Below are 57,006 nucleotides of genomic sequence, written 5' to 3'. Positions count from 1 at the left end.
CTGGGGGGCTGGATCGCCTTCTTCGAGTGCAACGTCATCGAAGATCCCGGTGCCTCCGCCCTGATGGACGAGCTGGTGGCCGCCGAGGCGGATCTCTTCGCCCGTCGCAAGGGGTTGAAGCTTACCTTGCTGGACGAGCAGGGCCGCCAGGTGCCCGGCAGTCTGCCCGCCGCCAGCACGGCGCTGGCCGCCAGCAGCGACGAGGCGGTGCGCCAGAGCGCGCTCGCCATGTTCCACACCCTGGAGCAGTGGGTGGTCGACAACGGCTATCTGGCCATCGTCGCGCTGCGCAACCGCTTTGCCCGTGCCATGGGCTATCGCGACTACTTCGATTACAAGGTGCACAAGAACGAGCAGATGAGCCCGGAGCAGCTGTTTGCCATTCTTGACGACTTCATCGCCCGCACCGATGCCCGCTTGCACCAGAGTCTGGCGGAGCTGAAAGCGGCCAAGGGGGAAGCAGCCCTGCTGCCCCACAACCTGCGCTACAGCGTGAGTGGTGACGTGACCCGCCAGCTCGACCCTTACGTGCCCTTCTCCCGGGCGCTGAAGGATTGGGTCGAGAGCTTCCGCCGGCTCGGCATCCAGTACCGCGGTGCCACCCTCACCCTGGATCTGCTGACCCGGGAGGGAAAATACGAGAACGGCTTCTGTCACGGCCCGGTGCCGAGCTTCTGGCAGGATGGGGAGTGGGTGCCGGCGGTGGTCAATTTCACCAGCCTGGCCAATCCGGCCCAGGTGGGCAGCGGCTGGAGTGGGCTCAACACCCTGTTCCACGAGGGAGGCCACGCGGCGCACTTTGCCAACGTCACCGGCAACGCGCCCTGCTTCTCCCAGGAGTTTCCGCCCACCTCCATGGCCTATGCCGAGACCCAGTCCATGTTCTGCGACAGCCTGCTGGACGACGCGGACTGGCTCAAGCGCTACGCCAGAAACGCGGCGGGAGAACCCATCCCCGATGCGCTTATCCAGGCCATGATTGAAGCGCGCCAGCCATTTCGCGCCTTCAACGAGCGCCTGATCGCGCTGGTGGCCTACTTCGAGCGGGATCTCTACGCCATGGCAGATAGCGAGCGCACCCCGGCAGCCGTGCTGGCCCTGGCCCGCAAGTGGGAGCGCAAGATCCTGGGGGTGGATAGCCCGCGCCCGCTGCTGGCCATCCCACACCTTCTGAACCAGGAGTCGGCCTGCGCCTATCACGGCTATCTGCTGGCACTGATGGCGGTGGAGCAGACCCGCGCTTATTTCCTGAGGCGCGACGGCTACCTCACCGACAACCCGCGCATCGGGCCGGATCTGGCCGCCCACTATTGGGGACCGGGCAACGGCATGACCCACGACGAGACACTGCAGAGCCTCACCGGCGAGGGTTTCAGTGCGGTGCCGCTGGCAGAGGCGTGCAACCGGAGTGCCGCCGAGGCGTGGCAACAGGCGCAAGCATGCATGGCGGCCGCGCGGCAGCGCCCACCGGCAGGGGAGGGAACGCCCCTCGACGCCCATATCCGGGTGGTACACGGGGCCGAGCTCATCGCCGACAACAGCGAGTCCGAGGCGCGCATGCTGGCAGACTTCGAGGCCTGGATCCGGCGCCTTGAGACCGCCGAACCAGTGACCCTGGCCTGAGCCCTGTGTCGCACTGTCAAAAGAGCCCCATCAGGGGCTCTTTTTTGTGCGTTGAGATGGCCTGACCCCATGGCGCCAGCCTTGGATTGGTGGTGGACAGGCTCAAGTGTCCTTGACGGCGCTGCCCGCTGGTTTTTCTTCCTGCGCCATCTTCTAGGCCTTGACGATCAGCGCTGAGGCGCCCGGTTGCGGGCAATAGGCGACGCCCTGCCCTTGGCAGGGTGTCTGCATGGCGGGCTGACGGCCATTTCCCCCTGCTGGCCACAGATATGTTTCTCCCGATATATTGAGTATTCACGGCGATCCCATATCATGGCGCTCGCTCGCCACCAGAGGGTGGCGGCATTCAGATGATTTGCTAACAAGAGAGCCCAGAAGGCTCGCAGAGGGATGGATAGTGAGAGCCGTATTGCTGTGTTTGCTGGGGCTGTGGCCCGCGTTGAGTTTTGCCACTCTGTCCGCCGATATGGTGGTGGTGAAGAAGTCGAGTTACAGCCTGACCCTGATGAAGGATGGCAAGGAAGTGAAGCGCTACTGGATTGCCCTGGGCCCGGCTCCCAAGGGACACAAGCAGCGTGAAGGGGATCAGCGTACCCCGGAAGGTCGCTATACCCTGGACTACAAGAAGAGCAACTCCGGTTTCTACAAGGCCATTCACATCAACTACCCGAATCTGGACGACATCAAGCGCGCCAACGAGCTGGGTGTGAACCCGGGCGGCATGATCATGATCCACGGCCAGCGCAACAGCCTGGGGGATCGCAGGGTGCAGCCGTCCAACTGGACCAATGGCTGCATCGCGGTGCTGAACCACGAGATGGACGAGATCTGGAACGCCATCGAGCCCGGCACTCCCATCATCATCGAGCCCTGATCCTGTCTGCCAACGCCCGCTCTCATGCGGGCGTTGCATTTGTCGCAGACCATGACGTGACACTGCCTCCTGCGCCGTGCTAGTTTTTCCGGTTCGCATTGGCTGTGACAAGGATGATCCCATGATGTCGGAAACCCGCCTCCCTGTGCCCGAGCGCACGGGGGCGCTCTGGTGGCGTGCCACCCTGGATATGCTCCCGCTCTCCATTTCCGTCATCCCCTGGGGAATACTGTGTGGCGCCCTGGCGCTTCAGGCGGGTATGAGCCCGCTCCAGGCACAGCTGATGTCGCTGCTGGTCTATGCGGGGGCGGCCCAGCTCTCGGCCACCACCTTGTTCGGGGCGGGGACGCCGCTGCTGCCCATCATGGGCTCCACCATGGTGATCACCTCCCAGCATCTGCTCTATGGCTTCACCTTCCGGCGCGACGTGCTGCCGCTCTCCCTGCGCTGGCGGGCCAGCCTCGCCTTCTTCCTGACCGACGAGATGTTTGCGGTGGCGCTGAAAGACAGGGAGCGCAGCGGCGCCTTCAATCCCGCCTATGCGCTCATCGCGGGCTTTGTCTTCTATCTGTTCTGGAACCTGGCGACCCTGCTCGGCATCGCCGCCGGCCAGTACATTGACGGGTTGGACAAGATGGGGCTCGACTTTGCCATCGCCGCCACCTTTATCGCCATGACGCTCCCCGCCATGAAGAACCTGCCCATGGTGGCGGCCACTCTGGTGAGCGGCGGGACGGCGCTCGTCACCAAGCCGCTGCTGGCGGAGATCCATATCATCGTCTCGGCCCTGGCCGGCATGGTGGTGGGCTATGTATTGCACCGGATGAGGAGGTGATCATGGGCTGGCTGATGATAGGGCTGCTGGCCCTGATCACTTTCTTCAACCGTTTTGCCTTCTTCTCGCGGTTGACCCGCTATCAGCCGGGGGCCGAGATGGGGGCTTTCCTCAGCTTCTCGGCCCAGTCGGTGCTGACCGCCATCTGGCTGCCCATCGTCTTCAGCTATGAGCCCGGCCGCGGGCTGGACTGGGATCCGGACTACCTGGCCGCCACCCTGCTGGTGACGGTGCTGACCCTGCTGCGCCTGCCTACCCTGGTGGTGGTGGTCGTCGGCATGGGGGGCTTCTTCCTGCTGCGCTGGCTGGGGGGCGTGGCCCTGTTCTGGCCCTGGTGAAGGGCGTGCCGTGATCCGGTATGGCGGATGTCTTGATGGGATATCCGCCATGTTGGGAATGTCACTTCAAAAAAGGCCTCTCAAGTGTGAGGATTTTGGTTCCACCCGCCACGGAGTGAACCATGTCCTTCACCGAAACCTGCCAGCGCATCGTGCGCGACCCTCTGCTCTCACCGGCCCAGAAGGGTCGGGCCCTGGCGCTCGCCGCCGAAAACGCGTTGCCTTACCCCGAGTTGCCTGCCGCCGTGCAGGATGCCATGGCACAAGGGGTGCTGTGCGACATGTTCGAGGGGCACGCTCCCCACAAGCCGCGCTACGTGCTGCCGGATTACGAGCGGTTTTTGCGACAGGGCTCGGCCTGGCTGGAGCTGGCGCCACCGCGTGACTTCGACGAGGCCCTCGATGCCCTGCGCATCCTCTACCACCACGTGCCCTCCGTCACCAGCATGCCGGTCTGGCTGGGGCGCCTCGATCACCTGCTGCTGCCCTTCGTCGGTGAGCTGGATGATGAAACGCTCCATCGCAAGCTGAAGGCCTTCTGGATCTATCTGGATCGGGTGCTGCCGGATGCCTTCATGCACGTCAACATCGGCCCCGACGACAACCGGATCTGCCGGCTGATCCTGCGCATCGACAGGGAACTCCAGCAGGTGGCGCCGAATCTCAGTCTGTTCCACGACCCGGTGCAGACACCGGACAGCCTGTTGCTGCAAGGGGTCGAGAACATCTCGGCCTGCAGCAAGCCCCACATTGTCAACTATCCGCTGCACAGGGACACCTTCGACGAACGCGGCTTTGGCATCGTCAGTTGCTACAATGCCCTGCCCCTGGGGGGCGGTGCCAATACCCTGGTGCGCCTTTCCCTCAAGGGCGTGGCCGGGCAGAGCGCAGGGGTTGAGGATTTCATGGCGCGCACACTGCCTCACTATTGCGAGCAGGCCTCGCGGCTCATCGAGGCGCGCGCCGCCTTCCTGCACCGGGAGTCGGGTTTCTTCGACAGCTTCCTGGTGGAGGAGGGGCTGATCGAGGAGACGCGCTTCGTCCCCATGTTCGGCATCTTTGGCATGGCGGAGGCGGTGAACCTGCTGATGGAAAAGGGAGGCTTGCCGTGGCGCTATGGCCATGACGATGAGGCCAACCAGCTTGGCTATCGCATCTCGGCCCGCCTCTCCGAGTGGGTGGCCAGGAGGGGCCAGACCCATGCCTGGGGCGGCCGTGCCCTGCTCCACGCCCAGGGGGGACTCAGCGTGGACAGGGGCGTGACCCCGGGGGTACGGATCCCCTATGGCGAGGAGCCGGATCCCGCTAGTCACCTGCTGGCCCTGGCGCCCCACCACGGCTTTTATCACTCCGGGATCAGCGAGATCCTGACCCTGGATCCCACCATACGCCAGAACCCGCAGGCGCTGCTGCAACTCTGCAAGGGGGCCTTCGCCCTCGGCATGCGCGAATTCAGTGCCAACGTGGCGGACAGCGATCTGGTGCGGGTGACCGGCTATATGATCCGCAAGAGCGACGTGGCACGCTTCGCAGAGGAGGGGTCGCGGCTGCAGACCACCAGCCTCGGCGCCGAGGCGAGCGAGCTGACCGGGATCCGCCAGCGGGCACCGCGGGTGGTGGCTATCGAGACCCTCTTGAATGAGCACTGAGAACGGCATGCAGAAGGGGGCCGAGCTCAGGGCGATGGTGAGCCGCTGGCTGCCCTTCTCCTGCGTGGACGGCCCCGGCAACCGGCTGGTGCTGTTTTTGCAGGGCTGCAACTTCCGCTGCCCCGGCTGCCACAACCCCCACACCATGGGGTTGTGCGATCACTGCGGTGACTGCGTGCCCGGTTGCCCGGGCAGAGCCCTGGCGATGCAGGAGGGGCGGGTGAGCTGGCAAGCCGAGCTTTGTACCCACTGCGACCGTTGCCTCGATGTCTGCCCTCGCCACGCCAGCCCCAAGACGCGCCAGATGTCGGTGGCCGAGGTGCTGGCCCTGCTGCGCCGCTATGGCCCGCTGCTCACCGGCGTCACCGTCTCCGGCGGGGAGGCGACCACCCAGTTGCCGTTCGTGATCGCCCTGTTCACGGCCATCAAGGCTGCGCCGGATCTGGCCCGTCTCACCTGCCTGCTCGACAGCAACGGATCCCTGGGAGAAACGGGTTGGCAGCGGCTGTTGCCGGTGCTGGACGGCGCCATGATAGACCTCAAGGGGTGGCGCGAGCCTGTGCATCTGGCCCTGACCGGGTGGGGCCGCGAGCGGGTGCTGGCATCGCTGCAACTGCTGGCGCAGGCGGGCAAGCTGGCGGAGGTGCGGCTGTTGCTGGTGCCGGGGCGGAGCGATTTTCTCGATGCCACCGGCGCGCTGGAGGAGGCGTTGACGACCTTTTTGCTGTCGCTGGGGCCCGTGCCCATCCGCCTCAACGGCTTTCGCCACCACGGGGTGCGAGGGGAGGCGCTGTCATGGCCAGAAGCCGGGTCGGCTGACCTGACAGTGCTGGCCAACGCATTGAAGGCCAAGGGGTTTGGGTCGGTGATGCTGCCTGCGATCTGAGCTCTGCAGCACGTCGGGATGCTGAGACCCGATATGACGCAACTGTGAACTCTGTCTATAGGGGCTGTCCGAGGGGACGGCTAGAATGGGCAAACCGTCCATCACCAACAGATACCCATGAGTGAATCCAACGCCCTTTATCGAGTGCAGTTCATTTGTCACAGCGAGCGTTACGAAGTCTATGTAAGAGAGGTGAATCAGGGCCAGCTGTTTGGCTTCATCGAGATCGCCCACTTCGTGTGGGACAACCACACGGCGCTCATCGTCGACCCCAGCCACGAGAAGCTGAAGAGCGAATTTGCCGACGTCACCCGCACCCTTATTCCCATGCACCACGTGCTGCGGGTCGATCAGGTGCGCAAGCAGGGGGCCGCCCGCATCACCGAACTGGGCAACAACGTCACCTCTTTCCCAGGCCCCATCTATACCAAGAAGCCCTGAGTCCTGCCGCCAGGTATCATTGTGGGGCGTCCAGCTCCCGGGCCAGTTGCAGGATGCGCTGACGGAACCAACGCAGGGCGGGATCTTCCCCCAGGGGGCCATACCACACCAGGCTGTGGGTCACGGCGCCGTAATCGAAGGGGACAGGGCGGCTCACCAGGCCCTGGGTACAAGCCCGGGTAGCCCAGCCCTTCACGGCCGTGAGAATGAGATCGCTCTGGCGCAGCAGGGCGGCGGCGCTGCCAAAATCCGGCAGGGTGGCCCCCAGTCTGCGCCGTACCTGGCGCTGGGCCAGACTCTGCTCGAAGAAGGGATCGGCCAGCTCCTGATCGCGAATGGCGATGTGGCGCCAGCTCAGGTAGGCATCGAGATCCCAGGGGCGCGTCAACGCCGGATGATCCGCGCGCATCAGGCAGACCAGCTCATCCTCCCGCAAGGTTTCCCAGACGAGGCCGGGCTGATTGACCCCGGGCTGGCTCTGATCGTGGGGCAGGATCACGAAGTCGAGCTTGCCCGCCGCCAGAGCAGCTAGTCCCTGCTCGTCCTTGTTACGCACGACGGGCATCAGCCCCGGCACCTCCTGCATCAACTGACCCAGTACGGCCCCCATGGGCCAGATCATGCTGCTCTCCCGCATCGCCAGGTTCAGCTCCCCCTGCCAGTTGGCAGGGGCAAATCCTTCCTGGCTGGTGAGGCCGTTGAGCTCCCCCAGCAGGCGGCGCAGCGTCGGGCCGAGGCGTTCGGCAAACGGGGTCAGCAGCAACTGGTTGCCCTGGCGGTAGAGCAGTTGATCCCCCAGCAGTTCGCGCAACTGGTTGAGGGTCTTGCTGACGGTGGAGGGGGTGGTGCAGAGGCGCTCGGCGCTGCGGGTGACACTGCGGGTGTCGAGCAGCAGATGCAGGGTCACCAGGTGGCGACCGCCGAGGCGGGAGAGGGCAATGAGATCCATCACGGTTCCACGGGCAAGGGGACAAACGAAAAGCCCCGCCTGAGCGGGGCTTGCGGGCTTAGCCCTTGAGCACGGCGGCCATGGCGTCGGCCACGTAGTCGACGTTGCGGCTGTTGAGGCCCGCCACGCACATGCGACCGGAGCGCACCAGGTAGACGGCGAACTCTTCCCGAAGGCGGTCCACCTGCTCCGGCGTGAAGCCGGTGTAGCTGAACATGCCGCGCTGGTTGATGAAGTAACTGAAGTCGCGGCCCGGCACCTTGGCACTCAGCACCTCGAACAGCTTCTGGCGCATGGCCTTGATGCGGGTGCGCATCTCGGTCACCTCAGCGACCCACATGGCGTGCAGTTCGGGCTGGCTCATCACAGCCGCGGTGATCTGACCGCCGTGGGTGGGGGGGCTGGAGTAGTTGCGGCGCACGGTGGCCTTCATCTGGCCCAGCACCCGGCTCGCCTCTTCGGCATCCTGGCAGATGACCGACAGGCCGCCGCAGCGCTCGCCGTAGAAGGAGAGGTTCTTGGAGAAGGAGTTGCTGACGAAGAAGCTGACACCGGCGGCCACCATGGCGCGGATGGCATAGGCATCCTCTTCCAGCCCGTCACCGAAGCCCTGATAGGCGATGTCCATGAAGGGGATCAGGTTCTTCTCGACCACCAGGGCGATCACCTGGTCCCACTGGGCACGGGAGAGATCCACCCCGGTCGGGTTGTGGCAGCAGGGGTGCAGCAGCACGATGCTTTTCGCAGGCAGGCTGCTCAGGCAGTCGATCATGGCGTCGAACTGCACGCCGCCGGTGGCCGCATCGTAATAGGGGTAGTCGTGCACCTTGATGCCGGCCCCCTCGAACATCGCCTTGTGGTTGTCCCAGGTGGGATTGCTGACCCACACCTCGGAGGTCGGGAAGTAGCGCTTGAGCAGATCGGCACCGATCTTCAGGGCGCCGGAGCCGCCGATGGTCTGGATGGTGGCGATGCGACCCGCCTTGACCGCTTCGTGCTCGGCGCCAAACAGCAGGTGCTGCACCGCAGTGCGGTAGTTGGCGGCGCCTTCCATCGGCTGGTAGGAGCGCGGGGCCGGGGCGGCGGCGCGCTGTGCTTCGGCCTGCTGCACCGACGGCAGCAGCGGAATGCGGCCCTGCTCGTCGTAATAGAGGCCAATCCCCAGGTTCACCTTCTGCTCGCGGGTATCTTTATGGAAGGTCTCGACTAGCGTCAGTATGGGGTCGCCAGCATAGGCATCGACGTGTTCAAACATGGGGGGTCCTTGAAGTTGACTGTCCAATTCGGCCGGCCATCAGCCGGGCCGATATGATGGCGCAATCCAGAGGTGGCCTCAAGTTGTTCGAGATGGCGACAGGGCTGACAAAGTCTGTCGCAGTGGTAAGCGCGGGGCCCTTGCCAGGATCCTGCATCCCGTCTGCACGTTCCCCCCATTTTGTCAGAGAAGGCTGCCTTATCGGGATCGTTTGGATAATATATGGATACATACGGCCCCTCTCATTCCCCTTACACCCATCCGGGGGAGTCAGGTTCAGCGCCACCTGAGACAAATTAATAGTTGCATAATAGTCAGGCTATTCTTTTGACAACCATTGCAGTGTGCCCGGCCCCTTCGGGGGGCCCACGATAACAGGTGACTCATCGCCGATGACCCGACACGTTTCTGATGCCGATTCTCCCTGGCTGGACTGGCACGGCCTGGGTGGCTGGAATGTCTATTTTCTTGCCAAGTTCGCCCTGCTCTGGGGGGGATATCTCAACTTCCATCCCCTGATCAACCTGGTGTTTGCCGCCTTCCTGATCTTTCCCCTGCCAAGGGCCGGGTGGCGCCGTGCGCGGCACTGGCTGGCGTTGCCGGTGGGGGCGGGGATCTTCTATCACGATACCTGGTTGCCGGGGATAGAGAGCATTCGTTCCCAGGGCAGCCAGGTCTTCTCCTTCACCCTGGATTACTGGACGGAGTTGCTCGGGCGTTTCATCAATTGGGAGATGGTCGGCGCAGGGTTCGTGCTGCTGACGCTCTATCTGTTCATCGCCCAGTGGCTGCGCTTCACCCCCTGGATCCTGCTGGCGCTGCTCTGGCTCTGGGTCTCGCCCCAGGTGAGCAATCCCTTCGCGAGCAGCAAAGGGACGAGCGAGCATGCCCTGAACACGTCCCGGGAGGAGACCCGCTCTTCAGTGCTGCCCATGGAGGAGCAGCTTGACCAGAGTGCCCCGCCGACCAACGAGAACCTCAACGCCTATCTCGATGACTTCTATCGGGAGGAGCAGGAGAGACTGGTGCACTTCCCGGAGAGCCTGCCAGCCCAGGCGACCCCCTTCGATGTGCTCATCATCAATGTCTGCTCCCTGGCCTGGCATGACGTGGAGGCGAGCGGCCTGAGCGGGCATCCGGTCTGGTCCCACTTCGACATTCGCTTCAACCGCTTCAACTCCGCCACCTCCTACAGCGGCCCAAGCTCCATTCGCCTGCTGCGGGCCAGTTGCGGGCAGACCAGCCACCAGGGGCTCTATGTGACGGCGCCGAAGCAGTGTCTGCTGTTCGAGAACCTTGCCCAGCTCGGCTTTGCCAAACAGGTGGCCATGGATCACTCGGGGGATTTTGGCAATTACCTGACCGGCCTGCAGCAGTATGCCGGGCTGGATGTGACCCCCATGGACAAGAAGGGACTGGCCCATGATCTCGCCTCCTTCGATGGCGAGCCCATCTATCGCGGGGATGCTCTGTTCGACCGCTGGCTGAACGAGCGGACACAGAGTCAGGCGGCACGCAACGTCACCTTCTTCAACCTCATCGCCCTGCACGATGGCAACCGCTATGTGGCGAGCCGCCAGATAGCGCCCTACAAGGCGAGGCTCAAGACCCTGCTGGATCAGCTGGACGACTTCATGACGACGCTGGAGCAATCCGGCCGCAAGGTGGCCGTGGTGATGGTGCCTGAGCACGGCGCCGCTCTCACCGGCGACAAGATGCAGATGGCCGGGCTGCGGGACATTCCCAGCCCGAGCATCACCCAGGTGCCGGTGGGGGTTGCCCTGCTCGGTACCAAGGCGCCCCACGAGGCGACCCGCAACGTGGACACCCCCAGCAGCTTCCTGGCGGTATCAGAACTGGTCTCCAGGCTGGTGGGGAGGGATGTGTTCGGGAGCGAGACCATTGATTGGGATGCCCTGCTGGGCGATCTGCCGCAGACCCCGTCGGTGTCCGAGAACCAGGGCTCGGTGGTGATCGAATATCAGGGCAAGTACCACATCAAGCTGGGGCAGGGGGACTGGGTCCCCTATCCCCAATGAGACCGGAAGTGACGATGCGCAGCGAACGGCAATCAGACATGCAGACCCCCTTCGGCGTCCCGGTGGAGGGCACGGTGATCAATGACGTGGCCATGGTCCAGCAGGCCTTTGGTGTCAGCCTCTCCTATCAGGATATTGCCGCCAGGGAGCGGCTCGCCGCCTTGTGCGCACGCTTCCCCCTGCTGGCGGAGGTGGCAGTGAAAGGGCCCGAGGGGACTGGCGAGGGGAGGTCTGCATGAAGGCGATCGCCCTGCAGGGGATCCGGGGAGGCGTGGGGACCACCGCCATCGTGGCCGGACTGGCCCAGGCTGCCCATGAGCAGGGGGCAAGGGTGCTGGCGGTGGATCTCTGCCCGGACAACCAGCTTGGCATCCACCTTGGCCTGCCCCATGACGATCCGGGAGGCTGGAGCCGGCTGACCCAGCCGGCGCGGGAGTGGCGAGGTGCGCTTCACCGCCGGGAGGAGGGACTGGATCTGCTCTCCCATGGCGGGGGGGAGGGGGCGTCGGCCGAGTGGCTGGCGGGGATCGATGGCTATGATCTGGTGCTGCTGGATCTGCCCCTGGGCATGGCCCCCGTCATCCCCTGCAGGCGCTTGCTGGTGGTCAATGCGGATGCCAACTGCCATGTGCGGCTTCACCGCCACCCCTGGGCGGCCGATGAGCGTCTGCTGGTGACCCAGTTCTCCAGCCAGCGGGCCCTGCAGCAGGGGTTGCTGGATCTCTGGCTGGCAGGGGGGCTCCCTCTGCTCAATCTTCATCTGCACAGGGACGAAGCCATGGCGGAGGCCATGGCCGCCAAGCTGCCGGTCGGCCGCTATGCCCCCACCAGTCTGGTTGCCCACGAGCTGGCCGCCCTGGCGACCTGGTGTCTGGCAGAGGGGGAGGCCCCCCGATGAGAGTGCGGCTGCTGACGCCGGCTGCGGGCCTCTGGTGCTCGCAGCGCTATCGCGCACTGCGTGAGCGGGGGGCTTCCCGCCCGGGGGCGGCCGCATTGACCCTGGGCTGGCTGCTGGCCTGGGCTCTCTTCCCCCTCGAGCGTCATGGCTGGCAATGGGTGCTGGGCCATGCCCGGGGGCTCTATCCCCAGCTGACGCACCCCCGGGTGGGGGATCCCCTGCGCGTTCTGTTGCAGAGCCTCTGGATGATAGTGCGTCGCCCACAGCCCATCCCTCTGCGCTGGCCTGCCTCCTGGCAGCGGATCTGGCATAGGGGCACTCAGGCTCTCGGGGGCTTCCTGGCCCGCCAGGAGGAGAAAGGGCTGGCCGCCGCCAGGGCCACGCCCCGCGAGGCGCGCTGGAAGAGCGTGCTGCTCTGCGTGGTGGCCGGGAGCCTCTCCCTGCTCTGCGTCACCCTGCCGTTCACCCTGCAGGCGCAACTGGTGTTCGTCCTCCTGCTGGCGGCCATGGCCTTCATCCTGCGGGCTGTGCCGGGCCGTTATCCCATGCTGATGATGATGGTGCTCTCCCTCACCATCTCCTGCCGCTACATCTGGTGGCGCTACACCTCGACCCTCGACTGGTTCGACCCCGTCAGCCTGGCCTGCGGCCTGCTGCTGCTGGCCGCCGAGACCTATGCCTGGCTGGTGCTGCTGCTCGGCTACTGGCAGACCGCATGGCCCCTGCACCGCCCCCCGGCACAACTGCCGGCGGATCCGGCCCAGTGGCCCAGCGTGGATCTGATGATCCCCACCTACAACGAGGATCTCGCCATCGTGAAGGGGACTGTCTACGCCGCCATGGGGCTCGACTGGCCCGCCGACAAGCTGACCATCTGGCTGCTTGACGACGGGGGCGGGCGGCGTTTCGCGATTTCGCCGAGGAGGCCGGGATCCGCTATGTGGCCCGGTCGACCCATGAGCACGCCAAGGCGGGCAACATCAATCACGCCCTCAAGATGGCCACCGGGGATCTGGTCGCCATCTTCGACTGTGACCACCTGCCGACCCGCTCCTTCCTGCAGATGACGGTGGGCTGGTTCTACCGGGATCCCCGTCTGGGCGTGGTCCAGACCCCCCACCACTTCTTCTCCGCCGATCCGTTCGAACACAACCTGCAACGGTTTCGCAAGATGCCGAACGAGGGGGCCCTCTTCTACGGCCTGGTGCAGGATGGCAACGATATGTGGGACGCCAGCTTCTTCTGCGGCTCTTGCGCCGTCATCAAGCGCACCGCCCTTGACGAGATCGGCGGCATCGCGGTGGAGACGGTCACCGAGGATGCCCACACCTCCCTGCGGCTGCACCGCCTCGGCTACACCTCGGCCTATATCCGGATCCCGCTGGCGGCGGGGCTGGCCACCGAAAGCCTCTCTGCCCACATCGGTCAGCGCATCCGGTGGGCGCGCGGCATGGTGCAGATCCTGCGTCTGGACAACCCCCTCTTCGGCAAGGGGCTCAAGCTGGGGCAGCGGCTTTGCTACTTCAATGCCATGCTGCACTTCCTCTCGGGCATACCGAGGCTCATCTTCCTGACGGCGCCGCTCGCCTTCCTGATCCTGCACGCCTACATCATCTATGCCCCGGCGGCGGCCATCGCCCTCTACATGTTGCCGCACATCTTCCACAGCGCCCTGACCAACTCCCGGTTGCAGGGCAAGGTCCGCCACTCCTTCTGGGGCGAGGTCTATGAGACGGTGCTGGCCTGGTACATCGCCAGGCCGACCACGGTGGCGCTCTTTGCACCCCACAAGGGGACGTTCAACGTGACCGCCAAGGGGGGTATGACGGAGGAGGTGTTCCTCGATCTGTCGGTCTCCCGCCCCTATCTGCTGCTGATCCTGCTCAATCTGTGCGGGCTGGGGTTCGGTCTCTGGCGCATCGGCACCGGCCCTGCCGACGAGGTGCCGACCCTGATCCTCAGCATGATCTGGACCCTCTACAACATGACCATACTGGGCGGCGCCCTGGCGGTGGCCTTCGAGTCGCGGCAGGTCCGTGCCAATCCCAGGGTGGAGATGGTGATGCCTGCGGCCATCAGGCTGGCGAACGGTCACCTCTACCCCTGTACCGTCAGGGATTACTCCAACGGGGGGGTCGGGGTGCTGCTCGAGGCGCCCCTGCCCCTGGCCGACAAGGAGAGGGTCTGGTTGCTGCTGCGCCATGACCAGCGGGAGCAGGCGTTCGCCGCCAAGGTGCAGCGGGTGTTCGGCTGCAAGCTGGGACTGGAGCTGGAACCCATGGCGCAGGCACAGCATGTCGAGTTCATCCAGTGCACCTTCGCCCGGGCCGATACCTGGTCCCTGTGGCAGCAGCGTCTGGGCAAGGATCGCCCCCTCCACAGCCTGATCGACATTACCCTGCTCGGCTGGGGAGCTTACTGGCGTCTGGCCCGTACCTCACCCATCGGCTTTGTTTGTATCCTCCTCGAGAAGCTGGCTCGCTGGCTCCTCTCCTTCGTTCCCCGTCGCGTCTCCCCAGATTTCCGGGCCGGGACTCCGACCTCACAGACAGTGAAAGGATGATGAAACCACAACGCTACCTTATTCCTCTCCTGCTGATGGCACAGGGTGCGACCGCCGCCGAGGTCGTCGGCCCCCTGCCGCCCGTTCCCGCTCCGGTGCGCACCCAGGGGATGAGCTTCGAACAGATGGCATCATCGCCAGGCACCCTGTCCCTGCGCGGCAATGCGCCAGACGGACTGGCCGACTTCACCGTGCGGCGGGACGAGGTGGTGACCCGGGCCACCCTGGATCTGAACTTCACGCCATCGCCCTCCCTGCTGCCGCTCATCTCCCAGGTCAAGGTCTATCTCAATGACGAGCTGATGGGGGTGACGGCCCTCAACCAGGATCAGATGGGGACGATGACCCATGCCAGCATCGAGCTGGATCCCCGCTATGCCAAGGATTTCAACCGCCTCAAGGTGAGCTTCGTCGGCCACTATCGGAAAGTGTGCGAGAACCCGGCGAGCGATACCCTCTGGCTCAACGTCAACCGGGACAGCAAGCTGACCCTGCAGTTGCAGACCCTGCCGGTGCGCAACGAGCTCTCCTTCTTCCCCATGCCGTTCCTCGACGTGCGGGACAATGGCAAGCTGACTCTGCCCATGGTGTTCACGGGCTCAGTGCCCCCGGAGCAGCAGCAGGCGGCGGCGGTGTTGGCCTCCTGGTTCGGCACCAAGGCCCAGTGGCGTGGTCAGCATTTCCCGGTGCTCATCAACCAGTTGCCGGATCGCAACGCCGTGATCTTTGCCACCAATGACGCGCGCCCCGATTTCCTGGTGGACTATCCCGAGGTGAAGGGGCCCACCATCGACATGATCAGCTCCCCCGACAATCCCTATGTGAAGCTGCTGCTGATCCTGGGGCGGGATCAGCAGGATCTGCTGACGGCGGTGCAGGGGCTGGCGCGAGGCGATGTCATGCTGCGTGGTCAGAGCGTCATGGTGGACGAGGTGAAGCCGCTCTCGCCGCGTCAACCCTACGATGCCCCGAACTGGGTGCGACTGGATCGCAAGATGCGCTTTGATGAGCTCACGGAGTACCCGGGCCAGTTGCAGGCAACGGGACGCACGCTGTGGCCCATGAGCCTGACGCTGCGCCTGCCGCCGGATCTCTATCTGCTGGGGGAGAACGGCATCAGGACGGAGCTGAAGTATCACCATACCTCGCCCACCCTGCGCGACGGTTCCCGGCTGGATGTGGGGGTCAACGGCCAGCTCATGAAGTCGTTCACGCTCGAGCCCGGCGAGATCAAGAGTGAGCGGTTGCTGACTCTGCCGCTCTGGTTTGCCGACGACGGCGACACCATGGCGCTGCGCATGCCCGGGCTCAAGACCACCCAGGCCAACAGCCTGAGCTTCTCGTTCGAGTATGCCCAGCAATACATGGGAGGAACGGAGGATGGCCGTTGCGACCTGGTGATGCCGCCAGCCCATCAGGTGCGCATCGACGAGGGCTCCACCATCGACTTCACCGGCTATCGCCACTTCATCGAGATGCCCGATCTCAAGGCGTTCGCCTATGCCGGCTTCCCGTTCAGCCGGATGGCGGATCTCGCCGACACCCAGATTGTCATGCCGGCCAGACCCCATCCCGGGCAGATCACCACCTTGCTCGATGCCGTCGGTGCCATCGGGGCCGAGACCGGGTATCCGGCGCTCTCCCTGCAGGTTCTGGACGACTGGGAGCGGGCGCGCACTGCGGATCGGGATACCCTGCTCATTGGCACCCTGCCGGAGGAGTTTCGAGGGGATCTGGCTCCCGACGCCCTGCTGCAATCCACGCGCAGCTGGGTCAACGAACCAACACGCCAGCACAAGGGGGATTTGCTGCACACCATGGCCGATCGCCAGCCCCAGGCCCGGGTGGGCATGACGGGCAACCGGGCCATCGCCGTCATCCTGGGGCTGCAATCGCCGACCCATGATCAGCGCAGCCTGGTCGCACTGCTGGCGGATGGACCGGCGGGGGTCACATTGCTCAATGATGCCCTGCAGACCCGGACCCTGCGCGATCAGGTGGCAGGCTCGGTGGCCATCATCCGGGAATCCGGGGTGAAGAGCCTGGTGGTGGGGGATCGCTACGAGGTGGGTTACCTGCCGTGGTGGGAGCGTCTCTGGCAACTGTTTGCCCGTTATCCGGTGCGTCTTGCCGGGCTGACCCTGCTCTGCATGCTGGTACTGGGCTGGGGCCTGCGGGTGCTGCTTGCCAGTGCCAGCCGCCGCCGTCTGAAGGAAGATTAAGAGATGACTCAGATGAAAAATGTCTGTGGTGCCCTGCTCCTCTGGGCCCTTTGTTCCCTCCCGGCGCAGGCCGTCTGCCACTGGCCGGAGTGGGATCACTTTCGCCAGCACTACATCAGCGAAGAGGGCAGGGTCATCGACCCTGCCGACGGGCGCCGCATCACCACCTCGGAAGGCCAGAGCTATGCCCTCTTCTTCGCCCTGGTCAACGATGACAGGGAGACCTTTGCCCGCCTGCTCGACTGGACGGAGCGGCAGCTCGCCCGCGGGGATCTGACCGGCTTCCTGCCATCCTGGCTCTGGGGCAGGCAGCAGGACGGCAGTTGGGGCGTGCTGGACGCGAACAGCGCGTCCGATTCGGATCTCTGGATCGCCTACAGCCTGCTGGAGGCGGGTCGCCTGTGGGACAACCACAGCTACTCGGCCCTCGGCACCCTGCTGCTGCGGCGTATCGCCCGGGAGGAGGTCGCCACGCTGCCGGGTCTTGGCCCCGTGTTGCTGCCCGGGGCGAAAGGCTATGAGGGGGAGGGACGCTGGACCCTCAACCCCAGTTATCTGCCCCCACAACTGCTGGCCAGATTCGCTTCCTTCAAGGGGCCCTGGGGCGAGATGCGGGCCCTCTTGCCCAAATTGTTGCAGGAGAGTGCGCCCCGTGGCTTTGCCCCGGACTGGGTGGACTGGCAGGCCGACAAGGGGTGGCAGGTGACGGCGGACAAGGGCGACACCGGTGGCTATGACGCCATCCGCGTCTATCTCTGGCTCGGCATGTTGAGCGAGGAGGATCCCGCCAGGGCTTCCCTGGTGGCCCACTTTGCCCCCATGCTGGCGCAGCTGACCGAATCGGGTCATCTTCCCGAGCGGGTATCCAGCCAAAGTGGTCAGGTTCAGGGCAAGGGGCCGAGCGGCTTTGCCGCCGCCCTCCTGCCCCTGTCACGGGGCTTGCCGGCGCAGGTCACCTTGCGCAAGCAGGTCTCCGATCACGGGCTGGATGCGGATGCCTACTACGGCAGCGTGCTGACCCTGTTCGGCGCAGGCTGGGATCAGGGGCGTTATCGCTTTGCCGCCGACGGTACCCTGCAGCCGGATTGGAGCGAGTCATGTCAGGCAGAGTGACCCTGGGGTGCCTGCTCGCCTGCCTGATGAGCGGAGCCCTGGCGCAAGGGACGGTACAGCCGGTGGCCTGGCTGCTGGAGCAGGTCAGGATTGGCGAGGCCCGTGGGCGGGAAGATCTCGTCAGCAACAGCCTCTATTCCCTCTCCCTGGTGGAGCCTGATCATCCGGAGCTGCTGGCAGCCCAGGCCCGTCAGGCCCTGCGCCAGGGCAAGGTCAAGGAGGCCGGGGCACTGCTGGCCCGCCTTGGCAAGCAAGACCCCGACTCTGCGCTCTATCGTCAGGGCATGGCCAACCTGGCCCTGAACGAACCGGCCAGGCGCCAGCAACTGCAACAAGCCAGGCTGCTGACCAGCGCCGGCAGGCTGGAGGAGGCCGAGCGTCTCTATCGCTCCCTGTTCTCCGGTGATCTTCCCCCCAATCTCGACGTGGCGGTGGATTATGCCCTGTTGCAGACACGGATCCCGGCCATGAAGGCGAAGGGGCTGGCGGCCCTGGAGGCACTCAACCGGCAATATCCGGGTGAGCCCAGAGTGCGGGGCGGGCTGGCTCGCCTCTATCTGGCGGAGGGTCGGCGCCAGGGGGCGCAGAACCTGTTGCGCGAGATGGCGCGAGATCCCTATCAGCGGGACGAGGCCGCCGAGATCTGGCTCGCGGACATCGAATCCCTGCCCATCGGTCCCGGGAGCATCGCTGCCTTGCAGGAGTACATGGTGCTCTTTGGCGAAGGGGATACCACCAAGGCGGAACAGCTGCTCGCTACCCAGGAGGAGAAGTGGGCCTCGCCTGCCTATCGCGCACGCCAGTCGGCGCTCGCAAGCACGGCGGGAGGTGGTGCCTCCATCTCCCGCTTGCAGCGTGCCCTGGCTGCCAACCCGGGGGATCCCGAACTCATGGGGGCCCTGGGGCAGGCCTACTCCCGCAACGATCAGCGAGCGCTGGCCATCGCCCAGTTTGAACGGGTGCTGGCACACCCCGAGGTGACCGACAAGGACAAATGGCGCAGCCTGCTGGCCACCAACCGCTACTGGCTGCTGGTGAGCCAGGGGCGCAGCGCCCTGGAACGGGAGCAGTGGGATGAGGCGGCGACCCTGTATCGCCGTGCCATCGCCCAGGATGGGCGTGAGCCCGAAGCCTGGCTGGGGCTCGGAGACAGCGAGCGTGGCCGCCATCGCGATGCCGACGCGGAGTCCGCCTACCGCAAGGCGCTCGCGATGGGGAGCGCGCGGGAGCGGGCACTGGCCCGCCTGTTCGATCTCTACAAGGAGCAGGATCCGGCGCGTGCCCTGGCCCTGCTGGAGCAGCAGGGCACCCCCGGGATGCAGGCCGAAGGGCGGCGGCTCAAGGCCGGGCTGTTGCAGGAGGAGGCCGATCAGCTCGATCGGGCCGGCAAGGTGGCGGCGGCGCTGCGCCTTCGCGAGCAGGCACTCGCGCTGACCCCGGAAGAGGTGTGGCTGGCCTATCGAGTGGCCGATACCCGGGCCCGCCTCGGGGAAGCCGGGAGCGGGGAGCGGCTCTTGCGGGAACGGCTGGCGGCGCGGCCCCAGGACGCCACCCTGCGCTACGCCACCGCCCTCTATCTCTCGGGGCAGGACAAGACGGTGGAGGCGAGAGGGGTGCTGGCCGCCATCCCTAGGTCCGGCTGGACACAGGACATGAATGCGCTGGATCGGCGCCTCGCCCGTGACGAGGTGCTCGCCAGGGCGAGGGCGCGTCACGAGGCTGGGGATGATGAGGGGGCCGAACGCCTGCTTCAGCCGTTGCAGCCGGATGAAGAGGCGAGTCTGATGCTGGCGGAGTGGGCCACGGATCGGGGGGCCTATGCACTGGCGGAGCAGCGCTATCAGGAGGTGCTTGCCCGCACGCCGCAACAGCCCGAGGCCAGGCTTGGCATGGCCGAACTGGCCCAGGCCAGGGGCGATCTGGCAAAGGCCCGTCACTGGCTGCCCGCCTGGCCGGTCAGCCCGCTGCCCCCGGAGGGGGCCAACTACTACCGCCGGGTAGCCAATCTCTATCAGGCGCTGGGAGAGGGCGAGACAGCCCGCGCCATCTTCACCGACTACGAACCCCTGGTGGCGATGCAACCAGCCTCCCAGCAGACGGCGCTGTTCTGGCGCGATGCCGCCCGCCAGCGCGTTGCCGAGCATGATGTGGAAGGGGCTCTGGTGCGGGATCGCAAGGGGCTGGTGGCCGCAGGTCTGGCCCCCCGCGAGGATCTGGAGGGGGGCGAGCTGACCCGGCTGGCACGCAGTCAGGATGGGGAGGGGTGGCTGGCATCCGGCCTGCGCAGCGATCTTGACAGACATTACCGGCAGAGTCAGACCACCTTCTCCCTCGACAGCGATTACTGGGGCTCCAGCGGTACCGGGGGCTACTCGGATCTGCGGGCGCTGACCCAGATGGCGCAACTGGATACGCCGCTGGCCGGTGGTACCGTCTTCGGCCGTCTTGAACTGGTCGACATGGATGCCGGAGATCTGCCGGACTCCCCTTACCGGGCGCAGTTCGGTACCTGCGCGGCCAGGGACTGTCGCGGGGACGCGCACCAGCAGAGCCGGGGCACCACCCTGGCGGCAGGCTGGCAGCGGGGGGCCTGGGCGTTCGATCTGGGGACCACGCCCCTCGGTTTCGAGGTGGTGGACTGGGTCGGGGGCGCCACCTTGACCGGTGACTGGCACACGCTGGGGTGGGGGATGACCCTCTCGCGTCGGCCCGTCAGCAGCTCGCTGCTCTCCTATGGGGGAACGGTGGATCCGGGCACGGGCATCAGCTGGGGCGGGGTGCGGGCGAACGGGGTCCGCCTCGATCTCAGCCGGGATCTGGGAGGGGCAGTCGGGTTCTGGGGCAGCGCCCAGCAGCACCTGCTGACCGGCAAGAACGTGCCCGACAACTGGCGCACCCGGCTCATGGGAGGGGGCTATTACAAGTTCGTCAACGAGACCCATCGCCGTGCCAGCGTGGGGCTCAGCACCATGCTGTGGCACTACCAGCAGGATCTGGGGGGCTATACCCTGGGGCAGGGGGGTTATTACAGCCCGCAGGGGTACTTCTCGCTCTCGGTGCCGGTCAGCTACCGGCAGCGTACCCCGGACTGGTCGTGGGAGCTGGGGGGATCGGGATCCTGGTCCTACGCCCGAACCGACGACAGCCGTCGCTACCCGCTGGAAGGCCTGCTGCCCGCCGGTTTGCCAGACAGAAATGCGCCTGTGAAAGGGGGCAGTAGCAGTGGATTCGGCTACACCCTGAATGGCGTGGTGGAACACAGGCTGACGGAACACTGGCGCATCGGTGGCCGGGTGGACATCCAGCAGGCGGATGACTATGCCCCCAGCCATGTCACCCTGTTCCTGCGCTACACCTTCAAGCCCTGGCAAGGGGATCTCGACATGCCGCCAAGGCCTCTCACTCCCTACGCGGACTTCGACTGACAGGGGCGCCCGTCATCACCGGGCGCCCTTATTTCAGATAGGAGCGCAGTACCCTCACCACCTGATCCAGATCCTCCAGCCGCTCGGCATGGGTCGTCTCCTCGGCGCCAAGATGCTCGCGCATGTGTCCCTCCAGCACCTCCAGCATCAGGCCGTTGACGGCGCCGCGGATGGCGGCGATCTGCTGCAGGATGGCGGCGCAGTCTGTTTCCTGTTCCAGGGCGCTCTCCAGGGCGCCGGTCTGCCCCTTGATGCGCCTGACCCGTGCCAGCAGCTTCTTCTTGTCGTGAACCGTGTGTGACATCCAGGATCCTCTCGATCAATAAAACTATACTGGGGTATAGTATATAGCATCCTCGTTTTCAGGAGAAATCCATGCCATCCCTCGCCTCATCCCACTGCCACCACCCCGTCGTCCACGAAGGGAATCCCCTGGCCGAACAGAAGACCCGCTGGGCCGTGCTGCTCACCGTCGTCATGATGGTGGCGGAGATCGGTGGCGGCTGGTTCTACAACTCCATGGCGCTGCTGGCCGATGGCTGGCACATGAGCTCCCATGCCCTGGCCCTCGGCCTCTCGGTGCTGGCCTATCGCGCTGCCCGCCACTTCGCGCGGGATCACAGGTTCAGCTTCGGTACCTGGAAGATAGAGGTGCTGGGGGGCTTCAGCAGCGCCCTGCTGCTGGTGGGGGTGGCGGGGTTGATGCTGTTCGAGTCGGTGGCCAGGTTGCTGGACCCCAGCCCCATCCATTATCAGCAGGCGATCGGCATTGCCCTGCTGGGCCTGCTGGTGAATCTGGCCTGTGCCTGGCTGCTCAGGGACGATCACGACCATCACCATGGTCACGACCACCATCACGGTCATCACGACCACTCGCACGATCACCACCACGGCCATCAGGATCTCAACCTGCGCGCCGCCTACCTCCACGTGCTGGCGGACGCGGCCACCTCGGTGCTGGCGATTGTGGCGCTGGTGGGAGGCATGTTGTGGGGGGCGGACTGGCTGGATCCCCTGATGGGCATCGCCGGGGCCGTGCTGGTTGCGGTGTGGGCCAGGGGGCTGCTGCGTGATACCGGGCGCGTCTTGCTGGATGCGGAGATGGATGCGCCCCTGGTGGACGAGATCCGCGAGGTGATCGCCGAGCTGCCTGGCGCCGAGATCCGCGATCTGCACGTCTGGCGGGTGGGGCAGACGCAGTATGCCGCCGCGATGTCGTTGCAGATGGCGACCCCGGTCCCGGCACAGGCGATCCGCGAGCGCCTCGCCATCCACGAGGAGCTGGTGCACCTGACCATCGAAGTGTCTGCCGACTGACGCCCCTGGCGGGCGTCAGCGGGGAGGCTCGCTCCCCTGATCCTGCCAGAGGGAGCCCAGCATCAGCCTCAGCAGCAGTCCCGGCGGGTCGTCGAGCAGGCGGCCCGGCTCCAGCAGCAGGTGCCCGTCGGCATGAAAGCCCAGGCTGGCGTGAACCTTGCCTTCCTCGCCACACACCTGGAGGAGGCCGTTCAGGGAACCCCCCTCGCCGGGTTGACAGCGCAGCCGCAGTTCCCGTGGTTCCCCCAGCAGGGTGAAGGCGCGGGCGAGGGGCGGGCTCTCTTCATAATCCGGCCAGTTGAAGAAGTGATAGCGTTCGGCGAGCACGCCGGCCTGCTGGCAGAACTGATCGAACAACTGGGCAATGCCCTGATACTCCTGGTCCAGCCGCCTGGCCTGCTCCTCAATCCGTTTCATCACCCAGCCCCCTCTATCCATTTGATTGGACATTGATTTCGTCACTCGCTCCCCTCTTCCCGCTGGTATGGGCCGAAAGCGGTGCCAGGTCTGTGAGCGCGATCGAGTTTTCGTTATGAAAACGTTATCTTGTTGATGCGGATTGGTTTTTTTTGCCCATCCGCTCACATTTACGGCAATTCCCGCTGATTAATATGACACCGCTCGGCAATGACCGGGTACTCGGATATCGAGACTAACTACAGCGGGAATTATAAAAAAATGGATATGAAAAAGACCAAAGTGGCGCTGGTAACAGCCTCACTGCTCGCGCTTTTGTCAGGCTGTAACGACAACAGTTCTTCTGCTCCTGCCCCTCAGGATGAGCCCGTCGCTCGTCTTCCCAACGTCCAGCCCCCGGCCGAACTGCTGACGGCCGGCCCTGACGAAGCGGTCATCGCCCTGGTGGATACCCAGACCAGCGCGGCGCGCGGTGTCACCGGCCCGTTCGCCAGCCACAGCCTGCACCTGTGGAACAACGACGCCTGCAACTCGACCTCGGAGGGCGGCCTCAACACCGGTTGGGATGACAAGAGCAAGACGCCGTCCGCGGCGGACAGTTTTGGTCCGGCCTGGGTCGTGCCGCTCTCCAAGATGGAAGGCTGCATCAACTTCATCGCCCGCAACGGCGATCTCGCGAACCTGACCGGCAGCGACATGAAGGTGGTCTTCAACGATCACCCGGATCGCACCGTGGCCATCGTCGCCGGCAAGAACGAGATCTTCGGCAGCCGGGCGGAAGCCTTCACCGCCGCCTTCGGCGTGGCGGGGGCCAGTGCCCATCTCATCGACGACAACACCCTGATTTGGCAAGGGGGCAAGGACAAGCCCTATGTGCGCCTCTACTACACAGAGTCAGGCACCATCACGGCAAACAGCGAGGGCGTATTCGATTTCCCCTACCTCAAGCTGACCCCGACCAGCCTGACCGAAGAGCAACAGGCCAAATACCCGCACCTCAAGGATGCCGCCGCCTTCGCCCTGCCTGCGGGGAAAGATCTCAAGCCCCTGCTCAAGGGTGAGCTGGTCGCCATCGGGACCGATGCGGACGGCATCCTGCAGGGGGCGACCCTGGTGCAGAGTGCCGGTGCCCTCGATGCCCTTTACAGCGAAGCGGCCACCAAGCTGGCCTACGGCGCCGTGGTGGAGGGAGGCAATGTCACCTTCCGGCTCTGGGCACCGACCGCCAAGTCGGTCAAGCTGGCGCTGTTCGACGAGCAGCACAAGTTGCTTGGCGAGCGCGCCATGACTCTGGACGAGGTCAGCGGCAGCTGGAGCGTGCAGGGGGGCAGCGATCTTGTCGGCAAATACTACCGCTACGACATTCAGGTCTATCACCCGGTCAGCCGCAAGCTGGAATCCTATCAGGTGACCGACCCCTACTCCTTGAGCCTGGCGATGAACTCCGAGTTCAGCCAGGTGGTGGATCTCGACGATCCGGCCCTCAAGCCGGAAGGCTGGGACAGCCTCAAGGCGCCCCACAGCCAGAAGAACCCCGCCGACATCACCATCTATGAGGCCCACGTCCGGGATCTGACCGGCAACGACGAGTCGACGCCGGTGGAGCACCGCGGCAAGTTCCTCGGACTGACCGACAGCGACAGCGTGCCCGTCACCCACCTGAAATCCCTGGCCAAGAGCGGCGTCAGCCACCTGCACCTGCTGCCGGTGTTCGACATCGCCACCGTCAACGAGGACCCGGCCAAGGTGGCCAACATCGGCGATGACTTCAGCAAGCTGTGCGAGGTCAATCCCGAGGTCAAGAACTCCAGGTTTGCCAGCCACTGTGGTGGCGGCGAGACCATCGAAGCCGTGCTCGGTGATCTGCAAGCCAGCGACAGCAAGGAGAACCCCGTGGTGCAGGAGCTGTACGGCTACCTGCGCGGGGTGGACTCCTTCAACTGGGGCTATGACCCCTACCACTACACCACCCCGGAAGGCTCCTACGCCACCAATGCGGAGGGGACGACCCGGATCAAGGAGTTCCGCGAGATGGTGCAGGCCATCAAGCAGAACATCGGCATGAACGTGGTGATGGACGTGGTCTACAACCACACCAACGAAGCGGGTCTCGGTACCAAATCCGTGCTCGACAAGATTGTGCCCTGGTACTACCAGCGCCTCAATCCGGAGACCGGTTCGGTGGAAAACTCCACCTGCTGCTCCAACACGGCGCCGGAACACGCCATGTTCGCCAAGCTGATGGATGACTCTCTGGTCACCTGGGCGCGGGACTACAAGATCGATGCCTTCCGCTTCGACCTCATGGGCCATCACCCGAAAGATCAGATGGTGCAGGCCCTGGCCGAGGTGAAGAAGGTCAATCCGGACATGTACTTCTACGGCGAGGGGTGGAACTTCGGCGAGGTACAGGATGACAAGCGCTTCGTACAGGCGACCCAGAAGCACCTGGCCGGTACCGGCATCGGCTCCTTCTCCGACCGGCTGCGTGATGCGGTGCGCGGCGGCAGCCCGTTCGACGGCGGCGAAGCCATTCGCAAGACCCAGGGCTTTGGCAACGGCGCCCTGGTGGATGCCAACGAGCTGGACGGCGTCGATCTCGCCACCGCCCTGCATCAGTCCGATCTGGTGCGCCTCGGCATGGCGGGCAACCTCAAGGAGTTCGTGCTGACCGACAAGGACGGCATACCGAAGAAAGGCTCCGACATCGACTACAACGGTCAACCGGCGGGCTATGCCCAGGATCCGACCGAAATCCAGAACTATGTCGACAAGCACGACAACCAGACTCTGTTCGACAACCTGGTGTACAAGGCACCCGCCGGGGCCGACCTGGTGCGGATGCAGGGGGTCTCTCTGGCGACCGCCATGCTGGGTCAGGGCATTCCCTTCACCCACGCAGGTGTCGAGCTGCTGCGTTCCAAGTCCATGGAGCGGGACAGCTACGACTCCGGTGACTGGTACAACCGGGTCGACTACGGCTTAAGTGACAATAATTTTGACAAAGGGCTGCCGCGCAAGGACAAGGACGAGGCCAACTACGAGCTGATCGAGCAGGTGCTCGGCCAGCACGCCAAGCCGGGTTCGGCCGAGATGCATCAGATGGTGAACTTCTACCAGGAGCTCTCCGAACTGCGTCAATCCTCTCGTCTGCTGCGTCTTGGCAGCGGCGCCGAGGTGATCAAGCGGGTCGACTTCCGCAACACCGGCCCTGAGCAGATCCCGGGTCTCATCGTGATGAGCGTGGATGACGGGGTGGGCGCCGGTGCGGATCTGGATCCGGCCATCGACGGCCTGGTGGTGATGATCAACGCCACCAATCAGCCCCAGAGCATCGGCGATTTCCGTGACGGCAAGGATCAGCCCATCGATCTGACCGGCATGGTCCTGAGCGGTGCCCACCGTGACTCCGACAGCATCGCCAGCGGTGCGGCCAATGACAGCGGTCAGCTGACCCTTGGCGCCTGGTCGGCGGCGGTGTTCGTCAAGCCGCAGAGCGGTGCCCAGGGCGCGGGGCTGCCGGTGAGCAAGAAGACGGATCTGAGCACCTTGCCTCCCTTCGGTGACACCGAGGTGTTCGTGCGCGGTTTCCTGAATCAGTGGGATCCGGTCAACAAGATGAACTTCAGTGGCAACTTCACCTATGAGTTCACCACCGAGGTGACGGCGGATCAGCTGGGGTCGACCCAGGTGAAGATCGCTGGCAACGAGTGGAGCGGCCCCGTCAATTACGGCAAGTGCAGCGATACCGACCAGCTTGCGACCGGCCAGGTCAATACGCTCTGTGCCAATGGCGGGGATCTGCCGTTCAACGTGGAGAAGGCTGGCACCTACAAGTTTGTCTTCACCGCCATGAACAAGGACAAGCCCACCCTGAGTGTCAGCTACACCGAACCGGCGCAGAGCTGCAAGGTGCTGGATACCGTCGCGGGCAATCCGCTCGGCTTCCCGCTCTATGTGCGCGGCAGTCTGAGCGACTGGAACGCCCAGCCGGCCTACCAGCTGAGCTACAAGGGGATGGAAGGCAACCTCGCCATCTATCAGGCCGCCTTCAACTACGCGGGCAGCTTTGACTTCAAGTTTGCCAACGACGATGGCAACTGGAGCAAGCAGTTCTTCGTGAAGGATGCCGGTGGCACCCTGATCGCACTGGAGCCCGAGCAGGTTTACCCGCTCCAGCACGGCGACGGTGGCATGGGCAACAACAGCATCACGCTGGAACAGGGTCTGTGGAGCTTCCTGGTGAAGGTTGACCCGACCCAGACTTCCGGCGAGGTGGGCAGCGTCATCATCCAGGAGTGCAGCGCCAAGTAAGTCTTTCCCATCGAGCCCGGGGCTGGCTCGGCAGCCCCGGGTTGAATTCCGCCTCGCCAAGGGCGGGATAACACCGAGAGAGTAAGCAAAGCGCGACTGCCGACCGGCAGCCGCGCTTTTTCTTTGCTCGTGGGCGAGGCAATAAAAAAGCCGCCCCGTTGGAGCGGCTGTTGGTTGTGCAGTTTACGGCCGGCCTAGCGTTTTCGCAGCAGGCGCAGAGCGTTGGCGGTGACCAGGGCGGTGGCGCCGGTGTCGGCCAGCACCGCAATCCACAGGCCGGTGATGCCGAGCAGGCTGGTGACCAGGAAGATGGCCTTGAGCCCCAGCGCCAGCGCGATGTTCTGGTGGATGTTGGCCAGCGCCGCGCGGGAGAGCCGGATCATGGCGGCGACCCCGCCGAGCTGGTTGTGGGTCAGCGCCGCATCGGCGGTTTCCAGCGCCACGTCGGTGCCGCCTCCCATGGCGATGCCGATGCTGGCCCGCTTCATGGCCGGTGCGTCGTTGATGCCGTCGCCGATCATGGCCACCTTGCGGGTGCTGGCGAGCTGGCTTATCTCCTCTACCTTGCCTTCCGGCAGCAGGCCGGCGCGCCAGCCCATGCCGAGCTCGGTGGCGATCGCCTCGGCGGCGCGGGGGTTGTCGCCGGTCAGCATGATGCTCTGCAGGCCGAGCTGGTTGAGCTCTTGCAGCGCCGCAGCCGCTTCCGGCCGGATCTGGTCGCGCAGGGCCAGCAGGGCGGCCGGGGCGGCGTCGGGCTGACCGAGCACCACGACTGTCTTGCCTTGCAGCTCCAGGGCGGCGACCCGGCCCCGTGTTGCGTCATCGAGGGAGGCGACCCGACTCGGCGCCAGCAATTGCCAGAGGGCGCCGTCGATGCGACCCTCTACCCCCATGCCGGGCAGGGCGCGCAGCTCCTGGGCTGCCGCCAGGGCAAGACCCCGCTTCCCTGCCGCCGTCACCACGGCGCGGGCCAGCGGGTGGTGGGAGCCCTGCTCGATGGCCGCCGCCAGTGCCAGCAGGTCGGCCTCAGGCTGGCCATTGAGGCTCACCAGTTCGGTCAGCTGCGGCTTGCCCAGGGTCAGGGTGCCGGTCTTGTCAAAGGCCAGAGTATCGATGTGGGCGAGGCGCTCCAGCGCGGCGCCCCCCTTGATGAGGGCACCCTGCCGGGTGGCTGCCGCCAGTGCCGAGGTGACCGCCGCCGGGGTGGAGATGACCAGGGCGCATGGGCAGCCGATCAGCAGCAGCGCCAGCCCGCGATAGACCCACTCGTCCCAGCTCTGGCCGAAGGCGAGCGGCGGTACCAGCACCACCAGCAGGGCAACCAGCATCATGGCCGGGGTATACCAGCGGCTGAAGCGGTCGATGAAGCGCTCGATGGGCGCGCGCTGGGTCTCGGCCTCCTCGATGAGATGCAGAATGCGGTCGATGGCGTTGTTGCCGGGCTCGGACACCACCTCGAGGCGCAGCACCCGATCCGCCGCCAGGCTGCCGGCGGGCACCTTGTCACCCTGATGGCGCTCCACCGGGATGGATTCGCCGGTCAGGGCGCTCTCGTCAAAGGCGCCGAGGGGGTCGAGCAGGCGGGCATCGGCGGCCAGGCGGGCGCCCGGGGCGATTTCGATGATGTCGCCGGGGCGCAGCTGGTCGGCAGCGACCTCTTCGCGCACCTCGCCCTCGGCAGTGGTGCGGATGCGCAGCGCCTTGTCGGGCACCAGCGCCATCAGGGCGGTGACCCCGGCGCGGGCGCGGCCAGCAGCGTAGGCCTCCAGATGTTCGCCCAGCATGAACAGCAGCAGCACCATGGCCGCTTCGGCGGTTTCACCGAGGAACAGGGCCCCCACGGCGGCGACCGTCATCAGGGTCTCGATGGCGAAGGGAGAGCCGCTTCTGGTCAGTGCCCACGCCTTGCGGGAGATGGGCCACAGTCCCCAGAGGGTGGCCAGGGTAAAGAGCGGCTGACCTAGCTGGGCCGGCAGCAGGGCCGCCACCCCCATCAGGCCGGCCAGCGACAGGGGCTGCCAGTATTTGCCGAGCAGGTTACTGACCCTCTGCATCAGCGGGCTGCGGCCCGGTTCGCTGCGAGCCGTGTTCTGAGCTCCCCCTTTGAGCTGGAAGCCGGCGGCCAGCACGGCGGCGGTAACGGGGTCGGGGGAGAGGCCGGGGGCCAGATCCACCACCAGCTTCTCGGTGGCGAACAGCACCCGAGCCTGCTGTACGCCCTCCACCCGGCTGACGGCGGTCTCTATCTTGCGGGCACAGCTGGGACAATCCATGCCCAGCACCTGCCAGCTATGGCGGCGGCTGTTCTGCTCGGGGGGCGTCAGCGGCGGCTCGGTCGCGGCGGCCGTGTGGGCGTGCCCCTGCTCATGATGATCGTGGTCGTGGTCGTGGGCTGTGTCGGTGGCGCAAGCGCCTCTGGGGGGCTCTTCATCACCCGGGCCGTCTGCGCCACTTTGCCCCTGATGATCGTGGCGGGTCGGGTTGGCGACACCACTGGCCTGTGCCCCGTTGTCGCAGCAGTGGCTGGTGTGGCTGTGCCCGGCCTCTGGGGTGGCGGCCTTGCTGACGGCCTTGATGGGGGCGGCGGCGTGTTGATGGCTGCAGCAGGATTTGCTCATGATGCGTTCCTCTTGAGGGATCCCGCCCCTGCGGGATCCTGGATGACTGCGCCGAGTGTAAACCTTGGTGTAAAGTCCAAGGTCAAGCCCTCTTCTCCTCTTTGTCCGGGTCCATGTCAGTGGCCGCTGATCTGCCTCTGGAGCAGGAGGGATGCAAAGGGATGCCAAATCCCTTTCATTAGCGGGTGTTTGTCATCCCGTGGCGGGCCTATACTGGGGACCCTGGATCCCACATCAATCATCAAGGACCTAACATGAGCAATACCGTCACCCTGCAAGGCAACCCCGTCTCCGTCTCCGGCCACTTCCCCGTTGCCGGTGAGCAGGCCAAGCCCTTCTCCCTGGTTGCTGGCGATCTGTCCGATGCGACCCTGGCGACCTTCGCCGGCAAGCGCAAGATCCTGAACATCTTCCCGAGCGTCGACACCCCGACCTGCGCCACTTCCGTGCGCAAGTTCAACGAGCAGGCAAGCGCCCTGAACAACACCGTCGTGCTGTGCATCTCCGCCGACCTGCCGTTCGCCCAGGCCCGTTTCTGCGGCGCCGAGGGTCTGGACAAGGTGGTGAACCTCTCCACCCTGCGTGGCGTCTCCTTCCTGCAGGACTACGGCGTGGCCTTCTCCTCCGGCCCGCTGGTGGGTCTGGCTGCCCGTGCCATCGTGGTACTGGATGAGCACGACAAGGTGCTGCACAGCGAGCTGGTGGCCGAAGTCGCCGACGAGCCGAACTACGCCGCCGCCCTGGCCGTTCTGTAAGTCGCGCCACAGGCTGATTGCCTGACGGCCTGCCCCGTTCACACGGGGCAGGCCGTTTTTATTGCGCTCCCGAACCTTTTACTTATGGGGTGGGTCTGGCTAGACTTCGCCTCCACATCCTCGTTCAGCCTGTATCTGCGATCCCCATGACGTTTGACGAACTCGCCCTTGACCCAGCCCTGTTGCCCCTGCTGCCCGCAGCGCTGGAAAAACCGACCCCCATTCAGCAGCTAGCCATTCCTGCTGCCTTGTCAGGACGGGATCTGCTTGCCCTGGCCAGGACCGGCAGTGGCAAGACCCTGGCATTCGGCCTGCCGTTGCTGCAGAGGCTGGACGCAGCCAGCGACCGGGTACAGGGATTGGTACTGGTCCCCACCCGGGAGCTGGCAAGCCAGGTGAGCGCCGCCCTGCAGGAGATTGCCGACGGGTTGGGGGTGCGCCTTCTGACCCTGTGTGGCGGGGTGGCCCAGGAGTGGCAGGAGCGGGAACTGGCTCTCGGCCCCCAACTGCTGGTGGCGACCCCCGGACGGTTGCGGGACTTGCTGGCCCAGCAGACGCTGGGGCTGGGTGCCCTGCGCATGCTGGTGCTGGATGAAGCGGATCGCCTGCTGGAGATGGGGTTCTGGCCCGACATCCAGTGGCTGATGAAGGCGATGCCGGAGGCGCGGCAGCAGATGCTCTTCTCCGCCACCTTGCCGGTCGAGCTGGAGAGCCTGGCCTCGGGCCTGCTGCAGGATCCGGTGCGCATCGAGGCCGAGCTGCTCAACAGCCTGGTGAACGACATCGAGGAGCGGCTCTATCTGGTCAACAGGAGCAGCAAGGTGCCTGCGCTGATCGCCCTGCTGGAGGCCGGAGAGTGGCCCCAGGTGCTGGTCTTCATCAGTGCCAGGGACGACGCGGACGGGGTGGCCAAGAAACTCGCCAGGGCTGGCATGACGGTGGCAGCCCTGCACGGAAACAAGGATCAGGCCACGCGGGAGCAGGCGCTGGCGGATTTCAAGGAGGGCAGGGTGCGGGTGCTGGTGGCCACGGATCTGATGGCGCGCGGCATCCACGTGGAGGCATTGCCGGTGGTGATCAATCTGGATCTGCCGGAGCATGCGCCCGTCTACGTGCATCGTATCGGTCGTACCGCCCGTGCCGGGCAGAGCGGTCTGGCCATCTCCCTTACCTGCCACGGTGATGGGGAGGCGCTCGAGGGGATCCGGGCCCTGACCGGTCGGCCCCTGCCCCTGGCGGCGCTGGCAGGTTTCCCGGTGACCGACAAACCCGCCAGCGGGGAGAGCAAACGGGCGCCAAGAGACAAGCAGGCGAACCGTCGCACCCAGGGCAAGCGCAGCATCAAGCAGTTCAAGGGCAAATCCTGAGACGGACTTCTTGCCCCCGGCGGGAGCCTGTCGTCGTGAAGGAGAGGAGAGATCGGCAGCGCGCCCGGGGGCGCGCCAAACTACACGGCAAGGGGGTCAGTCGTGGAACTGGTTGATCAGGCGGGAGAGGTTTTGCAACCGCTCCACCAGCAGGGTGATGCCATCGAGGGCTTGACGGCTGTTGTCCGCGGTGTGGCTCGCCAGTTGGTGGATCTGGTGGATCCCCTGATCCAGGGTGCTGGTGACATCCGCCTGCTGGCTCACCGCCTGGGCTATCTCGTCGCTGGTGTGGGTCACCCGGGCCAGCATCCGGTTGATCTGGTCGAGCACCTCGGCGGTGGCCCCCATGTGCTGCTGGCAGAGCACTGATGTCTGGGCCCCCTGCTCCATGCCATCGGACAGTTGCCGGGTGCTCTGTTGCAGCGCCCCTATCATGTCGCTTATCTCGCCGGTGGAACTGCGGGTCTTCTGGGCCAGGGCCCGTATCTCGTCGGCCACCACCGCAAAGCCGCGCCCCTGTTCACCGGCCCGTGCCGCCTCGATGGCCGCATTGAGGGAGAGCAGGTTGGTCTGATCCGCAATCTGCCCGATCACCTCCAGAATGCCGTTGATCTTCTGGCTGTCCTGGGTCAGGCGCGCCAGCACGCCCTGGCTGGCGTCCAGCTCCTGATGAAGCCTGTCGACCGAATCCCGGGTGGTGGCCAGCGCCTGCTGACCACTGGCGGACACCTGCTGGACCTCGCCCACCAGCGCATTGGCCTGGTGGGCATTGTCAGCCACATCGCGGATGGACTGGCTCATCTGGGTGATGGCCGCCGCCAGTTGCTCGCTCTGGGCCCGCTGCTGTTGCAGGTGGGTGTCTATGGTCTGGATATGCCCCCTGTCATCCTCCGCCGCCTGCAGGATCTGTTGGTTGGTGTCCGCGCTGCGACCCACCACGGCGCGCAGCTCCGCCTTCTTCATGCGCAGCAGCAGTTCAAGGGCGGCCAGGCTGTCCTGACGCCTGGCATAGAGTACCTGGCAAAGGGCGCTGCCCTGCTCCTCGCCCGCCATGGCCAGCAGTCTGGCCAGCCGCCGTTGCAGATGCCAGCCATGCCCCATCTGGGCCAGCAAGCAGAGCAGGGTGATGACGCCCCACCCCGGCTGGCCGGTGACCAGACTGGCCCCCATGCCGAGCAGGGCGGTGCCAGAGAGCAGCAGACACAGCTGCCCCGGCTCCAGGGTCAGCCGGGTTAGCCAGGGCAGTGCCTTGCCGTCACGGATCCGGGCATAGAGCTGCTCTGCCCAGGCGATGTCGTGATCCTGGGGACGGGTGCGGACAGACTGGTATTCGATGATCTGCTGCTGATCGTTGAGAATCGGCGTGACGTAGGCGTTGACCCAGTAGAACTGACCACTCTTGGCGCGGTTCTTTACCAGCCCCATCCAGCTCTTTCCTTGTTGCAGGCGGCGCCACATGTCGGCGAACGCGGCCTTGGGCATGTCGGGGTGGCGGACCAGATTGTGGGGCTCCCCTTCCATTTCGGTCGCGCTGTAGCCCGCCACATCGCAAAAGTGCTGGTTGGCATAAGTGATGTGACTGGCGGGATCCGTGGTCGAGATCAGTGAGATGTGATCGGGGAAACGGATCTCCCCTTCGTGCCGGGTTGTGGTCATGTGCGCATCCTGAATGAGCCAAGTAACTGATAAAGTTATTTTTTATATTTGTGATTGTTACGGCGTCATTGTAGATGCGGACTGTTACACCACCTTGGCTTGGGTCAATAAATCAACACGGGAAAGGCTGAAAAAAGTCGTAGATGGCGGGCTCAGCCGCGGGGAGTGAAGTCGTGGATCTCCCCCGTCCTCGGTTTGAAGCGGGGGTCATTGTCTTCTGCGCTGGCGACCCAGGCCATGGCCTGGCAGAAACTCTCCTGCTTGGCGAAGGCATCCCGGGCCTGATCGATGGCTCGTTCGGCATTGCGCCGATCCATCTTGCTGGCCTTGCGGTCGCTGAACTGCTTCTGCTGGCTCAACATCCATTCGAGGAAGGCCTGGCGGCATTCGGTTTCATCGGCGGCCTTGGCGGGAAGGGCAACAAACAGGGCAATCAGGAGCAGAGCACGCATGGCAGGATCGGATCACGGGGTTGATGAATGAAAAGAGGCGGCATTTTATGCCGGGAACTTGAACAGGAACAGTGTCAGGAGGGGTCAGATGTCCCGACCCCTCCCCGGACTCAGTGTTTGACGAGGTAGAGCTGACGGCTGTAGGCCACGTCTTCCGGGTTGTTGATGGGATACCCCTTGAGCCAGGGCTTGATGAGCCGGGCATTGGTGTACTGGTAGATGGGGGCGATGGGGGCCTCCTTCTGCAAGATGGCCTCGGCCTCATCGAACAGGCGGGCCCGCTCTGTGGGCTCCTGACTGTTGGCCGCCTGCGCCAGCAGCTTGTCGTAAGCCGGGTTGGCGAACCGGGCCATGTTGCCGCTGTGGCCCGATCCCCAGAGCCCGAGGAAGGCGGAGGGGTCGTTGTAATCGGCGACCCAGGAGGAGCGGATCACCTCGAACTGGCCACTTTGACGGCTGTCGAGATAGGTTTTCCACTCCTGGTTGGTGAGCTCGACCCGGGCCCCCAGCTTCTGTTTCCACAGGTTGGCGATGGCCAGCGCCATCTTCTTGTGAATTTCCGCCGTGTTGTAGAGCAGGGTCAGCCTGAGGGGATTGCTTGGGCCGTAGCCCGCTTCTTTCAGCAGGGATCTGGCACGCTCGTCCAGCGCCTGCTGACTGCTGGTGGAGAGCAGATTGGGCTTGGGGTCGAAGCCGGCGGTCACGTCCGGGGTGAAGTGGTAGGCCGGTTTCTCTCCGGTGCCCAGCACCTTGTCGGCAATCAGGCCCCTGTCGATGGTGTAGGAGAGCGCCTGGCGAACCCGAACATCATTGAGGGGCGGGCGCTGGGTGTTGAAGGCGTAGTAGTAGGTGCCGAGCTGTTCCGGGGTATAGACCTCCCCCGGGATCTGGGCCATCAGGCTCTGGTACTGCTCCTTGGGGAAGGATTCGGTGATGTGCAGATCCCCGGCCAGATAGCGGTGTGTGGCCGCGCTCTCCTGGTTGATGGGCACGAAGGTGACGCGGGTCAGCACCGTGTGGGCGCGATCCCAGTAGTAGGGATTGGGCGTCAGCTCCAGTTTCTCGTTCACCACCCGGTGACTCAACACGAAGGCGCCGTTGCCCACCAGCTTGCCGGGCTGGGTCCACTGGTTGCCATATTGTTCCATGCTGGCCTGGTGCAGGGGCGACAGGCTGGGATGGGTCAGCAGGCTCAGGAAATAGGGCACCGGCTGGGAGAGGGTCACCTTCAGGGTATGGTCATCGACGGCCTCCACCCCGAGCGCATCGGGGGCCAGCTTGCCTGCCACTATGTCGTCCACCTTGTCGAAGCGAGCGAGCTGGGCGAACCAGGCGAAAGTGGCGGCTTCCCTGGGGTCAACCAGCTTGCGCCAGCCATAGACGAAGTCGGCGGCGCGCACGGGGTCGCCGTTGGACCAGCGGGCATCCGGCCTCAGGTGGAAGGTGAATGTCTGGTTCCCCTCGTTGTCCCAGCTCGCGGCCACCCCGGGCAGCACCTTGCCGTCCGGCCCCTGGGTCAGCAGCCCCTCGTAAAGGTCTCTGAGGACCTGCAGCTCCGGCAATCCCACCAGCTTGAGAGGGCTCAGGCTCGCCGGTTCATCCTTGAGATGACGGACGACGGCCTGTTCAGCGGCGAGTGGGGTACCGGGCGGCACATCGGCGGCCTGGACGCAGGCACAGCCCAGCAGGGCCAGCAGGGGGCTCCATCCTTTCATGGTGAATCCTTCAAAATGTGTGAAGCGGGGAGAAAACTCGGCGAGAATGCATCGCCGGCAGATGGGAAATCATGATATCCCCTTTGCTGGTCAGACCGCCAGCATGAGTCCCATTGATATCCGATGCGGCTGTCAACGAAGGGGCGCCGTGAGCGCCAGGAAAAGGAGAGAATGATGAGAGCATGGATCTTGTTGGCCTGCGTGCTGAGCCAGGGCGCCTGGGCGTTGTCCCCGTGCGAGAAGAGCAGCCCGGTGGGAAGCTGGTGCGAGGTGAACATAGAGGCGCTGCACCCCACCCAGGGCGGCGTGGGGCAGTTGCAGGTGGATACCACTGCCCGGGAGCTGGCGGACAAGAGCGAGAAGCAGCTCGACAAGCTGATGAAAAAGAAAGAGATCCCCATCGTCATCGCGCCGGATGGGGGTTACTGGCTGGTGGACAGGCACCATCTGACCAAGGCGCTGTGGCAGCAGGGGGTGAAGCAGGTCAGGGTCAAGGTGATTGCACGGTTGCAGGACAGGGCCAATTTCTGGAGCCAGATGCAGAACAACCACTGGGCCTGGCTCAAGGATGAACGGGGTCAACCCCTGACTCCCGAGCAGTTGCCCGGCCATATCGGTGAATTGCCGGATTACCCCTACCGCACCCTGGCGGGGCTGTTGCAGGATGCGGGCTACTTCAGCAAGAAGGATCAGGTCTACTTCGTCGAGTTTGCCTGGGCCAGCTGGCTCGGCCAGCAGATGGCCTGGCAGCCGATCGATGAGGTCAACCTCGCAGATCGCCTCGCCGAAGCCAAACGGCTGGCGTGCAGCAGCAAGGCGTCGGATCTGCCTGGTTACCCCGGCAAGCAGTGTCGCGTCAATCAGCCCAGAACGGCGGGTTGAGGGATCCTGCACAAAGGGTCTGGTTGATATTTGTTCTCGATTGGCCATGATACAAACTCCACTCGTGTCGGCAAAGGAGAGGAACATGGAACATCAGAACTGGCAACGTTACATGCTGGAGGCGGAGAACGCCCTTGGCATGGGGGCTCTGGGCACGGCGATCTGCCTCTATCAGCAGGCCCTGGGGGAAGTGTATGAGCTGGCCTCCGGGGATCTGGACGAACTGGCCAGCATGCGGGTCGCCACCTGTCACCGCATGGCCGATTTCTGGCGTGCCATGGAAGAGCCCGCCTATGAACTGCGCTACCTCAAGCTCGCCTCCGAGCTGGTCACCGCCCTGGTGCCCCAGTGCCCCAACCGTGAGTGCGAATCCCTCATCAGCGAGCTGGGCTGCTGCCGCGCCGCCCTGCTCTCCTTCTTGAAGCGCCACCCCAATCCGGAGATTGCCCGGCTTATCCAGGTGCAGGACAGGGTGCAGGGCTGCGAGCTGATAGGCCGGTTCCGTCTCAACTAAGTTCAGCGCCGTTTTTGCAGCTTGCTGGCGATGCGGTTTTGCGCCTCTTCCCCTTGCAGGGCCTGGGCGAAGGCGCGCGCTTCCAGGTCGATGACGAAATGCACCGCCTGTTTGAGCTCCTGCTTGAGCAGCGCCTTGCTCTTCTGGAGCGCCATCGGCGGCTTGGCCGCCAGTTTCAGTCCCTGCTCCCGAGCGAAGGGGAGCAGGTCCGCCGGGGCCAGCACCCGGTTGGCGAGCCCGAGACGCAGCGCCTCTTCCCCATCGATGGCCTCTGCCAGCAGCAACAGCTCCGCCGCCTTGAGGTGACCGACGGCGCGTGGCAGCAGCAGGCTGGCGGCAAACTCCGGCACCAGTCCCAGCTCGACGAAAGGCAGCTGCAGCCGGGCGTTGTCACCCAGATAGACCAGGTCGCAGTGCAGCAGCAGTGTGGTGCCGATGCCGACTGCCGGGCCGCCCACGGCGGCGATCACCGGTTTGGGGAAGTCGGCCAGGGTGTGCAGAAATTGCAGGATGGGGTCGTCCGGCTCAAGGGCGTGCTTGCCAACAAAGTCGGCCAGATCGTTGCCGGCGGTGAAGCACCCCGCCTGGCCCTGCAACAGCAGCACATGGACCTCTTCGTCCCGGGCGGCCTGGCGCAGTGCGTCGGTCAGCGCCAGATACGTTTCCGTGTTGAGGGCATTGCGCTTTTCCGGTCGATTGAAGGTCAGGGTGAGCAAGCCGTCCTGCTGTTCGGCCAGAATTGTGAGGGCCATGTCTGAATCCTTGTTGTCGGGGGCTGTCAAAAGCTTGCCACAGGGGTAAGCTTTGTCTCGTTTAACAACATCATAAAAGGATTTCAACCATGTTTAAACGTGCGTTTTATTCCACCATGGCACTGCTTCTGGCCGCCCCGGCCCTGGCCAAGGTCGACGCAGTCGATGGTTATGTGCGCCTGCTGCCCCCTGGCTCGCCGAACACAGCGGCGTTCATGGTGCTCAGGAACGATGGGGACAAACCGGTGAAACTGGTGGCGGGAGCGTCTCCTGAGGCGGGCCGTGTCGAGCTGCACACCCATTTGCACGAGAACGGCGTCATGAAGATGCGCCAGGTGGAGAGTATCGAGATCCCGGCCAAGGGGGAGGCCGTGCTCAAGCCCGGCAGCCTGCACATCATGTTGTTCGACATCCATACCCTGGCCCAGGGCACGCCCTTCCCGCTGACCCTGACCCTGGACGATGGGCAGACGCTGTCACTGAGCCTGCCCGTGAAGCCGGTCGAACCCATGAAAGGGATGAAGCACTGACATTTATGGACGCTTGTTCAGCTTTTTACTCTAGGTATTCCTTGCCCAGCGGGTAAAATGATGGCCTTTCCAGTCCAAAATGGAGCGAAGTGATGAAGAAGACCCTGATTGCCGGCACTGTGATGGCTCTGCTCAGCCATGGGGCCATGGCCGCCAATGACTGGCGTTTTGCGGCGGGTGCCGATCTGTGGAATGCCCAGGGAAGTGGCCAGGTCAGCAGCGTGGGTGCCGATGGCAGCTACGACGAGAACTACAACTGGAGCGGCTACCTGCAACTGGAGCACGGCATCCTGCTGCTGCCCAACGCCAAGTTTGAAATGTCCGACTTCAGCAGCAGCGGTGGCAGCTTCAACAACGATCTGCTGGCTTACGACCTGAGCCTCTACTATCGCCTGTTCAACAACGATCTGTTCCAGATCGATCTGGGTCTGACCGGTCGTCGCTACGACGGTGATTTCAACACCCAGCACTACTCCTATGACAAGGATGTGCTGATGGCCTACACCGGGGGTGAAGTACGCATCCCGGGGACCGGCTTTGCCGCCTTCGGTGATGCCCGCGTGCAGGATGCCGACAACTACGACTACCGTCTGGGCGGCTCCTACAAGTTCTCTTCCGTGCCGCTCAAGATCCGCGCCGGCTGGCGTGAGGCCGAGATGGACTTCGATCGCGTCGATCAGACCATCGACGGCTGGTTCATCGGTGGTGAATTCACCTTCTGATCTCCCTGAGGAGCACACATGGGCCACATCATAGTGACTGGCGCGGGGTCCGGACTGGGCCGCGCCCTGACCATAGGGCTGGTTGAACGCGGCCATCAGGTTTCCATGATGGGTCGCCGTTACCAGAAACTGCAGGAGCAGGAAGAGCTGCTCGGCAAGGCGGTGATCGGCATTGCCGCCGATCTCGCACACCACGAAGAGGTGGATGTCGCCTTTGCCGCTGCGGTGGAGTGGGGCGGTCTGCCCGACATGGTGATCCACTGTGCCGGTGTCGGCGAGTTCGGCCCGGTGGGTGTCTACACCGCCGAGCAGATCCGCCGGGTGGTGGAGAGCAATCTCATCTCCACCATACTGGTGGCCCAGCAGACGGTACGCCTCATCGGCGACAAGGGCGGGGTGCTGGCGAATGTGCTCTCCTCCGCCGCCCAGACCGGCAAGGCCAACGAGAGCCTCTATTGCGCCTCCAAATGGGGCATGCGCGGCTTTCTCGAATCCTTGCGGGCCGAGCTGAAGAGTGCTCCCCTGCGACTGGTGAACCTTTATCCGAGCGGGATCCGCAGCGAGTTCTGGGAGAATTCGGATCACGTGGATTCGAGTGGTTTCATGACGCCGGAAGACGCGGCAGCCTACATGCTGGATGCGCTGGCCGCGAGAAGCAGCTGCCATGTGACCGATCTCTTTATCGGTCGTAATGCCTGAAGCGCCGTGAACCGGCCCCGTCGCCAGATGACAAGGAAAAAAAGCGCGCCATTTGGCGCGCTTTTTCATTGATGTGCAGTGCTAAATTATCTGCTTGCCTGCCTCTCTTTACGCCGGGCCATCATGGATGTGAAGGCGGGTAAATTCAGTGCCGACATGGCACGGATGATTGATGATGCATCTCGGCACATATTATTTCCGAGTCGCATATTCCCGCAGGAAGGATGGAATCACCTGTTTTGGCTTCTTGCCAAGGGTCAGCAGCAATGCAAAGTCCGGGTCGATAATGCCATGCCGACACGCCAGCTCTTCCAACAAGGCAAGCCAGAGGTGGGCCGTCACCTCTGCATCCGCCAGGGCACGGTGAAACACCCCGTCATTGGGCAGGCTCCGGTATTGCACCAGGGTACCCAGCTTGTGATCCGGGGCATCGGGAAACAGGCGCCTCGATAGCAGCAGGGAACAGGCGAACTGGCCGCGGTATTGCGCCGGCAATCGCTCTATTTCCGCATCCAGAAAGCGCTTGTCGAAGGAGGCGTTGTGGGCGACCAGATTGTCATCACCGATAAAGTCGACGAAATCCGCCATCACCTCGTTACAGGGGGGAGCCTGTTTCAGCATGGCATTGCTGATCCCGGTATATTGCTCGATGAAGCTGCTCACGTTGAAGCCCGGATTCATCAATGCCGAGAAACGCTCACTGATATGGCCATCCTTGATTCTGACGGCACCGATCTCGATGGCTCTATCCCCTTGTCCGGGTGAAAGCCCTGTGGTCTCGAAGTCGAGCACGACAACGGTATTGGCTGAGGCGATGGACATAACTTCTCGGGCAAGCTCGGTAAAGAGCGCCAGTCTAGGAAATCAGCCGTGCCGTGTACAGGGCAATGCAGTTATCTCATTGGTTCACGCTGGAGACGCATTTTTGTGCATCATGGCTGAGAGCCATATAAAAAGCCCCGAGTGCCGTGGCACTCGGGGCTTTCCTATGAAAAGCGAAAGGCGGTGTCGCGTTATCAGCGACCCAGCTTGGCCTTGAGCATGGCAACGATCTCGCCGATGGCCACTTCCTGCTTCTCGCCGGAGCGGCGGCACTTGTACTCCACCACGCCGTTGTCGAGACCACGGTCACCGATGACGATGGCGTGGGGCACACCGATCAGCTCCATGTCGGCGAACATCACACCCGGGCGCTCCTTGCGGTCGTCAAACAGCACGTCCACACCGGCGGCTTTGAGCTCGGCGTAGAACTGCTGCGCCTGCTCGGCCACGCGCTCGGACTTGTGCATGTTCATCGGCACGATGGCCACTTCGAACGGGGCGATGGCATCCGGCCAGATGATGCCGTACTGGTCGTTGTTCTGCTCGATGGCCGCAGCCACCAGACGGGAAACCCCGATACCGTAGCAACCCATCTCCATGGTGACGGACTTGCCGCCTTCGTTCAGCACGCTCGCCTTCATCGCTTCGGAGTACTTGGTACCCAGCTGGAAGATGTGGCCCACTTCGATACCGCGCTTGAGCAGCAGCTTGCCCTGGCCGCACGGGCTCGGGTCGCCTTCCACCACGTTGCGCAGGTCGGCAACCTCAAAAGAGGTGATGTCGCGATCCCAGTTGGCACCGGTCAGGTGGAAACCGGTCTCGTTGGCGCCGCAAACAAAATCGCTCAGATGGGCGGCGCTGCGATCGACGATGATGCGACCGGCAAAGCCGACCGGGCCGATGGAGCCTGCATCGCAACCGGCGGCCGCTTTGATCTGCTCGTCATTGGCGAAGGTCAGCGGGTTAGCCACGCCAGAAAGCTTCTCGGCCTTGATTTCGTTCAGCTCGTGGTCGCCACGCAGTACCAGGGCGATGACGGCCTGTTTGCCGTGCTCGTCTTCCTCGGCCAGTACCAGCAGGGTCTTGGCGATGGCGGTCGGCGCCACGTTCAGGAAAGCGGCCACTTCGTCGATGGTGTGGACGGCCGGGGTGGCCACCTTGGTCAGGGCTTTGGTTGCGGCAGCGCGCTCGCCAGCCGGCGCCAGGGCTTCGGCCATCTCGATGTTGGCGGCGTAATCGGATGTATCGGAGAAGGCGATCAAGTCTTCACCGCTCTCGGCCAGCACCTGGAATTCGTGGGAGCCGGTGCCCCCGATGGAGCCGGTATCGGCCTGCACCGGGCGGAAGTTCAGACCCATGCGAGTGAAGGCGGTGCAGTAGGCCGCATGCATCTTCTCATAGGTATCGACCAGGGAGGCCTTGTCGATGTGGAAGGAGTAGGCATCCTTCATCAGGAATTCGCGGCCACGCATCACGCCGAAACGGGGGCGCACTTCATCGCGGAACTTGGTTTGGATCTGGTAGAGGTTCAGCGGCAGTTGCTTGTAGCTGTTCACTTCGTAACGGACCAGCGCGGTGATCACCTCTTCGTGGGTCGGACCCAGCACGAAGGGGCGGTTGTGACGGTCGGTCAGGCGGCACAGCTCGGGGCCGTAGTCATCCCAGCGGCCGGACTCCTGCCACAGCTCGGCGGGCTGTACCACCGGCATGGACACTTCGACGGCACCCGCATTGTTCATCTCTTCGCGGACGATGTTTTCAATCTTCTTCAGGACCCGCAGGCCGGTCGGCAGCCAGGCGTACATGCCGGAAGCGAGTTTGCGGATCATCCCGGCGCGCAGCATCAGCTGGTGGCTGACAACTTCAGCGTCGGAGGGGGTTTCCTTGAGAGTGGAAAGCAGATATTGGCTGGTACGCATCGCGGTAGACCTTCGCTAGTTCGGGCGGCTTGGCCCTGGAAAATTTCAAGTGCGGAATTTTAACAGGCGAAGCCCCCCGGCCCAAGGGCTAAATTCAGCGGCGCTGGGGGGAGGGCGGGGGCCTTGCCCCGTCCGCACTAGACCCGAAATTGCGACAGCAACTGCTGTTGCTGCTGGCTGGCCTGATGGAGGGAGGAGGCCAGTTGCAGGCACTCCTGGGCTTCCTGTTCGCCCGTCTGGGCCTGCAGGCTGATATCCGAAACCTTGCCCGTGGTGTGCCCCAGGGTGTGGGAGAGCTGGCTGGTCGCCTCTGCCACCTGTTGCACCATGTCGGCGAGCTGATCGATGGCCTCTTCTACCTTGAACAGGATCTGCTTGGTGTTGTCGGAGTCCGCCATACCCGATTCCACGGTTTTCAGGTTGCGTTGCATCATCAGATAAGCCTGCTCTGTCTGCTGCTGGATGCTGTTGATCACGTCCGTTATCTCGGCACTGGAGGTGGCGGTGCGATTGGCCAGGGTGCGCACCTCGTCGGCCACCACGGCAAAACCGCGCCCCATCTCGCCCGCCCGGGCGGCTTCGATGGCGGCATTGAGTGCCAGCAGGTTGGTCTGCTCCGAGATATTGCTGATGGTGGAGATGATCTGGCCAATCTGCCCTGCCTGCTCCTTGAGGGCGTTGATGGCGGTGGCACATTCACCCACCTCCATGACCACCCGCTGCATGCCGGCGGTGGCGGAGGAGACATACTGGCTGCTTTGCGTGGTGAGCTGGCGCACCTCGTTGGCGTTGTGTGCCGCCAGGTTGCAGTTGTCCGAGATGGTGGTGGCCACCTGCACCATCTGCTCGCTGTCGTGGTGCAGCGCCTGGGCATGCGCTGCGGTCTGGCGGCTGCTCTGGCTGATGGCCTGGACCCGGTTGACCGAGGTGTGCACGTGCTGGTTGATGTGCTGGTTGTTGTCCATGGTGGCGCTGATCATTTTCTGCAGCTTCTCGATGAAGCGATCCACGCTGCCGGCCAGGGAGCCAATCTCGTCGTCGCGTGAGAGGTTGATGCGGGCATTGAGATCTCCCTCCCCGGCGGCGATGTCCTGCATGCGCTTGTCGACCTGGAGTAGCGGACGAACAATGGTGCGTACCAGCCAGAAGCCGCAGCAGGTGACGATCAGCAGGCTGAGCAGCAAGCCCCCCAGGATGAGTCCCCTGGTGTAGTCGATGATGGCGTTGAGCTGGTGAACCTGATCCTCGACGGTGGCGTCCCCCTGGGCCTCGACCTCGACCAGAGCCAGCCTGAGCTGGTCGGCACTGTGTTCGTAACGGGCCAGCTGGTTCTGATAAGCGCTCAGGGCTGTGGTCCATTCACGGATCAGGCGGGCATTGTCGGCTTGCAGGGCACGATACTGGGTGGAGAGCATTTGGCCTGCAAACTCCCCGTCGCCGGGCACATCGAACTGGCCGGTTGCCAGCATGCCGTCAACCGCGTCCTGATAGAAGCGGGTGGCTTGTGCCAGCTCGGCCTGGATGGCAGGAGTAGGGCCTTCGCTCTGCATCTTCTCCAGCGCATAGAGCTGGCGCAGGAATCCGATGTTGGCCTCCATGCCGCCATCGGCCGCTTGCCAGCGGGTCGCAAGGCCGCCGTTCCAGCTGATGGCCTGATCCGGTGAGCGGGTGAGGCTCTCGACGGCCTCGTCACCGATCACCTCCAGCCTGGTCGAGAGGCGTGACATGCGTTCAGAACTGGCACGCAGCGCCTCATCGGCGCTCGTGAAGGTGCGATAGAGGGTCAGCAGCTGTGCCTGCTCTTGCTGATAGGTCTGCTCATGCTGCTTCAGCGTGGTGATGGCCGCCGCATCGATGAGCCCGCCTTGCTCCACCCGGTGCAAAGCGTCGCTGGCCGCCTCTTTTGCCCGTTGCAGCTCCGGTGCGTCGAGGGGGATCCCCGAAAGCATTTTCTGGATATAGAGCGACTGGTTGCCGAGTTCGATGGAGCCCTCCATGGCACCATCTGCCGTCTGCCAGGCGGCACCCAGGACGTAGGAGAGCAGATCAGCCAGCCGCTGGCTGCCATACCAGCCGATCGCCCCCATGCCCAGGGTGCAGCCGAGCAGAATGGTGAGTCCGAGGTTGGATGTGGTGACGATTTTCATGATTCAAGCCTTCCCTGGTGCCGAACAAGACCATTTCAGTGTTCAATCAATGACGAAGATGTGCCATCCCCGATGGAAAATAAAGTGACAGACTGTGTTCTGAACGAGGGAAATGGCCGGGTATGAAGAGCTGGTCATCCCATGATCTGCATGGACCTATGCTGGATACTTATCCAGTTATTCTTTATGCTATGACCCAATTTGCGAGAGTCTGCGTGGCGAGGAAAAGAACATGATCGGTCGCTTGAGAGGCGTCATCATCGAGAAGCAACCCCCCGAGGTGTTGCTGGAAGTCGGAGGGGTGGGATATGAGGTTCATATGCCCATGAGCTGCTTCTATGATCTGCCCGAACTCGGGAAAGAGGCCGTCATTCACACCCACTTCGTGGTGCGTGAAGATGCCCAGCTGCTCTACGGCTTCAACCACAAGCAGGAGCGGGCGCTGTTTCGCGAGCTGATCAAGACCAACGGGGTCGGCCCCAAGCTGGCACTGGCCATTCTCTCCGGCATGACGGCCACCCAGTTTGTGATGAGCGTTGAGCGCGAGGAGATAAGCTCCCTGGTCAAGTTGCCCGGCGTGGGCAAGAAGACCGCCGAGCGCCTGGTGGTGGAGATGAAAGACCGCCTCAAGGGCTGGGTCAGCCACGATCTCTTCTCCCCGGCCGAAATCACCCTGCCCGCGAAAGAGAGCCCGCTGCGTGCCCCGGATGCGAGCGAGGAAGCGGCCAGTGCACTGGTGGCCCTCGGCTACAAGCCGCAGCAGGCCAGCCAGATCGTCAGCAAGGTGGCCGCCGACGGCATGTCGGTAGAGGAGATCATTCGTGAATCCCTGCGCAGCCTGGTGTGAGGTAGACAATGATTGAAGCGGATCGCCTCATCTCGGCCGGTGCCGCCCGTGAGGACGAGATCATCGATCGGGCCATCCGGCCCAGAAAGCTGGCCGATTACACCGGACAGGATCACGTCTGCGATCAGATGGAGATCTTCATCGAGGCCGCCCGCCAGCGCGGGGAGGCCCTCGATCATCTGCTGATCTTCGGGCCTCCCGGCCTTGGCAAGACCACGCTAGCCAACATCGTCGCCAACGAGATGGGGGTCAACATCAAGACCACCTCGGGCCCCGTGCTGGAGAAGGCCGGCGATCTGGCGGCGCTCCTCACCAACCTGGAACCGAACGATGTGCTCTTCATCGACGAGATCCACCGTCTCAGCCCGGTGGTGGAGGAGGTGCTCTACCCGGCCATGGAGGATTATCAGCTCGACATCATGATAGGGGAGGGGCCGGCGGCCCGCTCCATCAAGCTCGATCTCCCTCCCTTCACCCTGATCGGTGCCACCACCCGGGCCGGCTCCCTCACCAGCCCCCTGCGTGACCGGTTTGGCATCGTGCAGCGCCTCGAGTTTTACAACGTCAAGGACCTGACCGACATCGTCTCTCGCAGCGCCCGCTGCCTCGGGCTCGACATGACGGAAGACGGCGCTCTCGAGGTAGCCCGTCGCTCCCGGGGGACACCGCGCATTGCTAACCGTTTGTTAAGGCGGGTACGAGATTTTGCCCAGGTGAAGTCTGACGGGCGAATTGACGGACCCATTGCGGCCCGTGCTATGGACATGCTGGACGTGGACAATGAAGGTTTCGACTTCATGGATCGCAAGCTATTGTTGGCCGTCATCGACAAGTTTATGGGGGGGCCAGTCGGGCTCGACAACCTGGCCGCCGCCATCGGTGAGGAGAAGGACACCATAGAAGACGTGCTGGAACCTTATCTGATCCAGCAAGGCTATCTGCAACGTACACCCAGAGGGCGGATCGCAACTCAGAGAGCCTACGCACACTTTGGCCTGGAACGACCGGCAGATCAGTAGACGTTGCGATATGAACCAAAAAGCCGCCCTTGAGGCGGCTTTTTGTTTTGCAGGCAAAAAAAAGCCCACGGCACAGGCGGTGGGCAAAGACAATTCAGGATGGATGTTCACAGACAGTGAGCGCGTCTGCAGACCGGTCGGGAAAAAACAGAGGAGCCGTCGCGAGGCTTCAGAGTCGGTTCATTTGATAGAGTTGAACGAAAGAAAGCTTGTAGTAACGGATGGTCTTGGCAACAAACTTTTTCATCATTAATCCCAACAAACAGGTTCGAAATGTTCATCGAATACGTACCGGGAACCCGGAATGACCGGCCTGTATTCAGAGGTATGCCCTCACTGCGAGGCGCATTGTAGGAGCTCTTTACGGGTGGGACAAACAAGAAAATCTATGGGCTTCTGATTAGATAAACTAATGATTTTGGTAGGAGTGCCAATCCGCATAAACATGTGTTTTTACTGGGTTTAAATTGATTTTTGGATGAGCCTGGCCATTTATTGAAATAATCGAGACGCGAGGGCTTTATTTCCGTGGTTGCGTATTTGTTTAACAGAATTGAAACTATTTTGGTTGGTCATAAAATTGATTTAAATCAATTATTTACGACTTATCGTTTTTTGTGATGAAGCTCCCATAATTAATGGGGAAAGCCCTATAAGTTACCTTGAAAAAACATGTATTGAGGGTGGTTTTACATTGATTTCAATCAAATAAAGGTGATATAAAACAGCGATCATTATAGGCGGGAATAGAACCCTGGTTATTGTTTATTAGATGTTAAACATTAGCTTTTTTTGTTCCTGTATATTGCCTTGTTGTTAATGTGGTGGCAGTCGAATCCGGTCAGTCCGCGAGGGGTGACCGACCGTTCGGGGACTTCCAATGGAAGCTTTGTCCTTAAAACTTAAAATAGCCGTGCCAATAATCGGTGAGGAAACATCATGATTGCTGAGCATGTGGTAGACCTATCGCGGTTCCAATTTGCTGCGACGGCCCTTTATCACTTCCTGTTTGTACCCTTGACGCTGGGGATGGCCTTCATCCTGGCGATCATGGAGTCTGTCTATGTGATGACCAACAACACAGTGTACCGGGACATGACCAAGTTCTGGGGCAAGTTGTTTGGTATCAACTTTGCCCTCGGGGTTACCACCGGGCTCACCATGGAGTTTCAGTTCGGTACCAACTGGGCTTACTACTCCCACTATGTCGGCGACATCTTCGGGGCCCCGCTGGCCATCGAAGGCTTGATGGCCTTCTTCCTGGAGTCCACCTTCGTCGGTATGTTCTTCTTCGGTTGGGATCGTCTCAGCAAGCGCCAGCACCTGGCGGCTACCTGGCTGATGGCGCTCGGGACCAACCTCTCCGCACTGTGGATCCTGGTCGCCAACGGCTGGATGCAGAACCCGGTGGGTGCCGAGTTCAACTTCGAATCCATGCGCATGGAGATGGTGAGCTTCGCCGACCTGGTGTTCAACCCGGTTGCACAGGTCAAGTTCGTCCACACCGTGGCGGCAGGCTATACCACGGGTGCCATGTTCGTGCTCGGGATCTCCTCCTATTACCTGCTGAAGAATCGTGATGTGGCGTTCGCTCGTCGCTCCTTCGCCATCGCGGCCGCGTTCGGCATGGCCTCCATCCTCTCCGTGCTGGTGCTGGGTGACGAGTCCGGCTACGAGACCGGGGAAGTGCAGAAGGTGAAACTGGCGGCCATCGAGGCCGAGTGGAACACGGAGCCGGCTCCGGCATCCTTCACCCTGTTCGGGATCCCGAACCAGGAGGAGATGCGCACCGACTACGCCATCAAGATCCCCTATGCCCTCGGCATCATCGCCACCCGTTCCCTCGACGGTCAGGTGACTGGTCTCAAGGATCTCAAGAGCGAGCATGAGCTGCGCGTGCGCAACGGCATGACCGCCTACGACCTGCTGACCAAGCTGCAATCCGGTGACAAGTCCGACGATACCCGCGCCCGCTTCGACGAAGTGAAGCAGGATCTGGGCTACGGTCTGCTGCTCAAGCGTTACACCCCCAACGTGACCGACGCCACCGACGAGCAGATCAAGGCTGCCGTGGATGACTCCATCCCGCAGGTACTGCCGCTGTTCTTCGCCTTCCGCATCATGGTTGCCTGCGGCATCCTGATGCTGGTGCTGATCGGTCTGGCCTTCTATGACAGCACCCGCCACAAGATCGGCGAGCGCAAGTGGCTGCTCAAGGCGCTGCTGTACGGCATTCCGCTGCCCTGGATCGCCATCGAGGCTGGCTGGTTTGTCGCTGAGTATGGTCGTCAACCCTGGACCATCGCCGAGATGCTGCCGACTTATGTCTCTGCATCCAACATTCCTGCGTCCGAGATCTGGTTCTCTCTGATCGGGATCTTCCTGTTCTACACAGTACTGCTGATCATCGAGATGTACCTGATGTTCAAGTATGCGCGCCTGGGCCCAAGCAGCCTGAAGACGGGCAAGTACCACTTCGAACAGAGCAAGGCATAAGGAGAGTGACCCATGTTTGATTACGAACTGTTGCGTCTGGTCTGGTGGGTGCTGGTCGGCGTGCTGCTGATCGGGTTTGCCATCACCGACGGTTTCGATATGGGGGTGGGCGCCCTGCTCCCCTTCGTCGGCAAGAAGGATGTGGAGCGTCGCGTGATGCTCAACACCATGGGGCCGCACTGGGAAGGCAACCAGGTCTGGCTGGTGACCGCCGGTGGAGCCCTGTTCGCCGCCTGGCCCATGGTCTATGCGGCGGCCTTCTCCGGCTTCTACATCGCCATGATCCTGACCTTGATGGCGCTGTTCTTCCGTCCGGTCGGCTTCAAGTACCGCTCCCTGCAGGAAGACGCCAAGTGGCGCTCCAACTGGGACTGGGCTCTGTTTGCCGGTAGCGCCATTCCCCCTGTTATCTTCGGGGTGGCGTTCGGCAACCTGCTGCAGGGTGTACCGTTCAGCTTCAACCAGTTCCTGATGATGACCTATCACGGCAACTTCTTCGGCCTGCTCAATCCGTTCGGTCTGCTGGCCGGTCTGGTGAGCCTCTTCATGATCATCACCCAGGGTGCAACCTGGCTGATGATGAAGACCGAAGGTGAAGTGCTGGCGCGCTCTCGCACCGCCGCCATGATCTTCTCCCTGCTGACCCTGGTGCTGTTCGCCCTGGCCGGTGTCTGGGTGAGCGGCATGGATGGTTATGTGATTGTGGGCTCCGTCGCCACCGACGCCGTCACCAACCCCCTTCACAAGGAAGTGGTGGTGCAGGCCGGTGCTTGGATGCAGAACTACAACCTCTATCCCTGGATGATTGCCGCACCCGTGCTGGGTCTGGTGATGTGTCTGCTGACCGCCGTGGCGGCCAAGCTGGACAAGGGTTGGGTGGCGTTCCTGTTCTCCTCCCTGGCCATCGCCGGCATCATCCTGACCGCGGGCTTCTCCATGTTCCCGTTCGTGATGCCTTCGAGCCTCGAGCCGTCCCAGAGCCTGACCATGTGGGATTCCACCGCCTCCTTCAACACCCTCAAGGTGATGACGGTAGTCGCAGTCGTCTTCGTGCCGACCGTGCTGGCTTACACCATCTGGACCTACATCAAGATGTTCGGCCGGGTGAGTAACAAGCACATCGAAGACAACCAACAATCGCTCTACTAAGAAGGTGCCCTGATATGTGGTATTTCACCTGGATCCTGGGGCTGCTGCTGGCCTGTGCGTTTGGGATTATCAATGCGCTCTGGCTGGAGCACACCGAGAACCTGGATCGTCAGATTGATGAAGACAAGTGACAGGCTCGCCCGGCTGGCCGCTCCTCTGGAGCGCCAGCCATGGCAAGGTCTGATGCTGCTGGCGGCGGCCCTGCTGGCTGTCGCCATCTTGCAGGCGCCCAACCTGGTCGCGGCCAACACCAGTGAGCACGGCCTCTGGCTCGCGCCCTGGCTGATGTGGGCGGTCTGTTGCGGTGTCATGCATGGACTGGGGTTTCACCCGCGCAGCCTGGTGGGTCGCGTGCTGTTCCTCCCCTGGCTCGCCCTGCCCAGCCTGCTCTGCGGGCTCTGGCTGACCAGCAGCTACTACCTGCCATAAATGATGAAGGAGGTCGGCATGAGCCCACCTCCTTCTTTTTTTTTGAGGGGCGTGCCGCCGCCCGGTCAGAGCGACAGAACCTCGCTTGTCACGCCGCTCGCAGCCACTTCTCTTGTCCGCTTTTCTTGTGATGCTGACAGCCCTGTGGTCTTCGGCCTGTCGGCGCCGCAGCACGCCATAAAAAACAGGGGGAGAGGGGATTTCCCTGTCTCCCCCTGCTTCTTTCCTATTCAGCCCTGCGCTATGATAGCCCCCCATCTGACTGTCGAATGGATCACAGATTTTTATGGGGGAAGTCTCTGAGTTTCCGGTGCGTGTCTACTACGAAGACACGGATGCCGGAGGCATCGTCTACAACGCCAATTATCTCAAGTTTATGGAACGGGCCCGCACCGAATTCCTGCGCGCAGGCGGCATCGAACAGGATGTCCTGCTGCAGGCGGGGATCGCGTTTGTGGTGAGTCGCACCGAAATCGACTTCCGCGCGGCTGCCCGCTTCAATGAACTGCTGACCGTAATGACGCAAGTAACTGAAGTGAAACGCGCTTCCATGCGTTTTTCACAGCAGATCCTGGCGGCTGATGGACGGCTGATCACTCAGGCCATGGTACAGATCGCCTGTGTCAGTCATCCGCAAATGAAACCTGTTGCAATACCTGAAAAAATCAAGGGAGTGCTGTTAAGTGCACGCTGAAATTTCGTTTATTGGCCTGTTCTGGCAAGCCAGTCTGTTGGTGAAACTGGTCATGATGACCCTGATGGGCATGTCGGTCGTCTCCTGGGCGCTGATCATCCAGCGCTCCAAGGCCATCAAGGCGGCCAACCTCGCCTCGGAGCAGTTTGAAGACAGATTCTGGTCCGGGGTCGACCTCAATCGTCTCTACCAGGAGTCCTCCTCCCGTCGTGACGACATCGAAGGCATGGAAGACATCTTCTACTCCGGCTTCAAGGAGTATGCTCGCCTGCTCAAGGCCGGTGCCCGCGGTCAGGATGCGGTGATGGACGGTACCTATCGCGCCATGCGCGTTTCCCTGTCCCGTGCAGTGGACGATCTCGAGTCCAACCTGCCGGTCTTGGCGACCATCGGTTCCATCAGCCCCTATATCGGTCTGTTCGGTACCGTCTGGGGGATCATGAACGCCTTTATCGCTCTGGGCCAGGTTCAGCAGGCGACCCTGCAGATGGTGGCACCGGGTATCGCGGAGGCGCTGATCGCCACCGCCATGGGTCTGTTTGCCGCCATCCCGGCCGTTATCTTCTACAACCGCTTCACCAACAAGGTCGAACGGCTGGAAAACGCCTACGCCAACTTCATGGACGAGTTCACCACCATTCTGAACCGCCAAATCGCACAGCAGGGTGAGAAGTAATGCAAACCTATCAGCGGCTCAAACGCAAGAAGGTCGCCGAGATCAACGTGGTGCCCTATATCGACGTCATGCTGGTGCTGCTCATCATCTTCATGGCGGTCACGCCCGTGATCACGCAGGGGGTCAAGGTCGACCTGCCCCAGGCGGAGTCCGAGCAGTTGCCGGAAGACTCCAAGCCGCCTTTCATCGTCAGCGTCAATACCGAGGGTGAGTACGTCATCAAGGCCGGCGAGGCGGATGACGAACCCGTACCGAGCGGCACACCAGAGGCGATGCAGCAGTACATCACCGAGAAGGCCATGGGCTATCTGGCCATCAACCAGAACGCGCCCGTGGTGGTCGCCGGTGACAAGTCCGTGCGCTACGAGGAGGTGATCCTGCTGATGGTGGCCCTCAAGAAAGCCGGTGTGCCTCAGGTTGGTCTGATGACGGATCCGGTGAACTGACGGAGATGGATGTGAAGCGTGGTATTTCCGGTTATCTCGTCGCGTCGCTGCTGCTGCATCTGATCATCGGCATCATCCTGCTGGTCGGTGTCGACTTCAGCAAACCCAAGCGCCCCGAGTCCAAGGGACAGATCGTCAATGCGGTCATGATGGACAGCGAAATGCTGGAGCAGCAGATGCAGCAGGTCCAGCAGCAGAAGCAGGCCCAGCCCAAGGCTGCACAGCAGCAGAAGGACAAGGAAGACGCTGAGCGCGTCAAACGCGAGCTGGCACAGGAGCAGGAGCGTCTGCGTATCGCCGAGACCAAGCGCAAGCAGGCCGAAGAGGCGACCCGCAAGGCCGAAGCCGACAAGCAGAAGAAAGAGGCTGAACAGAAGCAGGCCGAAGAGAAGGCCCAGAAAGCCGAGGAAGCCCGCAAGCTGGAAGAGCAGAAGACCAAGAAGGCCGAAGCCGAACGCAAGGCGGCGGAAGAGGCCAAGGCGCTGGCGCTCAAGAAGAAAAAAGAAGAGCTGGAGAAGAAGCAGGCTGAAGAGAAGGCCAAGGCGGAAGAGGCCAAGGCCAAGAAAGCGGAAGCCGAGAAGAAGGCCAAGGCCGAAGCCGAGAAAAAGGCGAAGGCGGAAGCCGAGAAGAAAGCCAAGGCCGAGGCCGAGAAGAAGGCGAAGGAAGAGGCGGACAAGAAGGCAAAAGCTGACGCAGAGAAGAAGGCGAAGGCCGAGGCCGACAGAAAGGCCAAGATTGAGGCGGAGCGCAAGCGCAAGGCGGCCGAAGAGGCCAAGTTGCAAAAAGAGATGGAAGCCATGATGGAGCAGCAGCTGGCCGCCGAGGCCAATGCGCGCAGTCAGGCAGCATCGGCAGCCGCCAAGGGCGAGGTCGACAAGTATGCCGCCCTCATCAAGGCCACGGTCGAGCGCTACATGATTTTGGATCCCACCATGCGGGGCAAAACATGTACTATCGGTGTCAAGTTGGCCAGTAGCGGCTTCGTCATCTCGGTGGACAACGGTCAGGGTGATCCGGCGGTCTGCCGCTCCGGCAAGGCGGCGGTTCTGAAGGCCAACCAGTTGCCGGTGCCGAAGGATCCGGCGGCATTCGAATTGATGAAGGATCTACGCCTTCAGCTAGCGCCAACGATTTAAGAGAGTGTTTCTGCTTTGATTGGCAAAGGTTGTTGATCAGAGAACTGAGTCTCAAATTGGAACTGAGAGTTTAAGCCATGATAAGAAAAGTGTTTTTTGCTTTGGTTGGCTGTTTGTTGCTGGGCCAGAGTGCTCAGGCGGCCTTGGATATCGTCATCACCGGCGGTATCGACAGTGCACGTCCCATCGCCATCGCTCCCTTCAAGTGGGAGGGCAATGGCCAGTTGCCGCAGGATATCGCGGAGGTGGTCTCCAACGACCTGATGCGCAGCGGCAAGTTCAAGCCGCTGGCCCGTGGCCAGATGCCGCAGGCGCCGAGCTCCAGCGGCGAGATCAACTTCGCACCCTGGGCTTCCCAGGGAGTCGAAGCCGTGGTGGTCGGCTCCATCGCCGCCGTGGGTGATGGCACCTACAAGATCAACTTCGAGCTGGTCGACGTCCTGAAAGGCCAGCTGGCCAAGACCCAGGGCGGTGAGGCGAACGGTTACATCCTGGACAGCCGCATGGCGACCATCCCGGGTGCGCAGATGCGCCAGTTTGCCCACCGCATCTCCGACATCGTCTACGAGCGTCTGACCGGTGAGCGTGGTGCCTTCCTGACTCGTCTGGCCTATGTCTCCGTGCAGCAGGGCACCCAGTTCCCGTATCAGCTGCGGATCTCCGACTACGACGGCTACAACGAGAAGACTCTGCTGCGCTCCCGTGAACCCCTGATGTCCCCGGCCTGGTCGCCGGATGGCAGCAAGCTGGCTTACGTGAGCTTCGAGAACCAGAAGTCCGAGATCTATGTGCAGGACATCTACACCCAGCAGCGCAGTCTGATCACCAGCTTCCGTGGCATCAACGGTGCGCCGGAGTGGTCTCCGGATGGTCGTCGTTTGGCTATTGTTCTGTCCAAAGATGGGCAGCCTGACATCTATGTCGTTGATGTTGCTAGCAAGCAACTCACTCGAGTCACAAATAACCGCACCATCGACACCGAACCCTCCTGGATGCCGGACGGTCAAACTTTGCTGTTCACCTCTGAACGTGGTGGCAAACCCCAGATTTATAGCGTAAATTTGGCGACTGGCATGACTCGCCGGATGACCTGGGAAGGGGATTCCAACCAGGGGGCATCCATCACACCGGACGGCAAGTCCATGGTGATGGTGACCCGGGTTCAGGGACAATATCGCATCGCTCGCCAGGATATGGAAAATGGAGCCATGCTGGTACTGACCCAGAGTGCTCTGGATGAATCGCCAAGTGTGGCTCCCAATGGCAGCATGATCATTTATGCCACCATCTATCAGGGTCGTAAGAGTCTTGCATTGGTGTCGACCGACGGTCGCTTCAAGGCAGTGCTTCCGACCAGTAGCGGTGAAATTCGTGCACCAGCTTGGTCGCCCTTCTTGAATTGATAAAAATCGATTGTTTTTTGTTTTGTTATAAAGGTTTAAGGAAATAGCATGCAACTCAATAAACTGCTCAAGGGTCTGGCCATCGCACTGCCACTGTTCACCCTGGCTGCCTGTAGCTCCTCTTCCGACTCCGACGCCGCTGGCGCCGAGTCCGGCATGACCGACGGCATGGGCGGTGTACAAACCGGCGGCGCCAACGGCATGTTGTCCCCGGAAGAGCAGATGCGTCAGAAGTTCGAAGCGCTGCAACGCGACAACGTGATCTACTTCCCGTACGATGGTTACGACATTCAGGGTCAGTACGCCGACCTGCTGGATGCCCACGCCAGCTACCTGCGTGAACGTCCGAGCGTCAAGGTACTGATCGAAGGCCACGCCGACGAGCGCGGTACGCCGGAATACAACATCGCGCTGGGTGAGCGTCGTGCCAAGGCTGTTGCCAAGTATCTGCAAACCCTGGGTGTGCAGGCCGAGCAGCTCTCCATCGTCAGCTATGGCGAAGAGAAGCCGCTGGATCTGTCCCACACCGAGGAAGCCTTTGCCAAGAACCGCCGTGCGGTCCTGGTTTACTAAGGTTTGAGTCGAACGAAGTTCGTTTATATGCAAGCGGCCATTTCGATGGCCGTTTTATTTGCACTAAACGTCAAGGTTTGATCCGAATGAAATCTGTATCAGCGAGCGACTATGCGCTGGCCGTTTTATTTGCACTAAACGCTAAGGTTTGATCCGAATGAAATCTGTGTACAAGCAAGCTGGTGTTGCGCTGGCCGTGTTGGTTGCTTTGAATGCGCAAGCGGCGGCACCCGTGAGCGATCTGAGCGGGGATTCTGGCAGCAGCGGCGTGGTGCTGAGCGGCAACAATGGTGCCATCGTACCGACCGGCAGCCTGGAAGACCGGGTTGCTCTGCTGGAGCGTACCCTCAACGCCCGTCTGCGTCTGCAGGCCGAACTGCAGCAACAGGTCGACTCCCTGCAAGGGGAGGTCTCCGAGCTGCGTGGTCAGCTGGAACAGCAGACCTACCAGATGGAGCAGTCCCAGGAGCGCCAGCGCCAACTCTACCAAGAGCTCGACAAGGTGGCCAACAGCCAGCCTGCCGCCGCGCCCGCAACACCTGCTGCAGGTGCTGCAACGCCTCCTGCCGCGGCAGCCAACTACTCCACCAACCAGGATGAGAACCAGGCCTACGACGCGGCCGTGAACATGGTGCTCAAGGAGAAGAACTACGACAAGGCCATTCCTGCCTTCGAAGGGTTCATCAAGCAGTTCCCGAACTCCAGCTATGTTCCCAATGCCCACTACTGGCTTGGCCAGCTGATGTTCAACAAGGGCGACAGGGCGGGGGCCGCGAGCCAGTTCTCCACGGTGGCGAACAAATACAGCAAGTCACCCAAGCGGGCCGATGCCCTGCTGAAACTCGGCATGCTCGCCCAGCTTGACGGCAAAAAAACAGAGGCCAAGGCCTTCTATGAGCAGGTGATCAAGGGTTACCCCAACACCTCGCCGGCCCAGCTGGCCAAACAGAGTCTGGCCAAGCTGTGACATTGCTGCATGTCACTGTTTTCGTAACACTCTTGTAAATACCGCCGTGCTTTGTATGCGCAGTGAACAATCAGATTTAATTTAAGATTTTTCTATTGCGCCAGGATGATAAATCCGTAATATAGGCCGCCGTCAGAGCCGGAGCAGTAATGCAGTCGGCGCTGGTCGTGGTGAGGGTCGTTAGCTCAGTCGGTAGAGCAGTTGACTTTTAATCAATTGGTCGCTGGTTCGAATCCAGCACGACCCACCATTTCTTCACAGCAGGTGAAGACAATATTCCCAGGTCGTTTAGCTCAGCTGGGAGAGCACCTCCCTTACAAGGAGGGGGTCACTGGTTCGAGCCCAGTAACGACCACCATGTTGTAATGCTGGCCGCCACATGCGGTTGGTGAAAGGTTCAGGATGTGGGTCGTTAGCTCAGTCGGTAGAGCAGTTGACTCTTAATCAATTGGTCGTAGGTTCG

49 protein-coding genes and 2 tRNA genes (1 of these 51 only partly in view) are annotated in these 57,006 nt (G+C 62.9%); 39 read left to right on the top strand and 12 right to left on the bottom strand.

The window, feature by feature from the left end; genetic code table 11:
• From AB5Y50_RS16595 to AB5Y50_RS16565, 7 genes are all read left to right on the top strand, one after another.
• Window positions 1-1,623, top strand: the 3' portion of a protein-coding gene (locus AB5Y50_RS16595) for a M3 family metallopeptidase (RefSeq protein ID WP_049635963.1). 228 nt of this gene lie to the left of the window's left edge; only the last 1,623 of its 1,851 coding nucleotides appear in the window; the start codon falls outside the window, past its left edge; its stop codon occupies window positions 1,621-1,623.
• A gap of 397 nt (window positions 1,624-2,020) precedes the next feature.
• Window positions 2,021-2,497 (top strand): murein L,D-transpeptidase family protein, encoded by a 477-nt coding sequence (locus AB5Y50_RS16590; protein WP_029313677.1) that lies wholly within the window; start codon window positions 2,021-2,023, stop codon window positions 2,495-2,497.
• Window positions 2,498-2,618: 121 nt separating this feature from the next.
• Window positions 2,619-3,332, top strand: a complete 714-nt coding sequence (locus tag AB5Y50_RS16585) for an AzlC family ABC transporter permease (RefSeq protein ID WP_049635962.1) — start codon at window positions 2,619-2,621, stop codon at window positions 3,330-3,332.
• 2 nt (window positions 3,333-3,334) lie between these two features.
• Window positions 3,335-3,670, top strand: coding sequence for an AzlD domain-containing protein (locus tag AB5Y50_RS16580; RefSeq protein WP_049635961.1), 336 nt, complete (start codon window positions 3,335-3,337; stop codon window positions 3,668-3,670).
• 122 nt (window positions 3,671-3,792) lie between these two features.
• Complete coding sequence (locus AB5Y50_RS16575) at window positions 3,793-5,319, top strand: YjjI family glycine radical enzyme (RefSeq protein ID WP_049635960.1); 1,527 nt, start codon at window positions 3,793-3,795, stop codon at window positions 5,317-5,319.
• 37 nt (window positions 5,320-5,356) lie between these two features.
• A complete protein-coding gene (locus AB5Y50_RS16570) occupies window positions 5,357-6,205 on the top strand; it encodes a YjjW family glycine radical enzyme activase (protein WP_049635970.1) in 849 nt (282 codons plus the stop codon).
• A 117-nt stretch (window positions 6,206-6,322) separates the two neighbouring features.
• Window positions 6,323-6,646: a DUF1820 family protein gene (locus AB5Y50_RS16565; protein ID WP_010672837.1), complete on the top strand. Its 324-nt coding sequence runs from the start codon at window positions 6,323-6,325 to the stop codon at window positions 6,644-6,646.
• 16 nt (window positions 6,647-6,662) lie between these two features.
• On the opposite strand, the gene AB5Y50_RS16560 is transcribed toward AB5Y50_RS16565, so the two are convergent.
• Together AB5Y50_RS16560 and AB5Y50_RS16555 are read right to left on the bottom strand one after the other, a co-directional pair.
• The gene (locus tag AB5Y50_RS16560) at window positions 6,663-7,595 is read right to left on the bottom strand and encodes a LysR family transcriptional regulator (RefSeq protein WP_042014579.1); all 933 of its coding nucleotides are present in this window, start codon (window positions 7,593-7,595) and stop codon (window positions 6,663-6,665) included.
• A 58-nt stretch (window positions 7,596-7,653) separates the two neighbouring features.
• The gene (locus tag AB5Y50_RS16555; RefSeq protein WP_319874212.1) at window positions 7,654-8,850 is read right to left on the bottom strand and encodes an amino acid aminotransferase; all 1,197 of its coding nucleotides are present in this window, start codon (window positions 8,848-8,850) and stop codon (window positions 7,654-7,656) included.
• A 392-nt stretch (window positions 8,851-9,242) separates the two neighbouring features.
• On the opposite strand from AB5Y50_RS16555, the gene bcsG reads away from it, so the two are divergent.
• From bcsG to bcsC, 7 genes are all read left to right on the top strand, one after another.
• The gene (bcsG, locus tag AB5Y50_RS16550; protein WP_368163090.1) at window positions 9,243-10,889 is read left to right on the top strand and encodes a cellulose biosynthesis protein BcsG; all 1,647 of its coding nucleotides are present in this window, start codon (window positions 9,243-9,245) and stop codon (window positions 10,887-10,889) included.
• A 14-nt stretch (window positions 10,890-10,903) separates the two neighbouring features.
• The gene (gene bcsR, locus AB5Y50_RS16545) at window positions 10,904-11,128 is read left to right on the top strand and encodes a cellulose biosynthesis protein BcsR (protein ID WP_010672842.1); all 225 of its coding nucleotides are present in this window, start codon (window positions 10,904-10,906) and stop codon (window positions 11,126-11,128) included.
• Entirely contained in the window at window positions 11,125-11,787 is a 663-nt protein-coding gene (gene bcsQ, locus AB5Y50_RS16540) for a cellulose biosynthesis protein BcsQ (protein WP_319890625.1), read from the top strand. The genes bcsR and bcsQ overlap by 4 nt, the downstream gene beginning before the upstream one ends.
• A 940-nt stretch (window positions 11,788-12,727) precedes the next feature.
• Window positions 12,728-14,350, top strand: coding sequence for a glycosyltransferase family 2 protein (locus AB5Y50_RS16535; RefSeq protein WP_368163089.1), 1,623 nt, complete (start codon window positions 12,728-12,730; stop codon window positions 14,348-14,350).
• On the top strand, window positions 14,347-16,572 hold the full coding sequence (gene bcsB, locus AB5Y50_RS16530; protein WP_368163088.1) for a cellulose biosynthesis cyclic di-GMP-binding regulatory protein BcsB: 2,226 nt from the start codon (window positions 14,347-14,349) through the stop codon (window positions 16,570-16,572). Before AB5Y50_RS16535 ends, bcsB begins: the two co-directional genes overlap by 4 nt.
• 3 nt (window positions 16,573-16,575) lie before the next feature.
• The gene (gene bcsZ, locus AB5Y50_RS16525) at window positions 16,576-17,685 is read left to right on the top strand and encodes a cellulose synthase complex periplasmic endoglucanase BcsZ (RefSeq protein ID WP_049635953.1); all 1,110 of its coding nucleotides are present in this window, start codon (window positions 16,576-16,578) and stop codon (window positions 17,683-17,685) included.
• Entirely contained in the window at window positions 17,670-21,110 is a 3,441-nt protein-coding gene (gene bcsC, locus AB5Y50_RS16520; protein ID WP_080988546.1) for a cellulose synthase complex outer membrane protein BcsC, read from the top strand. The genes bcsZ and bcsC overlap by 16 nt, the downstream gene beginning before the upstream one ends.
• Before the next feature lie 28 nt (window positions 21,111-21,138).
• Here bcsC and AB5Y50_RS16515 read toward each other — a convergent pair whose 3' ends face one another.
• The gene (locus tag AB5Y50_RS16515; protein WP_049635952.1) at window positions 21,139-21,414 is read right to left on the bottom strand and encodes a metal/formaldehyde-sensitive transcriptional repressor; all 276 of its coding nucleotides are present in this window, start codon (window positions 21,412-21,414) and stop codon (window positions 21,139-21,141) included.
• Window positions 21,415-21,485: 71 nt separating this feature from the next.
• Here AB5Y50_RS16515 and dmeF point away from each other — a divergent pair, with 71 nt between their 5' ends.
• Window positions 21,486-22,427, top strand: a complete 942-nt coding sequence (gene dmeF / locus AB5Y50_RS16510) for a CDF family Co(II)/Ni(II) efflux transporter DmeF (RefSeq protein WP_053288129.1) — start codon at window positions 21,486-21,488, stop codon at window positions 22,425-22,427.
• Window positions 22,428-22,442: 15 nt separating this feature from the next.
• Here dmeF and AB5Y50_RS16505 read toward each other — a convergent pair whose 3' ends face one another.
• Complete coding sequence (locus AB5Y50_RS16505) at window positions 22,443-22,844, bottom strand: hypothetical protein (protein WP_041211001.1); 402 nt, start codon at window positions 22,842-22,844, stop codon at window positions 22,443-22,445.
• Between the two features lie 261 nt (window positions 22,845-23,105).
• Between AB5Y50_RS16505 and pulA the strand changes: the two genes are divergently transcribed.
• A complete protein-coding gene (gene pulA / locus AB5Y50_RS16500) occupies window positions 23,106-27,158 on the top strand; it encodes a pullulanase-type alpha-1,6-glucosidase (RefSeq protein ID WP_103261701.1) in 4,053 nt (1,350 codons plus the stop codon).
• 194 nt (window positions 27,159-27,352) lie between these two features.
• On the opposite strand, the gene AB5Y50_RS16495 is transcribed toward pulA, so the two are convergent.
• Window positions 27,353-29,776, bottom strand: coding sequence for a zinc/cadmium/mercury/lead-transporting ATPase (locus AB5Y50_RS16495; RefSeq protein WP_053288130.1), 2,424 nt, complete (start codon window positions 29,774-29,776; stop codon window positions 27,353-27,355).
• 254 nt (window positions 29,777-30,030) lie between these two features.
• On the opposite strand from AB5Y50_RS16495, the gene tpx reads away from it, so the two are divergent.
• On the top strand, window positions 30,031-30,531 hold the full coding sequence (gene tpx / locus AB5Y50_RS16490; protein WP_010672853.1) for a thiol peroxidase: 501 nt from the start codon (window positions 30,031-30,033) through the stop codon (window positions 30,529-30,531).
• 146 nt (window positions 30,532-30,677) lie between these two features.
• Complete coding sequence (locus AB5Y50_RS16485) at window positions 30,678-31,898, top strand: DEAD/DEAH box helicase (protein ID WP_043155843.1); 1,221 nt, start codon at window positions 30,678-30,680, stop codon at window positions 31,896-31,898.
• Window positions 31,899-31,994: 96 nt separating this feature from the next.
• Here the strand turns inward: AB5Y50_RS16485 and AB5Y50_RS16480 are convergent, their stop codons facing one another.
• The 3 genes from AB5Y50_RS16480 to AB5Y50_RS16470 form a co-directional block, all read right to left on the bottom strand.
• A complete protein-coding gene (locus AB5Y50_RS16480) occupies window positions 31,995-33,554 on the bottom strand; it encodes a PAS domain-containing methyl-accepting chemotaxis protein (RefSeq protein WP_042864414.1) in 1,560 nt (519 codons plus the stop codon).
• Between the two features lie 152 nt (window positions 33,555-33,706).
• Complete coding sequence (locus tag AB5Y50_RS16475; RefSeq protein WP_049635948.1) at window positions 33,707-34,006, bottom strand: hypothetical protein; 300 nt, start codon at window positions 34,004-34,006, stop codon at window positions 33,707-33,709.
• 110 nt (window positions 34,007-34,116) lie between these two features.
• Window positions 34,117-35,721, bottom strand: a complete 1,605-nt coding sequence (locus tag AB5Y50_RS16470) for an ABC transporter substrate-binding protein (protein ID WP_049635947.1) — start codon at window positions 35,719-35,721, stop codon at window positions 34,117-34,119.
• A 174-nt stretch (window positions 35,722-35,895) separates the two neighbouring features.
• Here AB5Y50_RS16470 and AB5Y50_RS16465 point away from each other — a divergent pair, with 174 nt between their 5' ends.
• Window positions 35,896-36,603, top strand: coding sequence for a ParB-like protein (locus AB5Y50_RS16465; RefSeq protein ID WP_010672858.1), 708 nt, complete (start codon window positions 35,896-35,898; stop codon window positions 36,601-36,603).
• Window positions 36,604-36,688: 85 nt separating this feature from the next.
• Window positions 36,689-37,117, top strand: coding sequence for a DUF2753 family protein (locus AB5Y50_RS16460; RefSeq protein WP_010672859.1), 429 nt, complete (start codon window positions 36,689-36,691; stop codon window positions 37,115-37,117).
• Window positions 37,118-37,119: 2 nt separating this feature from the next.
• On the opposite strand, the gene AB5Y50_RS16455 is transcribed toward AB5Y50_RS16460, so the two are convergent.
• Window positions 37,120-37,869 (bottom strand): enoyl-CoA hydratase-related protein, encoded by a 750-nt coding sequence (locus tag AB5Y50_RS16455; protein WP_049635946.1) that lies wholly within the window; start codon window positions 37,867-37,869, stop codon window positions 37,120-37,122.
• A gap of 89 nt (window positions 37,870-37,958) precedes the next feature.
• Here AB5Y50_RS16455 and AB5Y50_RS16450 point away from each other — a divergent pair, with 89 nt between their 5' ends.
• From AB5Y50_RS16450 to AB5Y50_RS16440, 3 genes are all read left to right on the top strand, one after another.
• Window positions 37,959-38,399 (top strand): copper chaperone PCu(A)C, encoded by a 441-nt coding sequence (locus tag AB5Y50_RS16450; protein WP_039039478.1) that lies wholly within the window; start codon window positions 37,959-37,961, stop codon window positions 38,397-38,399.
• A 92-nt stretch (window positions 38,400-38,491) separates the two neighbouring features.
• Window positions 38,492-39,121, top strand: coding sequence for a TIGR04219 family outer membrane beta-barrel protein (locus AB5Y50_RS16445; protein WP_049635945.1), 630 nt, complete (start codon window positions 38,492-38,494; stop codon window positions 39,119-39,121).
• Window positions 39,122-39,139: 18 nt separating this feature from the next.
• Entirely contained in the window at window positions 39,140-39,820 is a 681-nt protein-coding gene (locus AB5Y50_RS16440; RefSeq protein ID WP_045523363.1) for an SDR family oxidoreductase, read from the top strand.
• 192 nt (window positions 39,821-40,012) lie between these two features.
• Here the strand turns inward: AB5Y50_RS16440 and AB5Y50_RS16435 are convergent, their stop codons facing one another.
• The 3 genes from AB5Y50_RS16435 to AB5Y50_RS16425 form a co-directional block, all read right to left on the bottom strand.
• Window positions 40,013-40,642, bottom strand: a complete 630-nt coding sequence (locus AB5Y50_RS16435) for a PolC-type DNA polymerase III (protein WP_049635944.1) — start codon at window positions 40,640-40,642, stop codon at window positions 40,013-40,015.
• A gap of 194 nt (window positions 40,643-40,836) precedes the next feature.
• Complete coding sequence (locus tag AB5Y50_RS16430; RefSeq protein WP_049635943.1) at window positions 40,837-42,561, bottom strand: proline--tRNA ligase; 1,725 nt, start codon at window positions 42,559-42,561, stop codon at window positions 40,837-40,839.
• 137 nt (window positions 42,562-42,698) lie between these two features.
• Window positions 42,699-44,708, bottom strand: coding sequence for a methyl-accepting chemotaxis protein (locus AB5Y50_RS16425; protein WP_049635942.1), 2,010 nt, complete (start codon window positions 44,706-44,708; stop codon window positions 42,699-42,701).
• 232 nt (window positions 44,709-44,940) lie between these two features.
• Here AB5Y50_RS16425 and ruvA point away from each other — a divergent pair, with 232 nt between their 5' ends.
• The 16 genes from ruvA to AB5Y50_RS16345 all read left to right on the top strand — a co-directional run bounded on the left by ruvA (window position 44,941) and on the right by AB5Y50_RS16345 (window position 56,901).
• A complete protein-coding gene (gene ruvA, locus AB5Y50_RS16420) occupies window positions 44,941-45,555 on the top strand; it encodes a Holliday junction branch migration protein RuvA (protein ID WP_010672867.1) in 615 nt (204 codons plus the stop codon).
• A gap of 8 nt (window positions 45,556-45,563) precedes the next feature.
• Window positions 45,564-46,574: a Holliday junction branch migration DNA helicase RuvB gene (gene ruvB, locus AB5Y50_RS16415; RefSeq protein ID WP_041211014.1), complete on the top strand. Its 1,011-nt coding sequence runs from the start codon at window positions 45,564-45,566 to the stop codon at window positions 46,572-46,574.
• Window positions 46,575-46,584: 10 nt separating this feature from the next.
• Window positions 46,585-46,827 (top strand): hypothetical protein, encoded by a 243-nt coding sequence (locus AB5Y50_RS16410; protein WP_029313687.1) that lies wholly within the window; start codon window positions 46,585-46,587, stop codon window positions 46,825-46,827.
• Window positions 46,828-47,513: 686 nt separating this feature from the next.
• Complete coding sequence (locus AB5Y50_RS16405; protein ID WP_010672869.1) at window positions 47,514-49,070, top strand: cytochrome ubiquinol oxidase subunit I; 1,557 nt, start codon at window positions 47,514-47,516, stop codon at window positions 49,068-49,070.
• 12 nt (window positions 49,071-49,082) lie between these two features.
• Window positions 49,083-50,219, top strand: a complete 1,137-nt coding sequence (gene cydB, locus AB5Y50_RS16400; RefSeq protein WP_010672870.1) for a cytochrome d ubiquinol oxidase subunit II — start codon at window positions 49,083-49,085, stop codon at window positions 50,217-50,219.
• Window positions 50,220-50,233: 14 nt separating this feature from the next.
• On the top strand, window positions 50,234-50,350 hold the full coding sequence (gene cydX, locus AB5Y50_RS16395; protein ID WP_005331536.1) for a cytochrome bd-I oxidase subunit CydX: 117 nt from the start codon (window positions 50,234-50,236) through the stop codon (window positions 50,348-50,350).
• Complete coding sequence (locus AB5Y50_RS16390; protein WP_103244242.1) at window positions 50,337-50,648, top strand: cyd operon YbgE family protein; 312 nt, start codon at window positions 50,337-50,339, stop codon at window positions 50,646-50,648. Before cydX ends, AB5Y50_RS16390 begins: the two co-directional genes overlap by 14 nt.
• A 286-nt stretch (window positions 50,649-50,934) precedes the next feature.
• Window positions 50,935-51,342 carry a tol-pal system-associated acyl-CoA thioesterase gene (gene ybgC, locus AB5Y50_RS16385; RefSeq protein WP_010672872.1) on the top strand — a complete coding sequence of 136 codons (408 nt, stop codon included), beginning with the start codon at window positions 50,935-50,937 and terminating at the stop codon, window positions 51,340-51,342.
• Window positions 51,332-52,018, top strand: a complete 687-nt coding sequence (gene tolQ / locus AB5Y50_RS16380; protein ID WP_010672873.1) for a protein TolQ — start codon at window positions 51,332-51,334, stop codon at window positions 52,016-52,018. The genes ybgC and tolQ overlap by 11 nt, the downstream gene beginning before the upstream one ends.
• Entirely contained in the window at window positions 52,018-52,464 is a 447-nt protein-coding gene (tolR, locus tag AB5Y50_RS16375) for a protein TolR (protein ID WP_010672874.1), read from the top strand. Before tolQ ends, tolR begins: the two co-directional genes overlap by 1 nt.
• A 5-nt stretch (window positions 52,465-52,469) precedes the next feature.
• Window positions 52,470-53,600 carry a cell envelope integrity protein TolA gene (tolA, locus tag AB5Y50_RS16370; RefSeq protein ID WP_010672875.1) on the top strand — a complete coding sequence of 377 codons (1,131 nt, stop codon included), beginning with the start codon at window positions 52,470-52,472 and terminating at the stop codon, window positions 53,598-53,600.
• Between the two features lie 77 nt (window positions 53,601-53,677).
• A complete protein-coding gene (gene tolB, locus AB5Y50_RS16365) occupies window positions 53,678-55,003 on the top strand; it encodes a Tol-Pal system beta propeller repeat protein TolB (RefSeq protein ID WP_049635941.1) in 1,326 nt (441 codons plus the stop codon).
• A 48-nt stretch (window positions 55,004-55,051) separates the two neighbouring features.
• Complete coding sequence (pal, locus tag AB5Y50_RS16360) at window positions 55,052-55,576, top strand: peptidoglycan-associated lipoprotein Pal (RefSeq protein ID WP_010672877.1); 525 nt, start codon at window positions 55,052-55,054, stop codon at window positions 55,574-55,576.
• Between the two features lie 157 nt (window positions 55,577-55,733).
• Window positions 55,734-56,543, top strand: a complete 810-nt coding sequence (gene ybgF, locus AB5Y50_RS16355) for a tol-pal system protein YbgF (RefSeq protein WP_042014605.1) — start codon at window positions 55,734-55,736, stop codon at window positions 56,541-56,543.
• Between the two features lie 174 nt (window positions 56,544-56,717).
• Window positions 56,718-56,793, top strand: a tRNA-Lys gene (locus AB5Y50_RS16350).
• A gap of 32 nt (window positions 56,794-56,825) precedes the next feature.
• Window positions 56,826-56,901: transfer RNA gene (locus tag AB5Y50_RS16345), tRNA-Val, on the top strand.
• Window positions 56,902-57,006: the final 105 nt, after the last annotated feature.

It is taken from the genome of Aeromonas sp. s6 (genome assembly GCF_040907815.1).
GTDB lineage: Bacteria > Pseudomonadota > Gammaproteobacteria > Enterobacterales > Aeromonadaceae > Aeromonas > Aeromonas caviae.
The sequence above is the reverse complement of the archived record's forward strand: the minus strand, read 5'-3'. Positions and strand labels throughout refer to the sequence as shown.

Bases quoted from the DNA above. Each gene is read 5' to 3' on its own strand.
- pulA (WP_103261701.1), top strand. From the start codon at position 23,106: ATGGATATGAAAAAGACCAAAGTGGCGCTGGTAACAGCCTCACTGCTC.
- AB5Y50_RS16480 (WP_042864414.1), bottom strand. From the start codon at position 33,554: ATGACCACAACCCGGCACGAAGGGGAGATCCGTTTCCCCGATCACATC.
- ruvB (WP_041211014.1), top strand. From the start codon at position 45,564: ATGATTGAAGCGGATCGCCTCATCTCGGCCGGTGCCGCCCGTGAGGAC.
- AB5Y50_RS16560 (WP_042014579.1), bottom strand. From the start codon at position 7,595: ATGGATCTCATTGCCCTCTCCCGCCTCGGCGGTCGCCACCTGGTGACC.
- bcsZ (WP_049635953.1), top strand. From the start codon at position 16,576: ATGACTCAGATGAAAAATGTCTGTGGTGCCCTGCTCCTCTGGGCCCTT.
- AB5Y50_RS16460 (WP_010672859.1), top strand. From the start codon at position 36,689: ATGGAACATCAGAACTGGCAACGTTACATGCTGGAGGCGGAGAACGCC.
- AB5Y50_RS16565 (WP_010672837.1), top strand. From the start codon at position 6,323: ATGAGTGAATCCAACGCCCTTTATCGAGTGCAGTTCATTTGTCACAGC.
- AB5Y50_RS16485 (WP_043155843.1), top strand. From the start codon at position 30,678: ATGACGTTTGACGAACTCGCCCTTGACCCAGCCCTGTTGCCCCTGCTG.
- AB5Y50_RS16455 (WP_049635946.1), bottom strand. From the start codon at position 37,869: ATGGCCCTCACAATTCTGGCCGAACAGCAGGACGGCTTGCTCACCCTG.
- AB5Y50_RS16585 (WP_049635962.1), top strand. From the start codon at position 2,619: ATGATGTCGGAAACCCGCCTCCCTGTGCCCGAGCGCACGGGGGCGCTC.
- bcsB (WP_368163088.1), top strand. From the start codon at position 14,347: ATGATGAAACCACAACGCTACCTTATTCCTCTCCTGCTGATGGCACAG.
- tolA (WP_010672875.1), top strand. From the start codon at position 52,470: ATGGATGTGAAGCGTGGTATTTCCGGTTATCTCGTCGCGTCGCTGCTG.
- AB5Y50_RS16555 (WP_319874212.1), bottom strand. From the start codon at position 8,850: ATGTTTGAACACGTCGATGCCTATGCTGGCGACCCCATACTGACGCTA.
- ybgF (WP_042014605.1), top strand. From the start codon at position 55,734: ATGAAATCTGTGTACAAGCAAGCTGGTGTTGCGCTGGCCGTGTTGGTT.
- AB5Y50_RS16515 (WP_049635952.1), bottom strand. From the start codon at position 21,414: ATGTCACACACGGTTCACGACAAGAAGAAGCTGCTGGCACGGGTCAGG.
- AB5Y50_RS16390 (WP_103244242.1), top strand. From the start codon at position 50,337: ATGAAGACAAGTGACAGGCTCGCCCGGCTGGCCGCTCCTCTGGAGCGC.
- tolR (WP_010672874.1), top strand. From the start codon at position 52,018: ATGCAAACCTATCAGCGGCTCAAACGCAAGAAGGTCGCCGAGATCAAC.
- AB5Y50_RS16475 (WP_049635948.1), bottom strand. From the start codon at position 34,006: ATGCGTGCTCTGCTCCTGATTGCCCTGTTTGTTGCCCTTCCCGCCAAG.
- AB5Y50_RS16580 (WP_049635961.1), top strand. From the start codon at position 3,335: ATGGGCTGGCTGATGATAGGGCTGCTGGCCCTGATCACTTTCTTCAAC.
- AB5Y50_RS16575 (WP_049635960.1), top strand. From the start codon at position 3,793: ATGTCCTTCACCGAAACCTGCCAGCGCATCGTGCGCGACCCTCTGCTC.
- bcsR (WP_010672842.1), top strand. From the start codon at position 10,904: ATGCGCAGCGAACGGCAATCAGACATGCAGACCCCCTTCGGCGTCCCG.
- AB5Y50_RS16470 (WP_049635947.1), bottom strand. From the start codon at position 35,721: ATGAAAGGATGGAGCCCCCTGCTGGCCCTGCTGGGCTGTGCCTGCGTC.
- AB5Y50_RS16465 (WP_010672858.1), top strand. From the start codon at position 35,896: ATGAGAGCATGGATCTTGTTGGCCTGCGTGCTGAGCCAGGGCGCCTGG.
- tolB (WP_049635941.1), top strand. From the start codon at position 53,678: ATGATAAGAAAAGTGTTTTTTGCTTTGGTTGGCTGTTTGTTGCTGGGC.
- ruvA (WP_010672867.1), top strand. From the start codon at position 44,941: ATGATCGGTCGCTTGAGAGGCGTCATCATCGAGAAGCAACCCCCCGAG.
- AB5Y50_RS16410 (WP_029313687.1), top strand. From the start codon at position 46,585: ATGAACCAAAAAGCCGCCCTTGAGGCGGCTTTTTGTTTTGCAGGCAAA.
- AB5Y50_RS16430 (WP_049635943.1), bottom strand. From the start codon at position 42,561: ATGCGTACCAGCCAATATCTGCTTTCCACTCTCAAGGAAACCCCCTCC.
- AB5Y50_RS16450 (WP_039039478.1), top strand. From the start codon at position 37,959: ATGTTTAAACGTGCGTTTTATTCCACCATGGCACTGCTTCTGGCCGCC.
- bcsQ (WP_319890625.1), top strand. From the start codon at position 11,125: ATGAAGGCGATCGCCCTGCAGGGGATCCGGGGAGGCGTGGGGACCACC.
- ybgC (WP_010672872.1), top strand. From the start codon at position 50,935: ATGGGGGAAGTCTCTGAGTTTCCGGTGCGTGTCTACTACGAAGACACG.
- AB5Y50_RS16435 (WP_049635944.1), bottom strand. From the start codon at position 40,642: ATGTCCATCGCCTCAGCCAATACCGTTGTCGTGCTCGACTTCGAGACC.
- AB5Y50_RS16505 (WP_041211001.1), bottom strand. From the start codon at position 22,844: ATGAAACGGATTGAGGAGCAGGCCAGGCGGCTGGACCAGGAGTATCAG.
- tpx (WP_010672853.1), top strand. From the start codon at position 30,031: ATGAGCAATACCGTCACCCTGCAAGGCAACCCCGTCTCCGTCTCCGGC.
- AB5Y50_RS16425 (WP_049635942.1), bottom strand. From the start codon at position 44,708: ATGAAAATCGTCACCACATCCAACCTCGGACTCACCATTCTGCTCGGC.
- cydB (WP_010672870.1), top strand. From the start codon at position 49,083: ATGTTTGATTACGAACTGTTGCGTCTGGTCTGGTGGGTGCTGGTCGGC.
- AB5Y50_RS16495 (WP_053288130.1), bottom strand. From the start codon at position 29,776: ATGAGCAAATCCTGCTGCAGCCATCAACACGCCGCCGCCCCCATCAAG.
- bcsC (WP_080988546.1), top strand. From the start codon at position 17,670: ATGTCAGGCAGAGTGACCCTGGGGTGCCTGCTCGCCTGCCTGATGAGC.
- dmeF (WP_053288129.1), top strand. From the start codon at position 21,486: ATGCCATCCCTCGCCTCATCCCACTGCCACCACCCCGTCGTCCACGAA.
- cydX (WP_005331536.1), top strand. From the start codon at position 50,234: ATGTGGTATTTCACCTGGATCCTGGGGCTGCTGCTGGCCTGTGCGTTT.
- pal (WP_010672877.1), top strand. From the start codon at position 55,052: ATGCAACTCAATAAACTGCTCAAGGGTCTGGCCATCGCACTGCCACTG.
- AB5Y50_RS16440 (WP_045523363.1), top strand. From the start codon at position 39,140: ATGGGCCACATCATAGTGACTGGCGCGGGGTCCGGACTGGGCCGCGCC.
- AB5Y50_RS16405 (WP_010672869.1), top strand. From the start codon at position 47,514: ATGATTGCTGAGCATGTGGTAGACCTATCGCGGTTCCAATTTGCTGCG.
- bcsG (WP_368163090.1), top strand. From the start codon at position 9,243: ATGACCCGACACGTTTCTGATGCCGATTCTCCCTGGCTGGACTGGCAC.
- AB5Y50_RS16445 (WP_049635945.1), top strand. From the start codon at position 38,492: ATGAAGAAGACCCTGATTGCCGGCACTGTGATGGCTCTGCTCAGCCAT.